The sequence below is a fragment of the Methylotenera sp. genome, from assembly GCF_029946165.1.
GTDB lineage: Bacteria > Pseudomonadota > Gammaproteobacteria > Burkholderiales > Methylophilaceae > Methylotenera.
Genome location: NZ_JAQSDZ010000001.1, coordinates 115,343 through 173,013, shown reverse-complemented (window position 1 = coordinate 173,013; position 57,671 = coordinate 115,343). Strand labels below are relative to the sequence as shown.

The window sequence follows — 57,671 nt, the reverse complement described above, 5'->3', positions numbered from 1 at the left end:
CAATCAACCTTTAATGCAAAAGCAAAATCAATTCATTGTAGGCTTGGGCTATGATCAATCACGCATAAAATTTAATCAATCCTCTGAATTTGGAGTTATTAATAGCTCGCGTGGTGTCGATGGTACAGGTATTGAAAATACAGATGCTGAGGTAGACTTACTTGGTAAAACTCGTAGTTGGGGCTTGTTTGGGACAGATACATTGTCATTAAATAACTTGTGGCATTTAACCCTTTCAGGTCGCTACAATCATATTAATGTTAAAAATACCGACAAAATCAGTCCTAAGGGCTCGATTGAAGAAGTTTCACCTGGAGTATTTGAAGATGTCACGCTTTCAGGTAATCATACTTTCAGCCGCTTTAACCCCGCAGTAGGTTTGAGTTTTACCCCTACTAAAGATTTATCTGTATATGGATCTTATAATGAAGGCATGCGTGCACCAACTTCGATGGAGTTAGGCTGTGCAAATCCAAATGTGCCATGTAAATTGCCAAATGCAATGGCGGGTGACCCTCCACTGGAAAAAGTTGTTTCAAAAACTTTTGAATTAGGTGCCCGTGGTAATTTAATTTCAGACACTAAATGGTCAGCCTCTGTTTACCACACAGTTAATCATGACGATATCCAGTTTATCTCAACTAATGCTACCAATGGTATGGGTTATTTCGATAACGTAGGTAAGACCCGCCGTATGGGATTAGATGCAGGGCTTTCTGGTAATTTAGGTTTATTAAGTTGGAAGGCAGGCTATAGCTATTTACAAGCCACTTACGAAACGGGCCTAGAACTTACCAATGCGCTAAATTCAACTTCTGATGGCAATACAATCTTAGTGAAAAAAGGCGATCGCTTAGCAAACTTGCCTGAGCATGCGCTAAAATTGCGCATGCAATATCAAGCTACACCTAACTGGACAATTGGTAGCAATATCAATCTGTTCTCTGACGTTTATGTTCGTGGTAATGAAAATAACAATCATCGTGCGAATGATGGTGATCCAGACCACGTGCAAAATAGCGGAAAAATTGGCGGCTATACTATCGTGAATTTGGATACACGCTATAAATTTGGTAAAACTGGCTGGCAAGTATTTGCTAAGGCAATTAATATTTTTGATAAAGAATATGCCACAGGTGGTCAGTTTGGAGAAAACTGGATTGAAAATGGCGCATTTTCAGGTGGCGACGAACCATCTAAAATGGTAATGCCAGGCGCACCACGTGCAGGCTGGATTGGTGCACGTTATGAGTTTGGCGGCAAAAAATAACTTCTGATAGATTAAGGAAATATTTTGCAATTAGCGTATATCGCACCGAGTAACACCTCGGCACTACTAAAGCAACAATCTAAAATTTTAATTGTTGAAGATGAAGTATTGTTCGCTAGAGCAGTGATGCGTCGATTGCAGAAAGCAGGATATGAGTGCGCGCATGTTGAGAGTTTGCAGGATGCGCGCACTATTTTCAAACAGTTTTCTCCTGATATCGTATTACTTGATATGCGTTTGCCTGACGGTAATGGTTTAGATTTTCTGACTGATTTAGTCGCTAAAAATGTTGCAGTGATTGTGATGACTGCGCATGGTGAGATTAGTGATGCAGTCAATGCCATTAAACAAGGCGCAATCGACTATCTTAAAAAGCCGATTGATTTAGAAGAGCTATTATTATCTGTTCAAAAGGCTGAGGCTTCAGCGATACAAAGTAATAGTTTGGATTACTCCCGCCAACGCAATGCACATGCGATTGATGGTGTCGAGTTGTTGGGAGATAGCCCAGCAATGCAAAGTGTGAAAATGCAAATTCAACGTATTGCTCAACTAGTCGCCGCCGATACCGTGCCTCCTACCGTGTTAATCAGTGGTGAAACGGGGACTGGTAAAGATGTTGCTGCGCGCCTGTTGCATTTATCTTGTCAGATTAACGGTCAAAATAACGATAAGCCATTTGTGCATATTGATTGTGCATCCTTGCCGCCAGACTTAATGGAAAGCGAACTGTTTGGGCACGAGAAGGGCGCTTTCACGGGCGCAATAGCAACGCGTCCAGGATTAATAGAGGCGGCAGAAGATGGCACACTTTTTTTGGATGAAATTGGTGAGTTGCCTTTAGCCTTGCAAGCCAAGTTGCTCAATGTACTTGAGCGCAGAATGGTGCGCAGAATAGGCTCCACCAAAGAACGTGCCGTGCCTGCAAGGTTTATTGCCGCCACCAATCGCGATTTGCATGAAATGTCGCTTACTGGTAGTTTTAGACAAGATTTATATTACCGCTTAAATGTCATGAGTGTTGCCATGCCGCCATTGCGTGAAAGAGCTGCTGATGTTTTGATGTTGGCTAAGAATTTTGCCGCGCAGACTTCGAGGCGCTATGGTTTAGCATCGCCAGTTTTCTCTACCGATGCAATTGCTATGATTAAAAGTTACCATTGGCCTGGTAATGTACGTGAGTTGCGCCATCAAGTGAGCCGTGCCATGTTGTTGTCTCATCAAGGTAATATCACTGAAGTTGATTTAGCACTTCCTGTGAACAGAGCGCGGCTCGAGGCAAGCCAGCACGTTGAAAATACAATTCTCAACTCACAAGCTACATTGGATGAAGTAGAAAAAGCAGTTCTATTAAAAGTAATGGCTGAGTCTGATAATAATGTGTCCAGAGCGGCGCGCAAACTTGGAATTACGCGTATGACAATGCGTTATCGCTTAGAAAAACATCAATTCAACATTAAAGCTGAAGAATAACTATTTTTAATAGTAAAGTTGTTCTTTAGATAAACCTTCAGAAAATATATCAGTTAACTCCTAATAAGATTTCACACTGACGCCACATTCTCAAATGACGGCAAAGCCCCTGCATGGTATGATTTGGACAAATTAAAACTGGAAAAATATCATGCAAATTGGTACACCATTAAGCCCTAATGCTACTCGCGTTATGTTGCTCGGTAGCGGTGAATTAGGTAAAGAAGTGATTATTGCATTGCAACGATTAGGTGTAGAAGTGATTGCGGTAGATCGCTACAAAAATGCGCCTGGTCATCAAGTGGCACATCGCGCTTACACTATCGATATGACTGATGATAAAGCTTTGGGTGATTTAATCGCCCAAGAAAAGCCGCACTTAATTGTGCCAGAAATTGAAGCGTTGAATACCAATACGCTTGCAGATATTGAGTCTTCTGGCATTGCGACAGTAATTCCAACCGTCAAAGCTGTGCAACTCACAATGAACCGTGAAGGTATACGCAGACTAGCCGCGGAAGAGTTGAGCTTACCTACCTCTCCATATGCATTCGCTAGAAGTGAAGCAGAGTTACAAGCTGCGATTGACACAGGCATTGGTTATCCATGTTTTATTAAACCTACGATGTCATCTTCTGGTAAAGGTCAGTCACGTATAACTAATTCTGGTGAAGTAAAAACCGCATGGGATTATGCAGCTTCAGGCGGTCGCGTCAATCAAGGCGTGGTCATTGTTGAAGGGCAGATTGATTTTGATTATGAAATCACTTTGCTAACCGTACGTGCTAAAAATGCAGCGGGTGAAACTCAAACGTATTTCTGCGAACCGATTGGTCATGTGCAAGAAAAGGGCGACTATGTTGAAAGCTGGCAGCCTCAGGCAATGACGACAGGCGCGTTAGAGGAATCTAAACGTATTGCAAAAGCGGTGACGGATAGCTTAGGTGGTCTTGGCTTGTTTGGGGTAGAGCTATTCATCAAAGGCGATAAAGTTTGGTTCAGCGAAGTCAGTCCGCGTCCGCATGATACTGGCATGGTCACTATGGCGAGCCAACGCTTTAGTGAATTTGACCTTCATGCGCGTGCTATTCTGGGCTTACCAGTAGATGTTAGCTTACGTGATGCCGCAGCCAGCGCTGTTATTTATGGCCAACATGAAACGACAAACTTAGTGTTTGATGGTGTTGAAGCCGCCTTAGCTGTACCGAATAGCGATATTCGCCTATTCGGCAAGCCAGAATCCTTTGTTAAAAGACGTATGGGTGTGGCGCTCGCCACAGGTAAAGATACTGATGAGGCTAGAGGTCGTGCAAAATTGGCTGCTAGTTTAGTTAAACCTAAAGTTGTATAAATCGGTCGAACTCAAATGCTAGATAAAATTGAAGAAGCAGGTAGTAATAAAAGTACGTTCTTTGAACTGCTAGGCGGAGAGGCGAGCGGCACTGAAAATATCCGTCTTTTAGTAGAAACCTTTTACGACATTATGGAAAGCGACCCTAAAGCTGCACCGCTTCGAGCAATGCATCCGGCTGACTTAACCTCAGCGCGCGAGAAACTTTTTATGTTTTTGACTGGATGGACCGGCGGCCCCCAGCTTTATATCGAGCGTTATGGTCACCCGATGCTTCGCGCCCGCCACATGCCATTCCCAGTGGATGAATCTGCCCGTGACCAGTGGATGTATTGCATGATTAAGGCGATGCATCAGTTGGATTATGAGGACTTGCTCATGAAAAGATTGGCTGAGCAGTTGTACGGTGTGGCTGACTTTATGCGAAACCAATAATCGTATTGATTGTTGATGATGTAATAATAAGTAGTCCAATAATATTTAAAAATACCTGAATCCAAAAAGTAATTCGAAAGGATTTTTTAGAGGTTTTATGTCTAAATATTCTTTGCGCTAGCAGGGCGCCAGGCCAGCCTCCAATAAGACTGAGGGACTGCAAGGTTGTTTCGGATGTTCTTTGAGAATTGTTTTTAGCAGCACGTTTATCTAACCAATAGAAGATAAATGTAACTAAGCTTGTAATTGCATAAATTAGCAAAACATTTGGTGATAACCGATTCACAGAAACGGCAACACAAATAATGCTTAAAAAAGCTAAAGTTAAGTAAACGGGTATTATGCTTTGATCTAAGCTGAGAGGATTTTTCCTACGTGAGCCAACATAAAGCACCTCGCTGGCTGCGGCTCTACCTTTAGTATCAGTGATGAGTTTGTATGTTACTAACTCATCACCTTTAGGTCGTTTACAATAGCCAGTAAACTCTTTTATATGCAAATAAACTTGCTTGCCACCGCCATTTGGTGAGATAAAGCCAAAACCTTGCTCATCTTTCCATGCGGTAATTTTTCCTTGAAAGCGCATGTAAAACGTTATGTGTTTTGAATCACAATATTTGGAAATTTCCCGCTGTGATCTAAACTGGTATTTGCGATTTTAATTGCAGCTTTACGTGCGATTTCTTTGTAAATATTAGCGATTTTAGAATCAGGTGTGGCAACAACTGTAGGTTGTCCACTATCAGCTTGTTCACGAATCGTGATATCTAAAGGTAAGCTACCAAGTAAATCTACGTTGTAGTCTTTGCACATTAATGCGCCGCCGCCTGCGCCAAAAATATGTTCTTCATGACCACAATTAGAGCAAATATGCGTACTCATATTTTCGACAATGCCTAAAATTGGGATGCCGACTTTTTCAAACATCTTCAAACCTTTACGAGCATCTAACAGCGCAATGTCTTGTGGCGTGGTAACAATAATTGCGCCAGTTACAGGAATCTTTTGTGCGAGCGTCAATTGAATATCGCCAGTGCCAGGTGGTAAGTCTACGATTAAATAATCTAAATCGCGCCATTTTGTTTCACGCAATAACTGTTCTAAAGCGCCTGTCACCATTGGGCCGCGCCAAACCATCGGCGTATCAGCATCAATTAAAAATCCAATCGACATCGCTTGTATGCCATGAGCTTCCATCGGATCCATAGTTTTGCCATCTTTACTTTCTGGGCGGCCACTAATCCCTAACATTTGCGGTTGGCTTGGGCCGTAAATATCTGCATCTAACAAACCAACGGTCGCGCCTTCTGCAGCTAATGCCAAAGCTAGGTTAACAGAGGTAGTTGACTTACCAACGCCACCTTTGCCTGATGCTACCGCAATAATGTTTTTCACGTTCGGCAATAAAGTCACGCCCTGCTGGGCTTTATGCGCAACGATGCGGCTACCAATGTTGACGGTTACGTTGCCAATGTCTGGCAAACCTTTAAGCGCATTGCTCACCAATGCTTGCACATCATTCATCACAGATTTAGCGGGGTAACCAAGCACAATATCAACGCTGACATCGTTACCATTGATTTGGATATTTTTAGCAGACTTACTACTGATAAAGTCTTTGCCAGTATTCGGGTCTATGCAAACTTTTAATGTGCTTTGGATAAGTAATTCTGAAATTGCCATTGCTTAATTTCCTGATTGAAAAGTTAAGTGATTAACTTGAGTAAATAGATAAGGTATTTTAACTGATAGTTTGATTAAATGTCTGTTTGATTAGGTAGATAATAGGCGTGTTTGTTCATTGAAATCGCTAATCAACGCTGGGTGAAGCTCGCGTCATTTGCTAGAATAGCGATTTAGCATAATAGATTCATTTATCTCATGGCAACTGCAAACACCCCTCGTAAAATTCTCGTTACCTCCGCACTTCCATACGCCAATGGCAGTATTCACCTTGGACATTTGGTGGAATATATTCAAACTGATATTTGGGTGCGTTTTCAAAAAATGCAAGGGCATACCGTGCATTATGTTTGTGCCGATGACACACATGGCACACCGATTATGTTGCGTGCTGAGAAAGAGGGCATTACGCCAGAAGCTTTGATTGATGGCGTACATAAAGAACATACCGCAGATTTTAACGAGTTTTTAGTTGAGTTTGATAACTACTATTCAACCAATGCGCCAGAGAATAAAGAGCTTTCACAAAGCATATATAGAAAATTAAAGGCTAACGGAAAAATTGCCACAAAAATCATAGAGCAGTTTTACGATCCTGTAAAAAATATGTTCTTGCCCGACCGCTTTATTAAAGGTGAGTGCCCAAAATGTCATGCGAAGGATCAATATGGTGATTCATGTGAAGTCTGTGGCGCTACCTACAATCCAACAGAGTTGATTAATGCATACTCGGCTGTTTCAGGCGCGGCACCTATTCGTAAAGAAACTGAGCATTACTTTTTCAAACTTTCAGAGTGCGAGCAGTTCTTAAAGGATTGGACACGTTCAGGTACCTTGCAAGGTGAAGCTGCGAACAAGATGGGCGAGTGGTTTGAAAATGGTTTAAATGATTGGGATATCTCCCGCGATGCGCCATATTTTGGTTTTGAAATCCCAGATGCGCCAGGTAAATACTTCTATGTGTGGTTAGATGCGCCAATAGGTTATATGGCGAGTTTTAAAAATCTTTGCCAGACTAAAGGTTTGGATTTTGATGAGTATTGGTCAAAAGATAGTAAAACTGAGCTTTATCATTTTATTGGTAAAGATATTTTATATTTCCATGCGTTGTTTTGGCCAGCAACACTAGAGTTTAGTGAGCACCGTAAACCCACCCAAATTTTCGCTCACGGATTTTTAACGGTAAATGGCGAAAAGATGAGTAAGTCACGCGGTACCTTTATTACTGCACGCAGCTACTTAGACCATATCAAAAATCCAGAATACCTACGTTATTACTACGCGGCAAAAATTAATAGCACAATGGAAGATATTGATTTGAGCTTAGATGATTTTGTCGCACGCGTTAACAGCGACTTGGTGGGTAAGTATATTAATATTGCGAGCCGAACGGCTGGATTTATTAATAAGCGATTCGAGGGCAAATTAAATCCAAGCGCTTCTAATCCAGTGGTGACAGAAATTAAAGCATCTACACAGGCTATCGCTGAGAGTTACGAAGCACGCGAGTATGGCAAAGCCTTACGTGAAATTATGCGTTTAGCTGATATAGCGAATGGCTTTGTCGCGGACAAAGCACCATGGGTCATAGCTAAACAAGAAGGGCAAGATGAAGCATTACAACAAGTGTGTTCTGATGCACTTGAGATGTTCCGCTTGTTAACCTTATATTTAAAACCAGTATTGCCGAAACTTGCATATGAGATTGAGCGCTTTCTGAATATAGAGCCGCTCACTTGGCAATCTGTAGACGCATCATTGCTCGCAACTCACAGCATTCAAGCCTATGAACACTTGATTACTCGTGTAGACCCGAAACTGATTGAAGCTATGACCGAAGCAAATAAAGAAAACTTAACAGCCACACCACAAGTAACTGAACCTACGGTAAGTAAGGTCGTCCCAGTAACAGCTAATTTACCTGAGGCTGAATATATAAGCATAGACGACTTCACAAAAGTGGATTTGCGTATCGCTAAAATCGTTAATGCTGAACATGTTGAGGGAGCAGAAAAGTTACTTAAACTATTACTTGATATCGGTGAAGAAAAACCACGTCAAGTGTTTGCAGGCATTAAGTCTGCTTACGACCCTACAACTTTGGTCGGGCGCCTGACGGTAATGGTGGCAAACTTAGCACCACGCAAAATGAAGTTCGGCATGAGTGAAGGTATGGTGTTGGCGGCAAGTGATGAGAACGGTGGCCCATTTATTTTGAGTCCCGATGCAGGCGCTCAGTTAGGGATGCGCGTTAAGTAATAAGGTGTAGCCGTTTACTTGGCTTAGTGAGTGTTGAGATAATTGCTAAACTAACTAAGCTGAGTCAAGGTTTATCCAAAGCAAAAGCCCCGAATTCGGGGCTTTTGCTTTGGTACTTATCTATATTAATTTATTCGAATTATTTATTTATGATTAATTGTATTTATTGCTCTACACAGTCAACAAAATAAGCCGGTTTACCATCTATCACTTGTTTTACTAAGCCATGATTGTCGGCTTCAAAGCCAGGGAATTTTTCATTAAATTCACGCGCGAATTTAAGGTAATTTACAATAATCTTGTTAAAGCGCTCACCTGGAATAAGGAGCGGAATGCCCGGAGGATAGGGTGTTAACAACACCGCAGTTATGCGACCCTCTAAATCGTCAATTGGCACGCGATCCATTTTGCGGTGTGCCATTTTGGCAAACGCATCCGTTGGTTTCATCGCAGGCACCATGTCAGATAGATACATTTCAGTAGTCAAGCGCGCTACGTCATTGGCTCTGTAAACTGCATGGATTTGTTCACATAAGTCGCGTAGACCAATTTTCTCGTAACGAGGTTGTTTCTGCACGAACTCAGGTAATACTTTCCAAAGCGGTTGGTTCTTGTCATAGTCATCTTTAAATTGCTGTAAAGACGCTACCATAGTGTTCCAGCGACCTTTGGTAATACCAATCGTAAACATAATGAAGAATGAATAAAGGCCAGTCTTCTCAACAATCACACCATGTTCTGCTAGGTATTTGGTGACAATGGCGGCAGGGATACCAAATTTATCTGAGAAATTACCTTTAATATCCAAGCCTGGCGTAATAATAGTCGCCTTAATCGGGTCAAGCATATTGAAGCCCGGTGCGAGATTGCCAAAGTCATGCCATGCATCATTGGCTTTAAGCATCCAAGCATCACGCTCTTCCAAGCCTTCTTCTGACAAGTCATCAGGACCCCAAACTTTAAACCACCAGTCTGTACCCCATTCTTCGTCAACTTTGCGCATTGCGCGGCGAAAATCTAGCGCTTCCATCAAGCTTTCTTCTACTAATGCTGTGCCGCCTGGCGCTTCCATCATGGCGGCTGCCACATCGATACTTGCCACGATTGAGTATTGCGGGCTAGTTGACGTGTGCATCAAATAAGCTTCATTGAAAATGTCGCGGTCTAGTTTATTGTTTTCAGCATCTTGCACCAAAATTTGGCTTGCTTGGCTTAAGCCTGCGAGTAATTTATGAGTGGACTGCGTTGAAAATACCATACTTTCTTTGCAACGTGGACGACCTTCACCGATAGCGTGGTAATCGCCATAAAAATCATGGAAAGTAGCATGTGGTAGCCAAGCTTCATCAAAGTGCAATGTGTCGATTTTGCCATCTAGCATTTCTTTAATTTCTTCCACGTTGTACAGTACGCCGTCGTAAGTTGATTGCGTAATGGTTAATACACGTGGTTTAGATTTTTTATCAATGATAAATGGATTGCGATCAATTTTCTTTTGAATGTTTTCCCATTCAAACTCACTTTTCGGAATCGGACCAATAATGCCGAAGTGATTTCGTGTAGGCATTAAGAACACAGGGATTGCGCCTGTCATAATAATCGCGTGTAGTATTGATTTATGACAGTTACGGTCTACAACCACAACGTCACCTGGCGCAACGGTAGAATTCCACACCATTTTGTTTGAGGTTGAAGTGCCGTTAGTCACAAAGTAAAGATGGTCACAGTTGTAAATGCGTGCAGCATTGCGTTCAGAAGCGGCAACAGGGCCTGTATGGTCAAGCAATTGACCAAGTTCATCTACTGCATTACAAACGTCAGCACGTAGCATATTCTCACCGAAGAACTGATGGAACATTTGCCCAACAGGAGATTTCAAGAATGCTACGCCGCCAGAATGCCCTGGGCAGTGCCAAGAGTAAGAGCCATCAGCGGCATACTCTGTTAATGCTTTAAAGAATGGTGGAGGTAAGCTATCTAAGTAAGCTTTAGCCTCACGCAGAATATAGCGAGCCACGAATTCAGGCGTATCCTCATACATGTGAATGAAGCCGTTTAACTCACGCAAAATTTCATTTGGAATGTGGCGTGAGGTGCGCGTTTCACCATGCAGGAAAATAGGAATTTCTTCATTGCGGTAGCGAATTTCGTCTACGAATTTTCGTAAGTTATCGAGCGCATCTAAATTTCCTTCAATGAACTCATTATCATCAATCGACAGGATAAATGCTGATGCACGACTTTGTTGCTGCACAAAAGAGGTGAGGTCGCCATAACTGGTGACGCCTAACACTTCGAAACCTTCAGTTTCGATAGCTTTGGCGAGCATACGTATGCCTAAACCAGATGAGTTTTCTGAGCGAAAATCTTCGTCGATAATAACAACGGGGAAACGAAATTTCATTAAATAGAAATCCTTAATTAATTCTTACTGGTGTTAAATACTACGAGTATTAAATCTTAGGTAAGGTCACGCCAACTTGACCTTGGTATTTTCCGCCACGATCTTTATAGCTGGTTTCGCACACATCATCTTCATCAGCTTCAAAAAACAAGACTTGTGCACAGCCTTCATTTGCGTAGATTTTAGCTGGTAGTGGTGTGGTGTTACTGAACTCTAGTGTGACATAACCTTCCCACTCTGGTTCAAATGGCGTGACGTTAACGATAATGCCACAACGGGCGTAAGTTGATTTCCCCAAGCAAATTGTGAGCACATTACGTGGAATGCGGAAATACTCAACAGTACGTGCCAACGCAAATGAGTTTGGTGGAATGATGCAGTAATCAGCATTCACTTCAACAAATGAATTTGGGTCAAAGTTTTTTGGGTCAACAATGGTGCTATTGATATTGGTGAACAGCTTAAACTCTTTGCTGCAGCGAATATCGTAACCATAGCTTGAAGTGCCATATGACACCATACGCTCACCTTGAGCATTCTGCTTGACTTGGTTAGGCTCGAACGGCTCTATCATGCCGTGTTGCTCTGCCATTTTGCGAATCCATTTATCTGATTTAATGCTCATGTATTAACCTATTCATAGACTAAAATAAAATGCCCATGCATTATAAAGTGCATGGGCATTTTGTGTATTTTTTTTCAAAAATTTATTAGTGCTTATCGCCACCTAATTCAATGCTGTAACGCCAGAATTGATCTGATGTTTCAAAAATTACACTTGATTCTTCAGGGTCACGGTTACCAGCGCGGTATTGGTGTAACGGTGTTTTGTCGGCTGCCCAAGCTTTAACAATTGGGTCAACTAATTTCCATTGTGCTTCTACCTCACTAATATGTAGGTATTGTGAAGGATCGCCTTCCATCAAATTAAGCATGAGTGTTTCATATGAATCAATGCTCTCATCGCCAGCTTGGCGTTGCGGCGCATCAATGCTTAAGGTGCGGGTGGCAATATCTAATCCTGGAATTTTTGATTCTATTTCAAGCTTAACGGTTTCTTTCGGTTGAATGCTAATGACTAACCAGTTTTGGTGTTGATTATCAACCAATTGCATTGGAGATTTTTTAAATTTAACAGAAATAGCGACATTACCTTCGTGCATGCGTTTCGCAGTACGCACATAGAAAGGCACGCCTTGCCAGCGTGGATTATCAATAAATAATTTCACGGCGGCATAAGTTTCGGTGATGCTAGATTCAATTCCATCACGTTTTAGTTCTTCTAAATATCCAGCTACATTTTCACCATGACCGTCGCCTACACATACACGTCCAGCCGCGTATTGCGCACGGAAAGCTTGTTTGTTTAAGTTATTAACATCAATTGGACGAATAGATTGTAGTAACTTGATTTTTTCAGCACGAATACTATCTGGCGATAAATCTTTTGGTTTTTCCATCGCAGTTAATGCGAGTGTTTGTAATAAATGGCTTTGGAACATATCGCGCAATGCGCCTGTTGCATCGTAGAAAGTTGTACGTTCACCTACCCCTAAAGTTTCGTTATTGGTAATTTGTACGTGGTCAATATGCTCTTTGTTCCATAATGGTTCAAATATGGCATTGGCAAAACGCGTTAACATTATGCCTTGAACTGCTGATTTACCTAGGTAATGGTCAATACGGTATATTTGACTCTCTTTGAGGTGTTTAGTGAGTCTGGCTTGCAAATCTTGCGCAGAAGCTAAATCAGTACCAAATGGTTTTTCAATCAGCACACGACGCCAGTATTGGCTCTCATCAAGCAAGCCAACTTCTGAAAGTTGCTCAACAACTGGTGCAAAATCAGTAGGGCGTACCGACAAGAAATAAGCGAAATTTTGCGGAAAGGTTTTCGCATCACTTAACGTAGCACTCATTTTTTTGTAAGCATCAGGATCATCAGATGCATTAGCAAAGTAATGATTACGTGCGATAAAGCGTTCAAACACTTTTTGATCGTAACCGTTTTTGAATTTGGCATCTAACATGCCTTTGATATCTGCTAACCAAACATCACGTGATACTTCACTACGGCCCACAGAAAGAATAGCCATATGTTCTGGAAGGCGTCCGGCGGCATCTAAGCGGAACAGACCAGGCATTAATTTGACTCGGGATAGGTTGCCGCTAGCACCAAACAAAACTAGCGTACAAGGATCTATTTTTTTAACCATGATGTGAGTAAAACCTTAAATTGGATTTTGAAAAGTATGTAATTTTAATTATTGTATAAGTTAAATGGATATTACTAATGACGAGCTTCTGCGGAGCCTTCTGATTCCATATCCAAATCACCCCAGCCTAAGCGGCGATTGAATACTTCTAACAATAAATCCCAGCTTAAGCGCGAGAGTGCAGGGTCATAACGATGACCTTCATCGCGCATGAATGCGTGTTGACCATTAAACTCATGCCAAGTGTAGCGCGTGCCAACTTCATCAAGGCGCGCTTTTACCATATTGCGGCCTTCTAACGGCACGTGAGGGTCTTGGCGCCCCCAAATATGTAGCAACTCACCTTTAATTTCACCTGCACGCTCTAATGAGTTATCGTTTTTACCTAAACCTAAAGATTTTTTGTGTATATCTGTCGCATAAAAACATACCGCTGCCCGTACTTCTGGGTTCATTGCAGCTCGAAAGGCAAGGTGGCCGCCTATACAGATGCCCATTACGCCTAAACGGCCAGTGCAGTCGCTACGTGATTTTAAATAATCCAACACAGCTTTAGCATCACTATCGTAAGCATCTACAGGTTTGGTGGTTTTTAGTTCATTTCCGCGCGTTGTGCCAGCCTCATCGTATGCGAGCACAGTGCCTAGCGGTTCAAACTCATGATAGATTTCTGGGCACGCAACAATAAAACCGTGGCCAGCTAGCATTGCTGCTGTACGGCGAATGGGGGCTGTAACTTGGAAAATTTCAGAAAACATCAAAACTGCAGGATATTTCCCTGGCGCTGCCGGGCGGAATATATGTGCGCGCATTTCACCCGTTGGTGTATTAAGATCAACAACTTCACTGTCTTTAATTAACATTTTCTGTTCCAAATAGAAGCTATTTTCAGTAACCATATATGATAAAGCAAGCAGGCAAATTCATACAGTGGTTTGATAGAAAAAGTATAAAAAGCATGACAATTTTGTCGATTTCGTGTCAAATTCGGTCTACTTAATTTTTGATATTGAAATGAGCAGTAATGCAGGAAAAAAGTATCGACAGATGGCAGAGCTTTGAAACTATGGAGTCATTAAGGCAAGGTGTTTGTGACGCTATTGTTAAAAGCGCTAATGAAGCTATTGCTAAGCGTGGTCAATTTTCAATCATCCTTGCAGGCGGAAACACGCCCAGAGCCATCTACAGCGTATTACGTGATTTACCTATGGATTGGTCAAAATGGCATATTTACCATGGTGATGAGCGCTGTTTACCTATTGATCATGAGGATCGAAATAGTTTGATGGCAAATCAGGTTTGGCTCGATCACGTCGATATACCAGAGCAGCAAGTTCACCATATACCTGCTGAGTTGGGGCCTATTGAAGGGGCAAAAGCCTATGCTGAAACATTAACTGGAGCACCAACTTTTGATCTGGTGTTATTAGGTTTGGGGGAAGATGGACACACTGCCTCTTTATTTCCGAATCATGAGGTAGACAATAGTGCAGATGCTGTTCCAGTTTTTAACTCTCCCAAACCGCCAGCAGAGCGAGTCACTGTTAGCCAAAATCGCTTAAATAATGCGCATGAGGTTATTTTTATGGTCACTGGCGCTGGTAAACAGGAGGCAGTGGATAATTGGCGTAAAGGAGTGAAAATACCCGCGACTTTAATTTCGCCAACGAATGGTGTAGATATTTATTGTTATGATGTACAAGTGCAATGATATACAGGTGCAATGATGTAAAAGTGCAATAACATACAAATAATTTGCATATTTGTAAGTGATTGTATTGAGCTATTTCTTTTACTATAAGGATGAGTTTGAAACAAGGCTAGTTTAACATTTTGTAACATTTGTTATTGATTTTTTACTAAAAATTTCTTGATTAGCATCGCAAAATTATGATACTTTTCGGGGTAGCGGCACAAATGAATATAGATAATTTCAACTATTCAATAAAAATAAGCCAAGCATCGCTTTATGATTTTAGTATCTGGTTCAGTTGAGCTAATTCTTAACAAAAGTTCTTAGAATACCTAAAGTTATAAACAAATTAGGGGTTTTATCTTAATATACGGAGACCCCCATGAGAATTAAATTTCTTACCATATACTCAACTGTGTTCTTAGCTTTAAGCTTATCTGTAGGCGTTAAAGCAAGTCAAACTAAAGATTCCACTCTGACATACTCTCCTAGTAATACACTCTCCGGATGGAGTTCTTGGTTTGGTGATGACACATCTAGTGTAAGTTTTGTGGATGAAGCTTCGAACGATAATAATGCCATTACTGTGCTTGGATACCCAAAACACAGATCCTTTAGCGCTGCTTATTTAACTGCTGGTCTTCAGAACGAAAGTTCACGTGTAGCCGCTTCTTCAAAGCTAAGCTACGGTAGTGAAGGTGAGGTATTTTTGAGTCCTGTTTCAAGTGTGCCAAAGGATACTAATAACAGTTATGGTAATTATGCGGTATTAAATATCAACCAAAATATTGAAGTTGGACCTGAGCCAGAAACCTACAGCATGATGTTTGCTGGGCTAATATTAATGGCCTTTGTTGCGCACAGACGTACCTCTTATTTTAAACTAACTGACACTGTATTTAGTGAAAGTGCTAAAAGTAGCCTTTAACATAATTATTAATCACTGCTAGCGGTTCGCGCAGAGCACCTTTGAATGCCATACCCCAACTAACCCAGCATTGGCTTGGTGCAGCCGCGTAACTCACATTAATTTTTTGACCCATGTGACCAGCCTCAACTAGCTTCTTAACGCGCCACATATGGTAGGGCTCAGAAGTAATAATGATTTGTTTGATGCCAGCAGTCTCTAAAATAGAGCGAGAAAATGTTAAGTTTTCTAATGTTGAGCTAGAGCGTGATTCAACTAATATTCCCCCTTGGAAACCTTTGTTTCTAGCGTGAGTCTCCATTACTCGTGCTTCTATACGATTATCTTCGTAGTCCAAGCCACCAGACATTAGTAATGTGCTCACTATGCCTTGTTGAGCCAACAAGAGTCCTTCATCCACGCGACCAGTCAGGCAGGGGTTAGGTTTATCATTTAAATAGGCACGATTGCCTAAAATAAGCGCGGTATCAGCTTTTTGCGTCGGAGGAGTTTTGATGAGCTGCTTGGCGTAGTTGCCAATGGTGATGAAGATGCTTAAATAAACTAAAGCACCAGTTACAGCGCAGAAATAGAACGATCTGCGCAGCCAGCGGGGGGGAGAAATTTGATGCAGTAGCTGGCCCAAACCAGTCAATATATTCCATAGGAATTTTGATAGTTTGGAGCTCACTACAATTTACTTATCTACAATTACTTATTAATTCTTAATCCACCAAGCAGTGCTGCAATAGGTGTTTTATTAGCAATAATCGGTTTGGCGGCAAGCCTAGCATTAGTCGGTGCAGTTGAAGCTTCGTAAGGCTTGTCAAACCAAGGGTCGCTGCTTTTCTTTTTAGGAGGCATGCGTTTAGTCGCACTTGCATCTTGTGCATGGTTTGATTTGTAACTGGACTCTTTGCTACTTGTTGGGCGTGCTTTACTGCTTGGTTTGTCAAGCGCAACGGTCTCTTTTGGAATTTGGCGTTTAATCAGTTTTTCGATTTCAACGATGTATTTATCTTCTTCTGGGCTTACAAAAGAAATGGCAATGCCTAAGGCACCAGCGCGGCCTGTACGACCGATACGGTGTACATAATCTTCTGGCGCACTTGGAATTTCGTAGTTAATCACCATCGGTAATTCGCTAATATCTAAACCACGTGCGGCAACATCGGTTGCAACTAAGGCAGTGATGGTACCTGCTTTAAAACCATCTAAGGCTTTAATGCGTTCCTGCTGGGTTTTGTCCCCATGAATGGCATCAGCGGCAATGCCTTCACGCGCTAAGCTACGGCTTAGGCGGCTGGCGGTAATTTTGGTTTTGGTGAATATAATCACCTGACTCGCGTTAGCGGCTTTTAATAGCTGTATTAACAGCGTTTCTTTATCACTTTGTGCGACTTCGTAGACTTTTTGCGTCACGTTATCATTGGTCGCATTGCTACGCGCGACTTCAATCAACTGAGGTTTCGTTAAAAACTCATCGGCTAATTTTTTAATGTCATTTGAAAATGTAGCTGAAAACATTAAATTTTGACGCTGCTTAGGTAGCAACGCCAAAATTCTTTTTAAATCAGGCATAAAGCCCATGTCTAACATTCTATCGGCTTCATCAAGTACTAAAATCTGTACCTGATTTAGCTGAATAGTTTTTTGCTCAATATGATCCAACAAACGACCTGGCGTGGCGACCAAAACTTCTACACCTGTTTTTAAATGTGGTGTTTGGGTTTTGATATCTACACCACCATAAACAACAAGTGAGCGTAGTGGCGTATGTTTTGCATACGCTTTTACACTTTCTTCAACCTGAATCGCCAATTCACGTGTTGGCGTTAAAATCAACGCGCGGACTGGGTGTTTTGCAGGTGAAGCACTTGCGCTTGCCAGTGGCAGTAATTTTTGTAACAAAGGTAGCGCAAACGCTGCAGTTTTACCTGTTCCAGTTTGCGCGCCCGCCATTAAATCGCCCCCAGCCAAAGCCACAGGGATTGCCTGTGCTTGAATTGGCGTAGGTTTGGTGTAACCAGATTCAGTGAGCGCTTTAAGTAGTTCTGGCGCTAACCCTAAGTCTGTAAAAGCGAGATTGTCTAAAATTACTGTTTCTGTCATTGGTTGGGTACTGTTCAATTAAGGTTTACGTCAATAACTTAAGCGAAGCTACGTGGGCGACGTGGAGCACCGCTACCACCAGCATTCGCATTGCCGAAGCTACGTGAATCGCTGTTTGGGCGACCAGAAGGGCGATTGTCAGCACGAGAGTCACGTGAAGGAGCGCTTGAACGATCACCACGAGGTGCGTCATTGCGGCCTTCATAACGAGCGCCTAGCACACGGTTGTCACCACGGTTTGCATCTGGGCGGTTACCACGGCTATCACGGTTGTCTTCGCTACGTGGAGCGCTAGCGCCGTCACGTGAGAAAGGTTTTTTGCCGAAAGCTACGCTATCGCCAAAGCTGCGGTTAGGTGCGCCTGCATTAGCACGGTCACCAAAACTACGGTCACCACTTGGACGTTCAGAACGGCTACGATCGCCACTTGCGTTACGATCACCAAAGCTACGTGGACGGTCGCCAGAAGGTCTTTCAGTGCGGCCAGCGTAACCTGCTGAGTTACCATTCGTTTCACGCGGCGCTGACTCACGGTTGCCACGGTTTTCATCACGGCTGCTGCTGTCACGACTAAAGCTTGGACGGTCACCACGAGGCTCGCTGTTACGGTTGTTAAAACCACCTCTGTCATTACCGCCACGGTCATCACGTGGTTTAAATCCACCGCGACCACCTGGTTTATGTGCATCACGGCGAATATCACCACGATCACCACGACCATTACTTGGACCATCCATTTTCATTGCACGTTTTGGCTCAAAGCCTTCAACGACACCTGGTTCCATACGGTTGCCAGTGAATTGTTCAATTTTACGTAAGATATGACGATCCATATTTGATGCGAAAGAAATCGCAATACCAGTTTTACCAGCACGACCAGTACGACCGATACGGTGTACATAATCCTCAGCAAATTTTGGTAAGTCGTAGTTAATCACGTGGCTGATACCATTAATATCGATACCACGAGCAGCAACATCAGTCGCTACTAAAACTTTTACATCGCCTTGACGTAATTTTGTCAATGTACGGTTACGCGCACCTTGAGTCATATCACCATGCAAAGCCGCTGTTTTGTGACCAGCAGCGTATAAATCTTCAGCTAACACATCGCAATGGCGTTTAGTGCTAGTGAAAATAATTACTTGGTTAACTTCAGGAGCAATTAATAAATGCTCAAGCAATTTGTTTTTATGTGTCATGTCATCAACATAGTGCAAACGTTGCTCAATGTTGGCATGTTTTTCTTTTTGGCCAGCCACTTGGATTGTTTTTGGATTTTTAAGAATTTGTTTAGCCACACGTGCAATGTCGCCATCTAAAGTTGCAGAGAACAATAGTGTTTGACGTTCAGCAGATAATTGCTCACAAATACGCTCAACATCAGGCAAGAAACCCATGTCTAACATACGGTCAGCTTCATCTAATATCAACATTTGCAAACGTGATAAATCGATACGACCACGTTCCATATGATCAAGTAAACGACCTGGCGTTGCCACTAGAATATCTAATGGTTGTGATAGTAATTTATTTTGTAATGGGTAAGGCATGCCGCCAACGATACTTACTGTACGTGCGCGGATGAATTTACCGTATTTACGTGCAGCTTCGTTTACTTGTGTTGCAAGTTCACGAGTTGGTACTAATACCAAAATACGTGGGCCGCGGCTTTTTAATTCGTGTGGAGTGGCTAATAAGTTTAGCGCTGGCAACATAAATGCTGCGGTTTTACCTGTACCAGTTTGGGCAGAAGCCATCAAATCGTGGCCTGCAGTCACAACTGGAATAGCTTGTGATTGAATAGCGGTTGGTGTGGTGTAGCCAGATTCTTCAATAGCACGAAGTAAGGCATTATCAAGATTTAGTGATTCAAAAGACAAAGTAGTCCCTTTCAAAAGCTGTTTCATAAAAACAATAAAAAGGGCGCTAAGTAAAAACGGGCATATCATTTGAGCACATGCGATTAGTTGAGCATATGTTCAAGAGCAATATAAACGCAGAGAATATTTGGTTTAGTTAAGTTAATCACTTATAAGTCGAGAGAACGACATTTTGATTTAACTTAATATCAACAAGCTAATATAATCTTTACCAGCGCACGGACACAGCCGCTAACCAGTAAAAATTAAATTCAAACTTGCAAATTTAACCTTTTGAATAGTTGCTTCAATATTTCACGAGCAACAGAAGGGTCAGGGCAATGATTCAAGCATTACAAAATTGCCGTAATGCGAATGAAGCGCGCAGTATAACCATTTAAAATAGAATGTCAAATAATAATTGCATTAGTAAAAGGAAATAGACATTTATTGTGTTAAAATCGCCGCCTTTCAATAGAACTGGTAGCAATTCATGTCTCGTAATTTAAGAAATATCGCAATTATCGCCCACGTTGACCATGGTAAAACGACTATGGTTGATAAACTTTTACATCAAGCTGGTACGTTTACAGGACACCAAGTTGTGTCTGAACGTGTTATGGATAGCGGCGATATTGAAAAAGAACGCGGCATTACCATTTTGGCAAAAAATACTGCCTTGAACTATGAAGGTACACATATTAACGTAGTGGATACCCCAGGCCATGCTGACTTTGGTGGTGAGGTTGAGCGCGTATTAGGTATGGTTGATGGTGTTGTTCTTTTAGTAGATGCCGTTGAAGGCCCTATGCCGCAAACACGTTTCGTGACGAAAAAAGCTTTAGCGCTTGGTTTAAAACCAATCGTGGTAATTAATAAAGTTGACCGTCCAGGTGCGCGTACTGATTGGGTTGTAAACCAAACTTTTGATTTGTTTGCTAACTTAGGTGCAACTGATGAGCAATTAGATTTCCCAGTTGTTTACGCATCTGCAATCAATGGTTATGCAATGTTGGATATGAAAACACCTAGCGACAATATGCGCGCTTTGTTTGAAACGATTTTGAGCCATGTAGCGCCACCAGAAGGCGACACCAGCGCACCACTTCAATTACAAATTTCTGCATTAGATTACTCTACTTATACAGGTCGTTTAGGCGTTGGTCGTATCACTAACGGTAAAATCAAACCTGGCCAAGCCGTGACAGTGATGAATGAAGATAAACAAATCGCTGTAGGTAAAATCAACCAAGTGCTTGGTTTCCGTGGTTTAGAGCGTGTTGCGGTTGAAGAAGCTGAAGCTGGTGATATTGTGATTATTTCAGGTTTAGATGATATTGGTATTGGCTTCACTGTTTGTGACCGTGAAAATCCTAAAGGCTTGCCACATTTAGGCGTGGATGAGCCAACCTTAACCATGGACTTTATGGTGAACACTTCACCATTAGCTGGTACAGAAGGTAAATTCGTTACTTCACGTCAAATCCGTGATCGTTTAACTAAAGAGCTATTAGTGAACGTTGCCTTGCGTGTTGAAGATACTGAAGATGCAGACGTATTCCGTGTATCAGGTCGTGGTGAGTTGCATTTGACGATTTTATTAGAAAATATGCGTCGTGAAGGTTTCGAAATGGCTGTAGGTAAGCCAAAAGTAGTTTACCGTGAAATTAATGGTGAAAAATGTGAGCCGTATGAAATCCTTACGGTTGACGTAGAAGATGAGCATCAAGGTGCAGCGATGGAGGAATTAGGTCGTCGTCGTGGTGAAATGCAAAATATGGAATCAGATGGTAACGGCCGTACGCGTTTGGAATATAGAATTCCTGCACGTGGTTTGATTGGTTTCCAGGGTGAATTTTTAACGATGACACGCGGTACAGGTTTGATGGGCCATGTGTTTGATGATTACGCACCAGTAAAAGCAGATATGCCAGGTCGTCGTAACGGTGTATTAATTTCAGCTGAAAGTGGCGAAGCGGTTGCTTATGCACTTTGGAAGTTGCAAGATCGCGGTAAAATGTTCACAGTTCCAGGTGATAAATTGTATGAAGGCATGATTATTGGTATTCACAGCCGTGATAACGATTTGATTGTTAACCCGATTAAAGGTAAACAGCTCACTAACATTCGTTCATCAGGTACTGATGAAGCGGTGCGTTTGATTACTCCAATTGCGTTGTCATTGGAATCTGCAGTTGAGTTTATTGATGATGATGAGTTGGTTGAAATTACACCGAAAACTATTCGTATCCGTAAACGTTACTTGCTTGAGCATGAGCGTAAGCGTTCAATTAAAGGCTAATTCTTAACGGTTAGCTTTAAACAAAAAACCCAGCTGATTGCTGGGTTTTTTGTTATCTTAATTTATCGGTTGAATTCTATATTAGGTTACTGAGTTACTTTGATTCTGCTAAAGCTTCATGCATCACATGTGAGTCGTGAAAGTCATGGCACGACATACAACTACTCGCAATGCGTTTAGGTTTTGGGCTATTGCCAGAATGACAGCGTAAGCATGATTGGCGGTCAGGCATTGCGACATCTGCACTGGATTCAGACTCTTCTACGGCATGGCAAGACTGGCATTTTTGAGTTTGGTGTGAAGCGTGATTAAAGCGTGCCTTGCTAAACCAATCTTGGTTGATATTTAACGGTGCCACATGCCAAGGCAAGTCATCATCGGGATTTGCCTTACCTTTGGAGTCAACTTTTACTTGAGTTTTAGTTTTAGCCTTAAAGTCATTAATTTCATGGCAATAGGCGCAACCATCGGTTCTTAATGATTCTGAATAATGCGCAAGTTGTTTTGGTGCTTGAACCTTTAGGGTATTCATTACATTTTGTTCTGAGCCATGCGGTACAGTGATGAGCGTCTCTGGAGGCCCCATTGTCAGCTGATTGGCATGACACGTCACGCAGTCGCGATTATAGGAAACTGGTTTAAAGCGCATTTCCTTGCCTTCTTGCTGATGGCAATTAGTACAAGTCATTTCGCGTATATCCCAAATGCCATTTGGACCTTGTACTTTACCAAAATGCTGAGAATGCGGAAACTTGATGCCTGATTTCTCGACTAATCGTGCTTTATCTGTTTGTGGAATGCGCTCGATTTTCTTCTCTAAGTCACCTGTTAAAAACGTGAGTTTAAACGCAGGATGATCACGATTAAAGTCATGGATATTAGGTAGCTTTGACGATTTATCCACAGATTTAATATTGCCATGACACTTTACACAGGTGCTGTTATCTTGTCGCGCCAGTGGAAACGGAGACTTGTGCTCTCGGTGACATTCAGCACAGCGTATACCATCCATAAACAATTTATTGTGGTTAAACACTTTCTCTTGCAGTTTGGGGTCAGCAATATGAGGTGCAACGTTGAGATGGCATTTAATGCAGGCTTGATCGCTCACTTGTTGAGTGAGTACCTCATGGCAATTAAAACATTGTGAGCCAAAGTGCAAATGAGAGTTGGAAATATGCCCAGGGCTCCATAAACGGTCAAATCCTAAAGGTAGCTTTGCCATGGTGGCATGGAGATTAGGAATGAGATTCTGCGCTAATGGTAACACCAGAAATATAAGTGCAATAAAAGCCACTAACGATATCGCTAATCTTTTTTTAAAGATAGATGCGCCTCTAAGCGGTTCGTGCGTGCGTGCTTTTAAGTTTTGGAAGTCATCTGGTAATAAATGTACTAATGTTAATGACACCGCAATATTCACATCTGGTGGCGCAGGTTCGACCTTTAACTGGAATGGGCCAATCATGACTTGAGTACCATGAGTAAGGGCGGTATTTTGTAAAATAGCACCATCAACTTCAAGCTCACCATTGACTGAGACCAAATGCAGCTGGCCATCATCTAAGCGCTTGATGACGGCATGATGCATAGAAATACGAGGATCGAGTAAATGAATGTTGCATTCAGCGCCTCGTCCAATAGATAACTCTTCTGCTGTTAGCGTGCGATAGCTACGCACGGGCATGCCGCGCTTATTAAGTGAAATTTTGATTAAAAGGCAATTAATCATGACTTACCAATAAAGAAATACGGCAACAATATGCACTACCATTGCAGCTAATAAGGCCACTGCAAAAGGTGTGTGAAAGTAAAGCCAAAAGCCAAGTCTGGCACGGTACATTAAATCTTGTCTAGCACGTTTGACTAAAGACTGGCGCCGGACCATTATGGAGTATAGTTCGCGATACAACTTACGCTGCTCTCCAGTTAAATGATTACCTAGTATTGTGAGCTTCGCTACAGCAACAGCAGTCGGGCAATCTGGTTGATAACCTCTTAATTGTTCAATTAGCCCCGTGCCTATATAGGTTTCTCTGCATGCGCGATCTACCGTGAAGTTGATATCATCTGGCATGATTAAAGCAATCTGACGAGCCAGCTTATCTGTTTCTGCAATTCTCAATAACAGACCATCCAAGCTATCTTCACCCATGTTTTCGGTCATAAGCCGAGGGTAAATCATATAGGCATAATTACCGAAAAATCCGCTGACTACGACAATAATCAATAAGCCGTAAGTGAGACTGTGGATATTAATACCAAAATGAAAGCCACTATGAAGTGTGGCTGTAACTGTGAGTGCTGTACCTAGATAAATATGCGCGGATAACCATCCTTGTGTTGAGCCGCTACTTCGATAACGACGCTTGCGCACGCCATACCATGCCATCCAAAACACCAAAGCGGCTGAAACTGTGCCTAGACCATAGCCTAACCAGCTTCCACCATAGTAACCAACTGCAGGTTCAAATAGCATAAATGCACTAAAGGCAATAGCAATGACGACGATGGCTAGTTTGAAGTAACGATAGTTTTTGTAGTCGAATATATTGCCGCGTTGCATGAAATTTCTCTAATTTCCGTCAGATTCAGTTAAAAAGACTTCGTTTGTAATGCTGTCACTATTAGAACCGCCTGCATAGTTGAGTAACTCTTCTGGGTTAACTCGCAAGGCCGCGCCAACTGGGCAGGCACGTACACACACAGGCCCCTCTTTAATGTCTTTGCACATATCGCATTTAACTGCCACTTTTGAACCGCCAACAATGGGTACGGCTTTAGGGTGAATGCCCAGCAAAATTTGCCAGATACTACGTTCCGGCTGGTCTTGTATCACAGCCATCTGAATAACATCATACGGACAATTTTGTTGGCAATTGCCGCAGCCGATACAGCTGTCATCAATGTAAACTTCGCCATGCGGTGCGCGGTGAATCGCATCAGGCGGACAATCTTTCATACAGTGTGGGTGCTCACAGTGGCGACATGAAGTCGGCACGCGAATGTTTGCAAAAATAGGCCCTGCATCGCGGTCTAATCTTGTTGCTCCACCATGAGTATCCGCGCAAGCGTCTTCACAGTAGTTGCAGCGCACACATAGTGACTCGTCAATTAACAGTACATCAGTAGCCTCGCCTACACCTTGTTGAATCAGGAATGAGATAAGATTTGAAGGTGTAGATTGATTGCTTAACGCACTTGGATGATCTGTCGTTTCAATTTGCTGACGTTTTTCCTGATCTTGTAAATGTTTAAGATAGCGCGCATCTAACTCACTACGAATTTCTGGATTGCGCGCGATAATATCACTCATTCTGCTCGCATCAATCAAAACGGCTTCGGTAGCAACGGCTGCTCGTACGGTCGCATAGCGGGGTTCTCCAGAGACCAGAGACCATTCACCCACATAGTTGCCTGCCGCGACGTAATACAGCACGACCTCACGACCACCAATGATGCGCGAAACTGTAACTGAGCCACTTTGAATCAAATATAAGCCATCCGCCTGATCGCCTTCATGGAACAACTCCTCACCAGCGGCAAAGCTTTTAGGCGTAGCATGAGTAGCTAAATCATTCAAGTCCTCTTCACTTAGCGTTAGGCCAATACATACGTGTACTACCCACTTAATGGCCACTTCATTGAGTACGCGGCGCATGGACTGCACTGAATCAACAAGTTTTTGCATCACGCGTCTAGGCGTTTCAATCAGCACGCATTTTGTATTGGCGCGAACCGTGCCGGCTCTACGGCGACCTGACACAAGCGCCATTTCACCAAAGAATTGACCCGCTTTAAGTTTAGCGTCTGGTTTATCAGCTTCATCAATTAATACATCTAACTCACCTTCGACGATAAAGAAAAAGGTGGTGCTGTAATCATTGCGTTTAAAGATAATGTCACCAGGCTCGGGCTGCAAGATGTTACTTTGCAACACTAACTCACGTAGCTGCAAGGTCGTTAGCATTTTCAGCAAGGGCACGCTTTTGCGTATTTTTTCCAACACATCATCTACGCCACGGTCATTGCAAAAGCTTGCGAATTTATCACGCAATAAGGCTGTATCAGCAGGTTCTACTGGGTTGCCTAAAATGTACTCAATGACTTCATAGCCTTGATTAATCCCTTGTTTGATTAACGGATAACCAGCCAGTGCACCAATGATATAAAGTCCAGGCACGCTAGACTCATAATGTGAAGATAATGAAGGTAGCGCGGCATAGTCATCTGTTGGAAAACCTACGCCAAAGCCTTCAAGCAGCGGCCGTGAGGGCAGGGCGCCAAGTCGCGCAATCACGCGATGGCATGGAATGCGCTCAATGCCATTTGGGGTATTCGCTATCACCGTGATAGGGAACTCACCTTGAGTATTTACTTCAATTGCTTGAGGTCTTGTTTCTAGCAACCAATCTAAAGCACCTCTTTTTCGTGCCTCTGTCAATTGAGTAAGGTTGCTTTCCTTACAATTGCTAAAGTCATCTGCACGATTAAGAATAATAATTTGGTTGCGCCCAGTGAGCGCGAGCGCATTTTCCACGCCGCTATCACCACCACCAATGACTATAATGGTTTCATCCTGATAAGCTTGAGGATCATCTAATTGATACTGTACTTGCGGTACATCGCCACCAGGAATCTCTAACTGACGTAAATTGCCTTGAACACCAATGGCCAGCACCACATGATCTGCGGTGATTTGGCTGCCATCCGCTAACTCTAATTCCAACCATTTTTCGCGGCGGTGTATACCTATCACTTTTGAACCGTAACGAATATTCAAGTTGTAATCAATAATCGTCCTTTCCCAAGTGTGGAGCACAACTTCGCGTAAAGATGCGGTAAAAGGTAAGGGGCTGCGAATAGGAAGGGCGCGCGGCTCTGACATAACGAGTTTGCCGCGTAGATAACTGCGAATAGTGCTAGCGGGTTCTTGCTCGGCTTCAAGCAGTAAGTAAGATAATTTCTGCTCAGTAGCGCGCACAGCCGCGGATAAACCGCTTGGGCCTGAACCAATAATAATGGTATTGAAATGTTCTAACATTGGGGCTTGCTTGCTAATTACGTTTTTTGACATGATGCAGCGACCAAAATTGAAGTCTTAGAATGTTTCTGACTGCTATACGCTATTGTACGGAAAGTTAGCTTGATTATGACAAATCCATTCTGAAATTTTCACATGATATATTTAAATCAATTACCCAACGATTAAGCTATATTCTATCAAGCTGAAAGATGGTGGTCGATTTAATTAATGGTAATATTTTATCGTTTGAATGTTACATTTTTGTAAATTTTTACGAAAATGCGATTCACAGATAGTGTCATATATGCCGCTATAAGTCAAAATGTGGCTAATTTTGCAGAGGGATGCAATAACCTAGTTGTTATTGAGTTTTACTATAACAAAGTTAGGTTGTCCTAAACATTTAGCTGCATGTTAAATGTTTATGAGGGGGCAGAATGTTAGGCTCTATACTTAGAAAACACTAAATAATTTGAAGCCACCAAATATGGCTTCATAGATTATTATTTACTGTACTTACTATTTCTCACTGGCCAATTTCTCACTGGCTTTAGCTTTTTTAGTGTCTTCATCAATATGACGTTTGAAATACAAACCAAACCAAACAAACATTCCTAAAATAAACACAATAACGGCAATGCTTTGCAGACCATAGTCGGTAGAAAAAAGATTGATAAGCAACTGCATGACGAATATCCTTTCGGTTGTAATTAACAAAGCTAAATTGATTAGCTTCTTGCTGTTAATATGCGCCTCAAGGATTCTGCTGGTATTGATGCAGATCAAATAGCCTTAATATTTAAATGGTTATTGCTTAGTGAGTTTAGTCTATGATTAACTGGTTAAATTTCAGTTAAGTATCACGACCCAAAACTCGATTTTTAGCTTTGTGAGATACGATGATGTTTTTGGCAATTAAGGGTAACACGCCAATAAAGATTAGAATAAAAGCGAGCGCTACTATTCCAATAATGCTTTTAGGAATTAATCGCAACTAGTGCGCGTATTCCTTTTGATTCGGAATCATGTCTAGCAAGCGTATGCAACCAATTGCATAGCCGAGTAGCATTGCCCAAGCGGTGTCATTAATGCGTGATTGCTCAAACCATAAGCCAGACATATAAATCAGCCAAAAAATTCCTAGCAGAATGGCTAGGGATTCAACTCCACCATTTTTAAACGCGATTGCATGCGCTACAAATGATAAAAACCAAATCACAACGAGCCAGATTACCCAGAGCGTTGTGATTAGGAGATTAGGCGCTACTCTACGCCTTGACTCGCCAAGTAATCTTCGTAATTACCAGTAAAGTCTACAATGCCATCCGCTTTAATTTCGATGATGCGAGTAGCGATAGAGCTTACAAATTCGCGGTCATGGCTAACAAAGAATAGCGTGCCTTTGTATTTATCTAAAGCCGTATTTAATGCTTCGATAGATTCCATGTCCATATGGTTAGTTGGCTCATCCATTAGCATGACATTAGTTCTAGCCAGCATCATTTTGCCGTAAAGCATACGGCCTTTTTCGCCACCAGAGAGTACTTTGACTGACTTTTTAGTGTCATCGCCACCAAATAGCAAGCGGCCTAACATGCTGCGAACCACTTGGTCGTCGTCGCCAGTTTGTCTGAACTTTGTCATCCATTCAAACAAGTCTTCGCCATCTTCAAACTCGTATTCGTGATCTTGCGCAAAGTAGCCGATATTGGCTTTCTCTGCCCATTTCACTTCACCAAATTTAGGCTGCAAATCACCCGCTAAACAACGTAAGAAAGTTGTTTTACCAATACCGTTTTCACCAATAATCGCGACTTTCTCACCAGCTTCAAACATCATATCTACATCGTTAAATAATGGTTTGTCAAAGCCGTGGCTGAGTTTCTTCAACTCAACTGCATTGCGGTAAAGTTTTTCACGTTCATCATATTCAAAGCGAATAAATGGATATTGACGGCTTGAAGGTTTGAATTCTTCAATCTTAATTTTGTCGATTTTCTTAGCACGGCTTGTTGCTTGCTTAGCTTTAGAGGCATTGGCAGAGAAGCGGCGTACAAAGTCTTGTAAATCAGCCACCATCTGTTTAGCTTTATCATTATCTTTGGCAGCCTGTGCGCGAGCTGCAGTGCTAGCTTCCATGTAATCATCATAATTACCTGGATACATCGAAATTTTGCCGTAATCCATATCGCAAGTATGCGTACATACTTGGTTTAAAAAGTGACGGTCATGCGAAATAATGACCATGGTGCAATCACGATTGTTCAGCACATCTTCTAACCAGCGAATGGTGTTAATGTCTAAGTTGTTGGTTGGCTCATCCAATAGCAAAATGTCTGGGTTAGAAAACAGTGCTTGCACAAGCAATACGCGTAATTTCCAACCTGGTGCAACTGAGCTCATTAAGCCATTATGCTGCTCAATAGGAATACCCACGCCCATTAACAACTCGCCAGCACGTGCCTCAGCCGTGTAACCATCAAACTCAGCAAATACGCCTTCTAACTCAGCGGCACGCATGTAGTCGTCTTCTGTTGCCTCTAAGTTTGCGTAGATGGCATTTTTCTCTACATTGGCATTCCACATTTGCTCATGACCCATCATCACGACATCAAGTACGCGTTGATCCTCGTAAGCAAATTGGTCTTGTTTCAAAAACGCCATGCGTTCATGGCTATCAATTGAGATATTGCCAGCGCTAGGCGTTAAAACGCCAGCCAGAACTTTCATGTAGGTCGATTTTCCGCAACCATTAGCACCAATTAAACCATAGCGGTTATTGTCGCCAAATTTAACGGAAACGTTCTCAAAAAGCGGCTTTGCGCCAAACTGCACGGTGATATTGTTGCTAATTAACACGGTTGAATCCTTAAGTGTATTTCTTAAAAGTGTATTTTTAAAGTATAGATATTAAAACTAAAATGTATTGCTAATGACGATTTCATTCATGGCTAATTGACCGCCACGTGGCTGCGCTTCTTTTAACGGCTTGCCTACAACCACGAACATGGTTACTGTATGGTCGATTGGAAGGTTAAGTAATTTACCTACTGCATCAAAGTCAAAACCATCCATAGGGCAGGTGTCATAGCCCATTTCTTTTGCCGCAAGCATAATCGTCATCGCCGCCATGCCACAAGAGCGCATACCTTCATCACGCTGAAGTTGTTCGTTATTTGCGTAATAATGACCAATCATTGGTACTAAAATGTCAGAAGCCGCTTTAGGCGCATTCTTCCAATAGCGTTCAGGTTGTTTTTCCCATGCTTTTAAATCAGCCGTTAATACAATCAGCAAAGAAGCCTCTTCAACTTGCGCTTGATTCCAACTTACTGCACGAATTTGGTGGCGCAATACAGCATCTGTGACTAATACAAAGCGCCAGTTTTGAATATTAAACGCTGTTGGTGACAGCATCGCTAAAGACATTAACTGATCAATTTCAGTTTGCGTCATTTTGTGGTGCGGGTCAAAACTCTTAACTGAGCGACGTGTTTCAATCGCGGTATTCACGTTCATTTAATATTCTTTCATTAAAGAGATTTAGTAATGTATGGCTAGAATTTCTAGACCTAAATTACCAGCAGGGCGTTGCCAACTTACCGTTTCACCAACTTTATGCCCAATGAGTGCCTTTGCAATTGGAGAAACCCAACTGACTTTATTTAACGAGATATCCGCTTCGTCTTCGCCTACGATGGTGAACTGGTGAGAATTACCTTCTTCATCTTCAACATTCACCGTAGCACCAAATAAAACGACATCTTTGGCTTGTGTTGCTGGGTCGATTAAAATCACGCTTTCCAAACGTGTTTCTAAATAACGCAAATCTCGTCTTAAAGGCGCTAAAGTTTGTTGTGTGACAGGGTCATCTTTATTCGGTAATAGCGCTTGTTGTTGCTGTTCTAAAGCATTAGCTTGATTTTGTAATTGCGCTAAACCAAATTGGGTGACATAGTTTGGAAACTCACTTACCCGACGTTCAGGTAAATCAGTGCCAGCTCTTTCTAAATCATCTTCTTTGACAAAGCCGCGACTCACTTTATTCCCATTCAATCGTAGCGGGCGGTTTACCAGAAACGTCATACACCACGCGGTTGATGCCACGTACTTCATTGATAATGCGGTTTGAAACACGCCCTAAAAGTGAGTAGGGTAATTCTGCCCAATGTGCGGTCATAAAATCACTGGTGACCACTGCACGCAAGGCCACAACGTAATCATAAGTACGGCCATCGCCCATTACGCCAACCGACTTTACTGGTAAGAACACCGTAAAAGCTTGGCTAGTGAGTTCATACCAAGTTTTACCTGTTGCGTGGTCTTTAGTAGTGCGTAACTCTTCGATAAAAATCGCATCGGCACGGCGAAGTAAATCAGCAAAGTCCTTTTTGATTTCGCCTAAAATACGCACGCCTAAACCTGGCCCTGGAAATGGGTGGCGATATACCATGTCCGCTGGCAGGCCAAGCGCTACGCCAAGTTCACGCACTTCATCTTTAAATAGGTCGCGCAGTGGCTCTAGTAATTTCAAGCCTAATTGCTCAGGTAAACCGCCCACGTTGTGATGGCTTTTAATCGTCACTGCTTTTTTAGATTTTGCGCCACCAGACTCAATCACGTCAGGATAAATCGTACCTTGCGCGAGGAATGTTGCGCCTTTATGACCACCTGTGCCAGCTTTGAGTTTAGCGGCTTCATTCTTAAATACTTCTACAAATTCACGACCTATAATTTTACGTTTCGCTTCGGGGTCGCTCACCCCAGCTAAATGACCCATGAATTGATCTGTTGCATCAACGCGAATCACATTCACATGTAAACGACCTGCAAACATCTCCATCACTAAATCGCCTTCATTCAGACGAAGTAGACCGTGGTCAACAAACACGCAAGTAAGCTGATCGCCAATCGCGCGGTGAATTAGTGCGGCTGCAACGCTAGAATCTACGCCGCCAGATAAGCCTAAAATGACCTCTTCATCACCGACTTGTGCTTTGATTTTTGCCACCGCTTCAGCAATGTAGTCGCCCATAATCCAGTCAGGTTTTGCACCACAAATATCTAACACAAAGCGGTTAAGCATGGCTTGACCTTGCTTGGTATGCGTCACTTCTGGGTGAAATTGCACTGCGTAGAATTTACGTGTTTCGTCAGCCATTGCTGCAATTGGCGTAGTGTCGTTACTAGCAATCACTTTAAATCCAGCGGGTATTTCAGTCACTTTATCGCCGTGACTCATCCATACGTCAATAAAGCCATGACCTTCAGCATTTGAACTATCTTGAATATCGCGGAATAGGGCAGAGTGACCGCGTGCGCGCACTTGCGCATAACCAAACTCACGTTTATGACCTGCTTCTACTTTACCGCCAAGTTGCTGCGCCATGGTTTGCATGCCGTAACATATACCCAACACAGGCACACCAAGCTCGAATACAGCTTGCGGAGCGCTATCTGATTCTTCTTCGTAAGCACTGGCATGGCTACCTGAAAGGATAACGCCATCCGCGCCAAAGTTACGTACAAATTCGTCAGATACTTCACATGAGTGAATTTCGCAATAGACATGCGCATCTCGCACACGGCGAGCGATAAGTTGAGTGACTTGTGAGCCGAAATCTAAAATGAGGATTTTTGAGTGCATAGCGTGTGCTTAATGGAGAAGGTTAAAAAAATACGAGTGGTTAAAATAACCACTCGTATTTCAAGCAAGGTTGTTTAGTCAACGCGGTAGTTTGGTGCTTCTTTTGTAATCTGCACATCATGTACGTGAGACTCACGCATGCCTGCAGAAGTGATTTGTACAAATTCAGCTTTGTTGCGCATTTCATCAATGGTGGCACAGCCTACATAGCCCATAGAAGCACGTAGGCCACCCATTAGCTGATGAATTACCGCAAGTGAACTGCCTTTGTACGGCACGCGACCTTCTATGCCTTCAGGGACTAATTTATCAGCGCCGCTATTGGTATCTTGGAAATAACGATCACTAGAGCCTTTTTGCATTGCGCCAATAGAACCCATGCCACGGTATGATTTATATGAACGGCCTTGGAATAATTCGATTTCGCCAGGTGCTTCTTCCGTACCTGCGAACATACCGCCCAACATTACACTGTAAGCACCCGCCGCAATCGCTTTTGAGATGTCACCAGAGAAGCGAATGCCGCCATCTGCAATAAATGGCACGCCGGAATTTTCAAGCGCTTTAGCTACGTTAGCGATAGCACTGATTTGTGGAACGCCTACACCAGCCACGATACGTGTTGTACAGATTGAACCTGGCCCAATACCAACTTTAACGCCATCAGCGCCTGCGTTTACTAAAGCTAATGCAGCGCTTGCTGTAGCAATGTTGCCGCCAATCACTTCAATGTGAGGAAAGTGTTTTTTAACCCATGTCACACGGTCTAATACGCCTTGTGAATGTCCGTGCGCAGTATCAACTACAATCACGTCAACGCCTGCTTCAGCTAATGCCGCAACGCGTTCTTCTGTACCTTCGCCCACACCAACAGCCGCACCAACACGTAATCTACCTTGAGCGTCCTTACATGCGAGAGGATGATCTGTTGACTTTTGTATATCTTTAACAGTAATCAAACCTTTAAGTGTATCTTCAGCATCAATGACCAATACGCGCTCTAAGCGATGTTGATGCAATAAACGAATCACTTCATCTTTTGTTGCACCTTCACGCACTGTCACCAACTTACTTCTTGGTGTCATGATGTTTTTAATCGGCTGATCAAGATTAGTTTCAAAGCGTAAATCACGGTTGGTCACTATGCCAACGATTTTGCCGTTATCCACTACTGGAATGCCAGAGATTTTATGCATGTGATTTAATTCAAGCACATCACGCACAGTCATATGGCTTTGAATTGTAATTGGATCATTCACCACGCCAGATTCAAAACGCTTAACACGTGCAACGTGCGCAGCTTGTTTCATGGCGGTCATGTTCTTATGAATAAACCCCAATCCACCTTCTTGTGCCAATGCAATAGCCAGTGGCGCTTCGGTCACAGTGTCCATGGCCGCTGATAAAAGGGGAATGTTTAATTGAATGTTACGAGTGAGTTGAGTTGCGAGTGAAACCTCGCGTGGCAGCACATTAGAGTAAGCTGGCACTAATAAAACGTCATCAAACGTAAGAGCTTGTTGCAGTAAACGCATGCGAAAATCCTTGTACCCAAAACGAAATTATACAGATTTAAGATAAAAGGCGCGAGTGCTAGCTATAAAATTTTTTATTTTGTTAAATATGGTTACTACATACTCAATCGCGATTCATTGATGTTAGACATAAATACATTTTAAAATGTCTAGTAGATTTGGTCAAATTGCTTAAATAATGCTTGCTTGTATGAATAACTGGCAATATTATTAATTTATAAATGGTTTGAGCGTCTTGCTAAGCTAAACTAATAAAAAGTGATCTAGGGGATAGGCTATGGTATTGCGTATTTTATTACTGTGTGTTGTTTTATTGCCGACCTTAGCTTCGGCCGAAATCTACAAATGGAAAGATATAGATGGCGTCATTCGTTATAGTGACGTGCCCCCTCCTTCTAACGTCCCACAAGAAGCATTATATGGTAAAAAAATTCCAAGGCCTACAGTTGTTGCCCCAGTTGCCTCTGTTGAATCGACGACTGCGAATATTGCTAATAAAGAGACCAATTCGTCCACAGCCAAAACTGAAGTAAAAGTTAGTGATGCTAAAACTAAAGAAGAGGCCGCAAAAAAGCGCGCTCAAGCCGCTGAAACAAAAAAGCAAGATGAGGAACAAAAGAAGGCCGAACTAGAAACTAAACAGGCGAGTTGTTCTATTGCAAAACAAAATTTTGGTACCTACAATAACGGCGGCAGAATTTCTAAAACTGATGAAAATGGTAATAGGCAATATTTAAGTGAGGCTGATATTGAGCAAGGCAAAGCCGATGCACAAAAAGATATCGAGAAGTATTGCGACTAAAATCCTTGGGTGGTTATTTTAGTAATATTTCACTTAGTTATCAAATAACACTTTTACATAAACTAACTATCAAACTTCAGGCGATGCATCTCCACCGCCTTTTTTCATTACTTTTCCATCGGCAACACGTTGTTTGCGCACTTCTTTAGGGTCGGCAATCAAAGAGCGATAAATCTCGACACGATCTAGGTGACGCAAAGTTGTATCTAATTTCGTTAATTTGCCAAAAATGCCAACTTTGTTCACCGCTAAATCAATTTCTGGGTATTTAGCCATCATCCCAGAAGATTTGATTGCCTGTTCAACAGTAATGCCATCAGCCACCTTAATTGGAATGATTAATTGCTCTTTGGGTAGAGCGTAAGCGACTTCTACAATCATTTCATCGGTGGTCATATCATTTCCTATTATTCTAATGCATTGATTCTAATTAAGTTATTTATTTTTATATACTACGTCAGCTCGCGCTACGAAACTATCGACAAAGGTGTTGGCAATGTGGCTGAAAACTGGCGCGATTATTTTTTCTAAAAAACTATTAGCAAACTCATAGCTAAGCATAAACTCTATTTTGCAAGCATCTTCACTTAATTCTATAAAACGCCATATGCCTTCAAGTTGCCTAAAAGGACCATCTTTAAGTTTAATATCCATTGCGCTGGGATAAGTTTTGTGATTTTCTGTTGTGAATTTTTGATGAATGCCATGATAAGCAATATGCAGAGTGGCAATCGTAGAAGCATCATCTTGCTTGATCAAATCGACACCGCCGCACCATGGCAAAAATTCAGGATACTTGGTCACGTCATCCACCAGAGCATACATGCGGCTTGCAGAGTGATGGATGAGTACTGATTTTTGAACTTGCGCCATAGTTTCCTAAATGTTAAATCAAGCTGTTACGTAAAATTGACAAATAATCGGATTAGCTCTAAGTGAGAACTAGAGTAAAATGTTATTTTAAGTCATTCGACAAGAAATATTTAGTTTTATGAGCATTGCACAAAATAAAAAAGCTTTTTTTGACTACTTTATTGAAGATAAGTATGAAGCGGGCGTGGTTTTAGAGGGCTGGGAAGTTAAGGCCATCCGTGAAAACCGCGTTAATATTAAAGAGGCTTACGTTATTATTCAGCGAGGCGAAATTTACCTCATCGGCTGCCATGTTACGCCGCTTGGTGCAGCCTCTACACATATCCGTCCAGACGCAATCAGAACACGTAAATTACTATTGCATAGTGAAGAAATTCTTAAGCTAATCGCAAAAGTAGAGCGTGCAGGTTACACCATAGTGCCGCTTGATATGCATTTTTCGAAAGGTCGTGTGAAAGTACAAATTGGCCTAGCCAAAGGTAAAAAGCAACATGATAAGCGTGATACCGAAAAAGAGCGTGACTGGGAACGGGAAAAAGGCAGAATCATGAGAGCTCATAATAAATAAGTTTGCCCAAGTAAACTTTTTTGCAATTCAAACTTCTAATCAACTTAAATTCAGCACTTGTTAGCTTCGGATTAGACCCCATTAGTAAAAGTGTTGAATTAATTTCTTCACGCATTTTTTTAAATTACGGAATTAAGGTACACATGAAAAAGTTTTTAACGTTCTTAATGGTTGCCCTCATGACTACGAGCTTATTGGCTACGGTAGCTGAGGCTAGACGTTTCGGCGGCGGTAGCAGTTTTGGCAAGCAGCGCACCATGCAAAATCAACAACAACCGCGTCAAGTGCAAAACGCTCAAGATAAGCAAGCCACATCGCCTGCAAAGCCCGCAGGCAATAAATGGATGGGGCCCTTAGCTGGTTTGGCTATAGGCGCAGGTTTAATGGCGATGTTTTCGGGCGGAATGGGCGGCGGGTTTTCTACCATTTTAATGGCACTGCTAGCTGCGGGTCTGGTGATGTTTTTAATTTCAAGGCTAAAAAAACCTCAGGCAACAAGTAACTTGAACCCTTCAACATTAATGCAATATGCTGGAGAGTCTGCTTATCGTCCACAAGATTCGCAATCAAATTCTCGAGGCGGCGCGTCAGATTTTGGTTCCACTAATTCTATTAATAGCAATATCCCAGCAAGTTTTCCTGTGGATTCGTTTATTCGTAGTGCAAAAGCCTCTTTTATTCGCTTACAAGCGGCCAATGACAACAAGGATAGCAACGATATACGTGAATACACAACGCCAGAAGTGTTTGCCGAAATTACCATGCAAATGCAAGAACGTGGTAATACGCTGCAAAAAACGGATGTGATAGATATTAACGCTGAGTTATTAGAAGTGATTGATGATGCTGTTTTTTCGGTTGCTAGCGTTCGTTTTACCGGACAGCTTAGAGAGAATAACGAATCGCCAGAAAATATAGATGAAGTATGGATCATACAAAAACATCTTCATGATGAAAATGCTAAATGGTTGCTAGCTGGTATTCAGCAAACAAATCTTCAATGAGTTAGTTCCTAGTTAGCTTTTATAATCAATAAAAGTCTAGTCAGAAATGGCTAGACTTTTTTATTAGCATTAAGTTATATGAATGTTGGCATCTGCCCGACTAAACTATATAAGAAAAGTGTCCTTATGTTGTCTGCCGCACATAGCATTTTAACCTACGCAGGTATTATGCCTCCAACTGCTAAAGCAGAGCTCAACGAAAACAACATTTAATTATTTTTAAATAAAGGCAAATTAATATGAACAACAGGCTTATTCAAATCGCAGTGGTAGCTACATTAGGCTTAACTGCACTCTCTGCTTCAGCTGAAGATATGTATCGCGGTGCTTGGTATGCTTTACCTGGTATTAGTTATATGGATACTGACAATGATCTAAATGCTGGCAATGGTGGCGGTGCATTTATCAAATTTGGTAAAGAAGTGAGCCCAAGTTGGGATATACAAGGCGGTTTAGGCTACAACACCTCCAATGAAAATGGCATTGCAGGCGCAAGTGGTCGATACAAACAAACTACATTAGGCTTGGATGCCTTATATATGTTGAGTCGTGATAAATTCCGTCCGTTTGTGTTAGTAGGTGGTGGCGTAGCGCGCAACAAACTACGCTACTCTATTCCTGCTCCGAACAATGATTTGAGCGACTCTAAAACTGGCTGGATGGCGAACGTTGGTTTTGGTGCACAGTATTTAGTGAGCGACACTTTTGGTATGCAAGCTGACTTGCGTCAACAATGGAGCCGCGCTAAAGGCGGATTAGATGATAATTTAGATGGAACTAACGTAAGCAATACTGAAACAATCAGTAATACTTTGTTAAGCTTAGGCGGTATTTTCCGCTTTGGCGCACCTACGCCAATGCCAGTAGTTGCAGAAGCTGAACCAGTTGCTGCGCCATATGTAGCACCTGAGCCAGTGCAAGAGCCAGCACCTGCTCCAGTACCAGTTGCTGAGCCATGTAAACCGAAATTTGAAACTGTTACGATCTCAGCTGAAAAATTATTTGGTTTTGATAAATCTAAACTTCAAGAGGGCTCTAAACCAATTCTTGATGAAGTTGTAACTAAACTTAAAGAGCATTCAGAATTCAAATTGGTGATGGTGACTGGCTATACTGACCGTATTGGTTCAGAAGCTTACAATCAAAAGCTATCTGAAAAACGCGCTAATCAAGTAAAAGCTTACATTGTTTCGCAAGGTATTGATGCAAGTCGCTTACAAGCGATTGGTAAAGGTGAGTCTGAGCCTGTTGCTGAATGTAAAGGTGTTAAAGGCAAAAAACTTATTGAATGTTTAGCGCCTAACCGTCGTGTTGTGATTTTAGATGAAGAGCAACGTAAAGTTGAAGGTCAAGCAGCATGTAATTAAGTTTATTTTTTCTTAATTTGCGGTTTTAACCGTTATTATAATGGTGATGTGATTAATCCTAATTGCATCATCATTAAAGTTAATAGTCACAAGATTAATTGGAAAATAAATGGATATTAAATCAATCATCGAGTTAGCTAATTCTAAATGGAATAAGGCATTAAATAGTGGAAACATCAAGGCTCTAGCAAGTTTTTATACTGAAAATGCTACTGTATCTCCAGGCAATGGCACTACGCTTGCAGGGCGCGGTGAAATAGAGGCACTATTTAATGGTTTTGTTGAAAATGGTGTGCATAACCATACCTTAGAAATTGTGGAATGCGGTGGGTCAGATAAGGTTATCTACCAAGTGTCTAAATGGAATGCCAATGGCGCAGACTCATCTTCATTTGGTGGTATTACCATGAGCGTGCTTGAGCAGAGTTCTGATGGACAATGGCACACAAACTCGCATGTATGGAATATGCAATCTTAATTAATTTCAGACAATAGAAATCAATCGTAAGGTGGGTAACTTGTTACTCACCTTTTTTCAAGCATACGATTGGTAGAATTGTCAGCAAATGTCAAACCTGCGCGGTGTACAATACCGCCCATGTCCAATATCCCCGCATTACAAACTCTGCACGATGTCTTTGGTTATTCAACTTTTCGCGGTGAGCAACAAGCTATTGTCGAACATGTCACGACTGGCGGCGATGCGCTAGTATTGATGCCAACGGGCGGCGGTAAATCTTTGTGTTACCAATTGCCAGCTTTGTTGCGTGAGGGCGTTGGTATTGTGGTGTCGCCACTGATTGCTTTGATGCAAGACCAAGTGGATGCGCTTAAGCAACTGGGCGTTCGGGCGGCGTTTTTAAACTCGAGTCAAGATGCTAATGAAGCACGCGAAATTACCGCACAATTGATGCGCGGGCACTTACAGATTGTTTATGTAGCACCAGAGCGACTTTTAATGTCGAGCTTTTTATCGTTGTTAGATGAAATAGAAGAGGGCGCAGGCATTGCGCTGTTTGCGATTGATGAGGCGCACTGCGTTTCGCAATGGGGGCATGATTTCCGTCCTGAGTATCGCAAGCTCACTGTATTGCATGAACGTTTTCCGCATGTGCCGCGCATTGCGCTGACTGCTACGGCGGATGCACCGACGCGTGCTGAAATTGTTGAGCGGCTGAAACTTGAAGAAGCGCGACAGTTTGTTTCAAGTTTTGATCGTCCAAACATTAAATACCGCGTCACACAAAAGGCTAATGCCCGTCAGCAATTAGAAGCTTTTTTAGAGAGCGAACACGCCAATGACGCTGGCATTATTTATTGTTTAAGCCGTAAAAAAGTAGAAGAAACTGCCGAGTGGCTAAAGTCACGTGGTTGGGATGCTTTGCCTTACCATGCAGGTTTAGATGCAAGTGTGCGCAACCAAAACCAGCGTCGATTTTTACGTGAAGAAGGCGTGATAATGGTCGCTACCGTGGCGTTCGGTATGGGTATTGATAAGCCAAATGTACGCTTTGTGGCGCATTTAGACTTACCTAAAAGCATGGAAGGCTACTACCAAGAAACAGGCCGTGCAGGGCGCGACGGCTTGCCTGCAAACGCTTGGATGACTTATGGTTTGGGCGATGTAGTCAGTATGCGCAAAATGTTAGATTCTGGCGATGCGCCAGAAGAACGCAAAGCCGTAGAACGACAAAAATTAGTTGCTTTATTAGGCTTTTGTGAATCTACCAGTTGTAGACACCAAACCTTGTTACGTTATTTCGGTGAAACCCACCCTGGCAATTGCGAGCAATGCGATAACTGCTTAAGCCCAGTCGATACTTGGGATGCCACACAAGCCTCTCGAATGGCGCTTTCATGCGTATATCGCACAGGGCAACGCTTTGGCGTGGTGCATTTAATCGATGTTTTATTGGGTAAAAGTACGCCAAAAATTCAACAATTCAATCACCAAAGTTTAAGTACATTTGGCATTGGTAAAGGCTTAACGCAATCACAATGGAGCAGTGTTTATCGGCAGTTAGTCGCCAGTGGTTATTTGGATAGTGACATTGAAGCCTACGGCGGCTTAAAGTTAGCCGAATCGGCAAAACCTGTGCTAAAAGGCGAGGCGGAAGTATGGTTACGCCAAGATGTAGAAGTGGTCGCCACCCGTAAAGTCAGCAAGGCTGAGCGAGGCACTCGCGCCAAAGAAGGCTACGAAGAAGTGGCTGATGACCCACTATGGCATGCACTGAAAGCCAAGCGTATGGAGCTCGCCAAAGAACAAGGCGTGCCACCCTATGTGATATTCCATGACAGTACGCTGCTAGAAATACTTAATCAAAAACCAAGCAGCCTTACTGAAATGAGCCAAATTACAGGGGTGGGACAAGCTAAACTTGAGCGCTATGGCGATGCGTTTTTAGAAGTGCTAGAAGATAGATAATTCTCGAATTAGGTAAGCTAAAAACACCTACCCTGCGAAGTCCGTCCCTATTGGCTCGCAGGGCAGCTAGTTTTGTATTTAATGATTATTATTTTATTAATAACAAAAAGCAAAGTGCCACCGCAAGTAATCGAATTGGTGCATATGCTTTTCAGTTTCAAATCGGTTAAACTCTTTGAACGTTAAAACAATAAAGAATAAAAATCATGTCGATAAACGACTACATTCAAATCGTCAATCAACGCTTTCAAGCGGGCAACGCCACCGAGCATAGTTACCGTGGCGATTTGCAAAATTTGCTAGCCAGCCTTTTGCCCAATGTAGACATAACCAACGAACCCAAACGCATTGACTGCGGCGCGCCAGATTACATTATTAGCCAAAAGGCAAAGACATTCCTATTGGTTATATTGAGGCAAAAGATGTAGGTGTAGAGCTAGGCCATAAATCACATAAAGCCCAGTTTGATCGTTACAGAGCCGCACTCGACAACCTGATTATTACCGATTACCTACAGTTTCACTTTTACAAGCAAGGCCAATTAGTAGTAAGTTGCGAAATTGGCGAGCTTTCTAATGGTAAAGTACACGCTAACCCGCAACAGTTTGACACCTTCACCAGCCTTATTCAGAACTTTGCGCTTACCGTAACGCAAAGCATTAAATCGCCCGTTAAATTAGCGCAAATGATGGCGGCAAAAGCCAAGCTCATGGCCGATGTGATTCATAAAGCACTTGATGAAGATAAAGAGAATAGTACCCAAAGCGAGCTTTACAACCAATACGAAGCTTTTAAAACCGTTTTAATTCACGATATTAGCCACGCAGAATTTGCCGATATTTACGCCCAAACCATTGCCTATGGCATGTTTGCGGCACGTTACCACGACCCAACCTTGCCCACCTTTACGCGTCACGAGGCGGCAACATTAATACCGCAAAGCAACCCATTTTTGCGCCAGCTATTTCGCACCGTGGCAGGTTATAACCTAGACGATACCGATGGCAAACGCCTGCTTTGGATTGTAGAAGAACTGGTGCAAATATTTTTAGCCACCGATGTAGCTAGCATTATGCGCAACTTTGGCAAAGCCACGCGCCAGCAAGACCCCGTAGTGCACTTTTACGAAACCTTTTTAGCTGCATACGACCCCAAACTACGCAAAGCGCGTGGTGTTTGGTACACGCCAGAACCCGTGGTTAACTTTATTGTGCGTGCCGTAGATGACATTTTAAAAACCAAGTTTAATTTACCCAAAGGCTTGGCCGATACCAGTAAAACGCAAATCACCGTAGATGTTCAGGGCGCAGGCAAAAAAGGCAAAACCGAAAAACTCACTAAAGAGATTCATAAAGTACAAATTTTAGATCCCGCAACGGGTACGGGCACTTTTTTAGCGCAAACCGTGCGCCACATTTACAACACCCAATTTTCCAGTATGCAAGGCATGTGGCCGCAATATGTCAGCGAGCATTTAATACCGCGCCTCAATGGCTTTGAGCTACTCATGACCAGCTACGCCATGGCGCACTTAAAGCTCGATATGCTGTTAACCGAAACAGGCTATGTCAACACCAGCGCATCAGAACGGCTACGCATTTATTTAACCAACAGTTTAGAGAACGACGACGCGCCCGATTTACCGCTGTTTAGCTACCTAAGTAACGAGGCCAACGAAGCTAACCGCATTAAGCGCGATGCACCTGTGATGGTGGTGATGGGTAATCCGCCCTATTCAGTGAGTAGTAGTAATAAGAGTGATTGGATTCAAGACTTACTGAAAGATTATAAAAAAGACCTGAACGAGCGCAACATACAACTGCTTTCAGACGATTACATTAAATTTATCCGCTTTGGGCAACACTTTATTGATAAAAATGGAGAAGGCGTGCTCGCCTACATTAGCAATAACAGCTTTATCGATGGCATTATTCACCGCCAAATGCGCAAAAACCTGCTAGAAAGCTTTGATGAAATTTATATTCTAGACCTGCATGGTAACGCAAAGAAAAAAGAAACCGCGCCCGATGGTAGCAAAGATGAAAACGTGTTCGACATTATGCAAGGCGTGAGCATTAACTTGTTTGTAAAAACAGCCATCCCTTTGACTACCCCGTCGCTACGCGCCACCCCTTCTAAAGAAGGGGAAGTAAACCCAGCTGATTTTATTCCCCTTCAAAATGAAGGGGTGGCACGAAGTGACGGGGTAGTTGCGAGTGGTAAAACATTAGCAAAAGTGTTTCACCACAGTCTTTATGGCAAACGTGAAGAAAAATACGGTGCATTAAACGATGCAGGCATTGCCAATATTGCATGGCAAGAGATTACTTATAAAGCGCCTGAGTATTTGTTTATTCAAAAGATGCAGAAGTTGAAGCGGTTTATAAACAAGGGTTTGCTTTGAATGATTTATTTACTTTAAACTCAAGTGGCATTAAAACTCACCGCGACCATTTTGTGATTGATATTGATATAAATGCGCTTCAAAAGAGAGTAGAGCGTTTTTATGATTTAACAGTTAGCGATGATGACATTCGCAGAGAGATGGATTTAAAAGATAATCGTGATTGGCAATTAAATATTGCGAGAAGAAAAGCAATATTTGATAAAGAGTTAATAGAAACAACCACCTATAGACCATTTGATAATCAAACCATTTATTACGATGCAAACTTAATTGACTTTGGTCGTCAAAATGTAATGCGTCATATGCTTGCAGGTGAGAATTTAGGTTTGGTAGCCGTAGTTCAATCGCAGGCAGCAAATCTAGATTATTTTGATTGTCTATTCATTAGCAATAAAGTGACAGACGTGAATATGTTTAGGCGTGGTGGGCCAACACTTTTTGCACTTTACACTTACCCCGATTCCAACGACTTGCTCGCAACTACCCCGTCAGACCTTTGGTCTGCCACGCCTTCTGAAGAAGGGGAATTGTTACGCACGCCCAACCTTAATACTGAAATCGTACAAAAAATTGCCCTCGGTTTGGGCTTAAGTTTTACGCCAGAAAAAGCGGCTACCCCGTCGCTACGCGCCACCCCTTCTAAAGAAGGGGAATTAAAACCAGCTGATTTTATTCCCCTTCAAAATGAAGGGGTGGCACGAAGTGACGGGGTAGTTAAAAACAACTCGAAACTAGCTGACTTACCCTACAACCCCGCATTAAAAGAAAGAGCGCGCGAGCTTCGCAAAGCCGGCAATTTAAGCGAAGTTTTATTTTGGAATGCAGTTAAGAATAAGCAATTAGATGATTTAGATTTTGATAGGCAACGTGTGATTGGAAATTACATTGTTGATTTTTATTGTCATGAATATAGCGTGGTTGTTGAAATTGACGGAAGCTCTCACGATGATAAACAAGAATATGACGCAGAGAGGGATGCTTACTTAAGAGGGTTGGGATTGAATGTTTTGCATGTGCAAGATATTGAAGTGAAAAAGAACTTGAGTGGCGTAATTGAGTTGGTGAGGCAAAATACCACTACCCCGTCGCTACGCGCTACCCTTTCTAAAGAAGGGGAATTAAAAACCTTTGCGCCGATTGATTTGCTCGATTATATTTACGCTGTATTGCACAGCCCCAACTACCGCGAAACCTATAAAGAGTTTTTAAAAATCGATTTTCCGCGTGTGCCTTATCCCACAGATGCCGCGCAGTTTTGGCAATTAGTCGCGTTAGGTGGTGCGCTGCGTCAAACACATCTGCTAGAAAACGCACCTACAAAATCAGACATAAGCTACCCAATTGGCGGCAATAACGTGGTGGATAAGCCTAGTTTCGATGCTGGCAAAGTGTTTATTAATGCCACGCAGTATTTTGAAAACGTGCCGCCCATTGCATGGGGCTTTTACATTGGTGGCTACCAACCCGCACAAAAATGGCTAAAAGATCGCAAAGGCCGCGCGCTCAATATGGATGATGTGCAACATTATCAAAAAATCATCCACGCCCTGTGTGAAACGCACCGCTTAATGGCAGAGGTGGATAACATTCTGCAAGATTAAAAGCCATAAAAAAGCCCGCATTAAGCGGGCTGTTGTTTAAGCGTTAAAGCTTATTTGTTCATTACGTACATTGTTACTTCAAAGCCAAAACGCATTTCAGTAGCTGCTGGTGTTGTCCACATGATATTAATCCTTTTTAGTTTGGCGATTCACAATGATTCGCTCCATGTGTTGCATTATGCGCCGCCCTTAAAAACCAACCCTATGCGTGCTGCGTAAATCAAGCTAGTGAATTTGCTTAAATAAGCATAGTGCTTTTAGAGGCGCGGCTTTAAGCGTATAATTCACTTATTGATGAACTTAGCGTTATGTAAGTACGTCATAGTAATACTGATTTGGGGCTGACCAGGTTTCGACGTGGGTTACAAAGCAGTGCAGGGCATACCGAGGCTCAGATTACCTCGTAAATACAGCTGAAACAAGTATAGTCGCAAACGACGAAACTTACTCTCTAGCAGCTTAGTTCTGCTGGACGCTACACCAGCTCTCCCGTGGGTTGGATTGGGGTAACCCATACGTAGTGTCATATACACGGGATACGTGTTGTGTTGGGTTACTTAGCACTGCATTAACCTTAAGGTAGCTCGCGTGCAAACTGCTTGTCTGTTGGTGTGTTGCACGTTAAATTAAACAACAAGGCTAAGTATGTAGAACTGTCTGTGGAGGATTTGCGGACGCGGGTTCGATTCCCGCCAGCTCCACCATTTTATTGTAATAAAATCAATGACTTAGTGTTTTATGTTGTCAAAAAATATGACATTATTTGGTGCTATTTAGGGCTGAAATGACAACATTTTTGACAACATTTGCGCTAAACATTTGAACGGCTTTGTTGCCCGCATCTGGGATTGAGTCTTTGATGAATTTTGCGTATACCTTGCGTAACATTCCCCAATCGCTATGTCCCATTTGCGAGGCCAACCAAGTAATAGACTCACCAGCGGTAAGCATCATGCTGGCATAGGTGTGTCTGGTTTGGTAAGGTCTGCGATATCTAACTTTTGCGCGTTTTAAAGCGTAAATCCAAACATTTTTTCTGATGGCTTGATCCCCACTCCAGCGCTCAAAGGTAGCTGGGTTCTGAAATATCTCTGCATTTTTCAAATAAGTGTACTGTTTTTGTTGGTTTAATGCTTGCAACGCTGGCGCGAGTATTTTAACTTCCCTATTTCCAGACCTTGTTTTTGGTTGCTCACAATCATCGGCAGCTTGAGTAAGTGCCTTATTTATAACTATAGTGCCACGCTTCCAGTCAATGTCGCCCCAATCCAATGCAACTAACTCACTGGTGCGTAATCCTGTCCAAAAGAAAAATTGCACCATATTTTTACCTTGCCCCTCAAGTGCGCTTAAAATTGCAGTTTGTTCTATTTGGCTGAATGGCTGAACGTCATCCTCTTTCTTTGGTGCTTCTTTGTTTTCATACTTCCAGCCATACATGGGATTGGTTTCGATTAATTCATCATCGACTGCATCTTGAAGTGCGGTTCTAAGTATGCTTTGAATGTTACTTAACCGCTTATTTCCACATGTCATTTCTAGTAGCCATTTTTTTATAGCGGGTCGTTTGATCTCCGTCAGTGTTTTACCGATAAATTTAGGAATAACTAAGTTGTTGACTACTTTTGTGTAGTCTAGGAGAGAAGACGCCTTCAGTTTTCTAGCTTTTTCTTGGAGCCAATTATCTAAGTAATCTTCAACTAAGAGGGTCTCACCTTGGTGAGATGTAAACTTAAATCTAAGTTTTGATTCAGGAAATGTAATGCTGTAATCAAATGTTTCTTTATCGATTGCATCGTTAATTGCAGCAAGATGATTTTTTATTCTTTTTAGGTTAGCGGGAGTGGGCTTGAGTTTAACCCTTTCTCGACACCTAACACCTTTGTAGGTAAAGGCGATTTCATAGCTCGTTGCGGACGCCACCTTGATGCCAGTGCTAATTCCACCCATTCGTTATACCCCTCAATAATAATTAAAATTCTTCCATCCAGAGCTTTGATCCAAACTTTATTTTCGAACCAAACACCATCACGAATTTTAGTCCGAATAGCATCCTCGGTGTACCCCGTCATCTCATGAAATTTGCTAATAGTGACGTACTTAACCATTTATTAGTGTGAACTCTGTGCTTGGTTTAAAACCAAGACTGACTGACATTAGAACAGTAGTTTCAGATTCTTTTAAGGACATTATTGGTCTACGCCAGGAAGTTGTTTAACATCTACTAACTCAGTAGAAGCTAATGATTGCAGATTTTTTTGGTGTAACCTCAATATCATCCAATGGTTCTGGATGCCCCATCAAATTCTCCGATCCGGAGCCCATCGTTCGGATGGCTGCAGTAATTGGCTTTTCATTATTTGTTTGCAATGGTTTTTTCATATGTATTTCTTTCTATAATGTTTAAAATAAAAGCGAAATTGCGTTTTATTGAACTTATTCTATATGTTAAAAAAATAACAATCGAAGCAGAAAGTTAGGAAATAGGGTGACAGATTCTAAAGGCCAAAAAATGAATGGAATTAAGGCAGAACGTCAATTGTCGATTAGAGATGCAGCCAAACTGGAGGCTAGTTATCGATTACCTGGCAGTAGGCGGATATTCAAATATGTTTCCTTAGTAGTAGGTAAACAAAATCGAATTGATTACGTACTTAATCAATTCGATGCAATCTTGGCTGATTGCTATGGTGCGAATCCGCTAATGATTACAGCGGTTAATAACGTTGCTGGTATGATTAGAACCAAGGGGATTGCCTTTTCGGAATATTCACCTGGTAGAACATGCGCACGCGGATTTACCCCCACTCAAGAGTTGGTTGAAGAGTTGGCAGACCCAGCAATTCGAAAGATCTTTCCAAAAGGATCATTTGTAGATTCGCAATTTTATCAATTGGGATATCCTTTCCCGCTTTCTAAGTATTTGAATTATGAAAAGGTAAGTTATCAGCGCTTGGTAAATATGATTAACAAGGTAGGGGAAGTCTACGCTGAAATTTGTTTTGATCGTGACGAAAGGGAAGTGTTCGATATGACTTGTGCCACTCTCGGCCTAATTTCGGATTTTATCTCAGCTTTGGCTTCAGTCGCACCACAACTGCCTCAAAGAGAGCAATTGAAGTGGTGTAGTGTTTGTTTTCGGAGATATCCTTGTGTTAAGCATACTTCTAACCGTCTAGCGCGGTCTACCAACGTTACAAATCAGCATAGGCGCGATGCTGGAGTTAAGACCCAAAAGTCATTGCCGCCTGAACTATGGGAAGCAAAAGCACAGCGGCAGGCTAGAAGAAGAGCTGTATGTGTTGGCTTGCATAGTAAAGCATCAAGTGCCAAGACCCATGAGATAGTTATAGGTAACTATCTGGGGATTGCTGCAGAAATTCAGGAGTTGATCACGGAAACTCTTGATTTGGAATGGGCTGAAGTAGCGCCGCGTTGGCAGGCAATGATGCAAATCAACTTCCCCTTTGTATGTAACAAACTTCAGGCAGAGGCAGTTAAGTTTCCAAGTTGGGAGAAATTTGCTAATCAAATTATATGTGCATTGGATGATGAATCTGAAAAATCCACATATCCTCTCTGGATAATTTACATGCTAGAAGATGCGGAAGATTGGTTTTTCGCTGAAGAAAACCTCAAACCCGATGGCCGGAAATCAAATTCAATCGATTTAATTCTTGAACTGTATCCAGATAAAACAACTAATCTAGCTGAAATCAGCAAAATTCTTACAGCTGCTGGAACTAAAATTTCGAGACAAAATGTTGCCAAAGCCTTAAAAAAGCACGATCAAAAATTGAAAACGTCACGTAAATCTGGCTAATGATCAGCCCATACAAAATATTGATGCTCATAAATTAAGCAGTATACGTGGATTACTTGGTCAAAATTCAGCCGCAGTATGTCTTTAAATTGCGTATTCTCGCCCAAAAGAGCCACCCATAATCATCCAAAAAGGCCACCTATAATCACGTAAAAAAGCCACATATTTGCTGGAACTGTCGCGCTATATCGTGTTGAACCCGCTTCGCGCCAACATGGTGAATATCCTCGAAGATTGGCTCTGGAGCAGCTACCCCATCGTCACAGGACATGAAGCTGCACCCGTGTGGCTGGATATGGATTGGTTGCTTGGTCAATTCGGCACTGAACGGAGCAATGCACTACTTGGCTATCGCGAATTTGTTATGTCGGGTAGGGGAGTGGCAAGCCCCTTGCAAAGCGCCCGTCATCAACTATTGCTTGGCGATGACGCATTTGTGAAAAATCATCATAGTCAATACCGTGAAGGCGAAACGCTACGCGAAGTATCAAAGGCGCATCAAAAATCAGTTGCCTTGTCACTGGACGAATATCTGACACACCACCCAGATCGCGATACGGCAATGGCTCAGGCTTACCGGACTGGCGCTTATACAATGGCAGAGATTGGTGAGCATTTTGGGGTTCACTACATGACAGTAAGCCGCGCAGTGCGGGGGTGCGGGGGTGCGAGGCGAGACTTAAGGGTATGTTGAAATGTTAGAGCTGACCCCGTTTTTCGTTAGAACTGACCACGTTTTCCGTATTTCTGGATGGGTGGACCCCGTTGTTCAGGACAGTTTTTCTAAACTGAGGCATGCAGTTTAACCCCCATCGCATGCATTACTTTGTTCACTGTATCAAATCGGGGATGTGCGTTGGGACGCAATGCTTTGTATAGAGCCTCGCGTGTGATACCGCTTTTTTGTGCAATATCTGCCATGCCTTTTGCGCGAGCAATAATACCAAGTGCATGGGCAAGCTCTGACGCATCGCCTTCTTCAAGTACGATATTAAGATAGGCAGCGATATCCGCTTCGGTTTTAATATGTTCCGCCATATCAAATTCTGGTAAATCTGCAATTTTAATTTTGTTGGTCATGGTTTTATCCTCTAGGTTTAATCTTCAATATTTTTTGATAATTGAATTGACTTCGTAATATCAGCACTTTGGTTAGATTTATCGCCGCCACCTAGCATGACAATTAACACATCCCCATGCTGAATAAAATACATACGCCAGCCAGCCCCAAAATGCTCGCGCATTTCAACAACACCTTCGCCTACAGGCTTAACGTCACCAAGGTTGCCACGTTGCGCTTTATCAAGTCTGCGCGCAAGCCGAATGCGTGTTACGTTATCTTTAAGGCTATTAAGCCAAGCATCGAATTCTAAGGTGCGTTTAATAATATACATGTTTTATTGTAATTGAGCGATTACAAATTGGCAAGGGTTAGAGAGCGAGTTGTTACTAACCGTTGATTGATATGGCAATGCAAATGCATTACCATTTTAAAAAACTACCGAACTGGAGATGTTATGAACACCGCCACACTTGAAGTTGATTCCACTCTTACTGACCGATATCAAACAACGGTGCCGGAAGCTGTTCGTCGAGTACTAAAATTACAAAAGCGCGACAAGATCCACTTCACGATTCGCCCTAGTGGTGATGTTGTGTTAACTCGCACTGCTGATCCCTTGGAAGATGACCCAGTGCTTGGTAACTTCTTGGGCTTTCTTGCTCGTGACATCACGAACAATCCTCAGCACCTTCAATCAATCGACGGTGGCTTGGTTTGCCGTATTCAATCATTAGCAGGCAATGTTAAAGTCAATCTTAATTAGCCTTTGTCTGCTGACGACGAATGAGCGATCCCCAGCTGGTCGTTAATGGATGGACGATCTTTGCGCATCCGTTGTTCATTAATCAGATTGAGGGACTTATTCAACAGGTAGAATCTCTCAAGAAAAAGCATCCTGACAACTATCAAAATAAGAACGCAAGCAAGCGACTGGCCGCCATTGCAAAGTTGGCATTCGAAGATATACCACAAGAACCAAGCCGAGCTGAATGCAGACAAGGCGATACTATCGGCGATGATTACAAGCATTGGTTCCGCGCCAAATTCTTTCAGCAATACCGTTTGTTCTTTCGTTACCATGCACAAAGCAAAGTAATTGTATATGTATGGGTTAACGACGAGGACACGAAAAGAGCCTACGAGAGCAGCAATGATGCATATCGGCTATTTAGCAAGATGCTAAAAAGCGGGCATCCGCCAGATGATTGGAATAAACTGTTAACCGAAGCTCATGATCAAGCAGGGCGTTTTCATAAAATCACTAAAGCAAAATCATAACGCCAAGTGTAATCATGCACACATCGCATACTCAATTTGACATCAAGGCCATCGTCGATCAGTAGGCCCAACAAAAACTTGACTTTATCCATGTGATTACCTCGCTTTTGTGTTAGCGTGACAAAGCCTTAAAAAAGCACGATCAAAAATAGAAAACGTCACGTAAATCTGGCTAATGATCAGCCCATACAAAATATTGATGCTCATAAATTAAGCAGGATACGTGGATTACTTGGTCAAAATTCAGCCGGCACGTATGTCTTGAAATCATTAGTTTTAAAACGGCGCCAACACATGTTGAATGGTAAAATTGCTTCATTAAATAATTTGATGGAATCTATAAATGTTTGATGGGTTAAAAGAAAGGCTGGCTGGGTTTGTTTTGATGACAGCGATAGTTCCGCTTGCTGTATCAGGTTACGTACTTATCGTATATGTCGGTTTTTTTGGTAGAACTGATAGAGGGCGTGCTGGTGTGAGGGCGCTGGATCATTTTGTTAATGCAACACTGTTTAATGGCCATGCCTGGGAGTCTGTATCGTCTCACGCCTGGAGGGAGCGACATCAGTCATGGGCTAAAAGAGTCATCTGGATTACTGACCATTTTCAAAAAGACCATTGTCATCGTGCTAACAAACGCGAGCAGCCAATTGTAGATCTTGTGCTAAGTAAAGGCTTGCAGCACAGAACCATCAAATGAATAATTTTCTTAAAGATGCTGCAAATGCACAAAAGATGCCGGTAAGTAAAAGAAGGGTCTATTACATCGGTGGGTTCGATCCTAGGGGTGCTTCGTTTTATCATCGATTGTACAAGGATGAGGCGCTAAAGCAGGGTACTAAGACTGGTAATCATATTGAGGTCGGTCCTCGTCATAAGGTTTCATCTCATCAACATTCGTGGGTGATTAAATCCGACTATCACCAGCATACAGTAAACACTGATTATCGATTCCTAGGCTGGGATGATATAGTTCGTCAGCATTGGGAAACAAATGGCCTGAGGCTGGTGGCTCTGACCATTAAAGGCTATGCCAGATTTATAGACTGTGGCGCATTAGGGCGCATTCGTAAACTTTACCGCGGACCTTTCTATAGCGGAATATATCCGGTAGCATTTCTTTTCATAACCGCGCTGCTTTCTATAATCTTTGGTGGAATCTCGGTAATTCTAGTCGCAAGTGTAGGCGCTCCTCCAGTGGTTACAGCGATGGTGAGTTTGCTTGCCATGCTTGCATGCTTCTGGATGGGATTGAAGTTGGCCGATCGCCTTGGTGTTTTGTGGTTACTTAGAACTTACCTATTTGTATATTTTTGGGGTGAATCAACCCCTGATAAGTTGAATGCAAGAATTAAAGCGTTTGCAGACATTATTGTGCAAGATCAAAATAATTCACCGTGTGATGAAGTGATTGTTATTGGTCATAGTGTAGGCAGTATCGTCGCCGTATCCGTAGTGGCGCGAGCATTAGAACAGTCGGCTGAAAAGCTTAATTTATCGCTGGTCACTTTGGGGCAATGCATTCCATTGCTAAGCCTAATCCCAAGTGCAGAGGCATTTCGGCATGACTTAAAAACCTTGGCTGAGCATCCTGATGTTGCCTGGTTAGACATGGTGGCACGTGCAGATGCACTTTGCTTTTCTCAAGTTGACCCTATTAAGGCTTCAGGTATTGATTCTTCTATGGCAAGGTGGCCTAAGCAACAGATTGTGCGGCCTTTTAAGATGTTTTCACCTGAACAATATAAACGCCTTAAGCGTAATAAGTTGCGCCTGCATTTCCAGTACTTAATGTCGAGTGAATATCAAACCGATTATGATTATTTCCTGTTAACGGCAGGGTCTAGTCGTTTGTGCTTTTCAGAATAACCATTAATAAAGTAACTATATGACTTTTCAACCATCCTACCCAAAGCCGCATAAAAATAAAACATCATTCATCTTGCGCTTCATTCGTGGTAGTCGCTCTTGGTTAGAAGTGCTATTTGAAAAAAGTTATAGAATGAAAATGGGGCAGATTAAGCAGCCAGGTTTAGAAGTGTTTATGGTGAATGATCCAAGTCTTATTAAGCGTATTCTAGTTGATGAACCAAAAAAATATCCTAAACATTGGATCATGCACCAAATTCTTAAGCCGCTTCTTGGTAACAGCATATTTACAACCAATGGTAAAGTATGGGAAAGACAACGTCGTTTGGTGGATGCTGGATTTGGTCAGGCGCGACTCAAACTCGTATTCCCTTTGATGATAGATGCAATAGCTGACATGCTAAATCGACTAGATAGTCAGGCAAACGACAAAGCTTTTGAAATTGATACTGAAATGACGCACATTACTGCGGACATTATTTTTCGCACTATACTTTCACAAAAATTAGATGCTGCTAGTGCAGAGTTGACTTTTAAAGCTTTTAACGAATTTCAGCGACAAGCCCAGCGAGCTTTTATGCTAAAGATATATTGGTTACCCTCATTCTTTGCTAAAAGAGCGAGTAATCTAGCTGCAAATAAAATTCGTCCAGTGATTGCCGATGTAATAGCTAAGCGCTATCGCGAAAAGGATGATGAAAATGCACACCAGCATAACGATATTTTAGCTGGCATTATGGAGGCGGTTGATCCTGAAGATCAAGATAGCTTTAGTTATGATGAAATGGTTGATCAGATTTGCATGTTGTTTCTTGCTGGACATGAGACTTCAGCGAGCGCACTTACATGGTCTATGTATTTAATTTCCAACTGCCCAGATTTACAGATGAAAATGTACGAAGAAATTCAAGCAGTGACAAATGGGCAATCACTAGAGTTTGAGCATATAAAAAAACTGAGTACAGTCAATAATGTATTTAAAGAAGCGTTGCGTCTTTATCCTCCTGTGGGGTTTTTTACAAGAGAAGCTACTGAAAATCATTGTATGCGTGATAAGGAAATAAAAGCTGGGGCAGCCTTAGTCATTTCACCGTGGCTAATTCAGCGTAATGAAGATTATTGGAAAAATGCGCATAATTTTGAGCCTGAGCGATTTGATACAGTTGAGGGTAAAGAGTCTGAAAAATGCGCCTATATTCCATTTAGCAAGGGTCCGCGAGTTTGTACAGGCCAGACATTTGCAATTCAAGAAGCAATTTTAATTTTAGCAAGTTTAGTAAGGCAATATAAAATACATGCTGTTACTGAGCATGTGCCGCATGCGGTAGGGCGAGTAACGATACGCCCAGAAAACGGTGTCAAAATTCGATTAACGCAACGAACTTAGGTAAATGTAAGCTTCAATATGCACGTGAATAAAGCTGATTAATATAAAAATCATAAATGTACAAATATTTTGTTGGAGTTACTTATTGCTGGTAAACTCTAAATGGTTTATTCACATACTATGATTCGATAATAATGATTAGAAATGGGCTCGCTGCGTTTCGTGGAAAAAATGTACTTCTCTTACAGGGGCCAGTCGGCCCTTTCTTTCGCCGACTTGCTCTGGATTTAGAATCGCATGGCGCACACGTTCACAAAGTAAACTTCAATGGTGGGGATTGGCTTTTTTACCCCACTAATGCCGTCTCTTTTCGTGGAATAGCAGATGATTGGCCAGATTTTTTTGATCAACTTATTACTAGCTTAAATATTGATGTGGTAATGCTGTTTGGAGATTGCAGACTACATCATCGTGCCGCTCATGAAGTGGCTCATCTACGTGGAATTGAGATTGGAGTTTTCGAAGAAGGGTATATTCGACCTGATTTCATTACATTAGAACTCTTTGGCACTAACGACAACTCTTTGTTGCCAAGAGAAATGGAGCATTATCAAGAACACGAAGCTACTGAGTTACCTAAAGCCTTAGAAGTTGGCCAGACATTTTCTTATGCAGCGTGTTGGGCAATGCTCTACTATCTGGCATGTACGCTGTTATGGCCAATCTACTGGCATTATCAGCATCACCGCCCACTTAATTTGCTTGAAGGATTATATTGGGTACGCGCATTTTGGCGAAAAAGGTACTACGCCCATGCCGAGCGAAATGTATTGAAAGATCTACTCAACAACCATGACGGTAATTATTTTCTCGTGCCATTGCAGGTGCATAACGATGCACAAATTTACTTTCATTCACACTTTGCGTCAGTTAAAGATTTTATTAATTCCACTATGCATTCGTTTGCCATGCATGCACCTAATGAAACGCTGCTAGTTATTAAACATCATCCTCTAGATAGGGGCTACCATGATTATGCAAAATGCATAACAAAATTTGCACGTTTAAATGGCGTTGAGAATAGGGTGTTCTACATTCATGATCAACATTTACCTACATTGTTTAATCATACACGTGGTGTGGTTGTGGTGAACAGTACGGTTGGGCTTTCTGCACTTGCTCACGCTCTGCCAGTCAAGGTTTGTGGCAGAGCGCTATACAATATATCTGGATTAACATTTCAGGGCGCGGTTAATCAATTCTGGCAACAGGCGCCATTGCATCTCATAGATCAAAAACTATATAGCAGTTTCCAGCACTATTTGATTAGTCGCACTCAGTTAAATGGCAACTTCTACAAGCGACTGGATATTGCAGATACACACGCAGGGATTTTGTGGAGCTAGTTTAACTCACCATTATTTTTTTGTAGACTGTAAAATTTGCGTATGAGTCGTGTATAAATGTATATTATTGTTTACATTTAATATAAATACACATAAAATGTTCGATATATAATACATTTAATGTGTGTCATGGACAATCATATTCTCAATCTGCAGGACATGGGTTTAGCCATTAGAAGAGAAAGAAAGCTTCTCAAACTTACTCAAAATCAGTTGGCGATCAAGGCCAATATGCGCCGTCAAACAATTATTAGTATTGAAAAGGGCGAAGACGCAAACATCACCAGCTTATTTAAAATTTTAATGGCACTTAATTTCTGCATGGAGTTAAAGCCTATTAGGCCAGATTATACGAAGCTTGGGGATTTGCTTAATGAATCTTGATAAGATCAAATCGCTTCAAGTGGTAACGCCTCAAGGCGCGTCTGGATTTTTAAGCAAAGAAGCTAGATTCTCATTTAATTACACCAACAGCGAAAAACATGTCGAAGTATCTCTTAGTATGCCGATGCGTGCTGAAAGCTATAGTGGAGGCGGTTTGTTCTCTGTATTTGCTATGAATAAGCCAGAAGGCTATTTGTTAGACTCTCTAAAAAATAGATTCGGGAAGGTCGCCAAGCTCGACGATATGTCGCTATTAAAGATCACTGGTAAACACCAAATTGGGCGGCTGAGCTATATTGACCCCAATGACATGGTTGAATCCAAAAAATCCACAGTCAGCCTAAACGACCTTGTAAAATCAACAGCCTCTGAGGAGCTGTTTAATTACCTGGTGGACACTTATTTTGATTCAGGTATCTCAGGATTTCAACCCAAAGTATTGGTGGCTGACAAAAGCATTATTTCACCCGTTGTTGATAAGGCAACAGCGGTAACGCCAGATCTTATCGTAAAATCTGCTGGTGATGATTACCCGCATCTCGCCGAGAATGAGTTTATGTGCATGTCAGTTGCAAAAGAGGCCGGGATTAGCGTGCCTGATTTTTGGTTAAGTGAAGATAATGGTCTATTTATTTTAAAGAGATTCGATATTGCAGATAGCGGAAATCGACTGGGTATGGAAGATATGTGCGCATTAACCAATACCTCCGCTGACGATAAGTATCATGGAAGCTACGAGGGAGTTGGGCGCATCATCGCTTCTTTATGCGGCAGTAACTCAACTGAAAGTTTGCATCGATATTTTGAATATGTGGCACTGTCGGTATTAGTGAAAAATGGGGATGCGCACCTTAAGAATTTTTCGTTGATTTACGAGCATCCTAGTGCAGAAGTTAAGCTTTCTCCAATTTATGACGTAGTCACTACATCAGTCTATCAGAGCACTAATCCTAGAACTGGCATGAATATTATCGATCGCACAATGGCGCTTGGTATGAATAAGTCTAAAAATTACCCAGATAACAATGCGCTCTGTAAATTTGGTCGAAGCATCTGTGGCGTATCAAGACCTCAGGAAGTAATTGATCGCATTGAAGCGGCTAAAATAACAGTCATTCGTGATAGTAAAGGTCGAATTGACGATGGTTTTTTAGCTGACATGATAAAGGTCTGGTAAGTTAAATCCACACTGGCCGATAAGATTGAGAGTGGCTGCAAGTTAAAAGAAAATTTCCAACTTAATTTAATTGGCAGCACGCAGTTAAATGGTAATTTTTATAAGCGGCTTAATATTCC

General features: G+C 42.1%; 53 protein-coding genes and 1 other RNA gene (1 of these 54 cut by a window edge). 28 read left to right on the top strand and 26 right to left on the bottom strand.

Annotated elements, in window-relative coordinates; genetic code table 11:
* The 4 genes from PSV17_RS00830 to PSV17_RS00815 all read left to right on the top strand — a co-directional run.
* A protein-coding gene (locus PSV17_RS00830) for a TonB-dependent receptor (protein ID WP_300478561.1) crosses the window boundary here: on the top strand, window positions 1-1,270 show its 3' portion. 1,130 nt of this gene lie to the left of the window's left edge; only the last 1,270 of its 2,400 coding nucleotides appear in the window; the start codon falls outside the window, past its left edge; it ends in the stop codon at window positions 1,268-1,270.
* Between the two features lie 24 nt (window positions 1,271-1,294).
* Window positions 1,295-2,743 (top strand): sigma-54 dependent transcriptional regulator, encoded by a 1,449-nt coding sequence (locus tag PSV17_RS00825; RefSeq protein WP_300478559.1) that lies wholly within the window; start codon window positions 1,295-1,297, stop codon window positions 2,741-2,743.
* Between the two features lie 151 nt (window positions 2,744-2,894).
* The gene (purT, locus tag PSV17_RS00820) at window positions 2,895-4,094 is read left to right on the top strand and encodes a formate-dependent phosphoribosylglycinamide formyltransferase (RefSeq protein ID WP_300478556.1); all 1,200 of its coding nucleotides are present in this window, start codon (window positions 2,895-2,897) and stop codon (window positions 4,092-4,094) included.
* 15 nt (window positions 4,095-4,109) lie between these two features.
* Window positions 4,110-4,529, top strand: a complete 420-nt coding sequence (locus PSV17_RS00815; protein WP_300478554.1) for a group II truncated hemoglobin — start codon at window positions 4,110-4,112, stop codon at window positions 4,527-4,529.
* On the opposite strand, the gene PSV17_RS00810 is transcribed toward PSV17_RS00815, so the two are convergent.
* Window positions 4,513-5,115 (bottom strand): DUF1294 domain-containing protein, encoded by a 603-nt coding sequence (locus tag PSV17_RS00810; RefSeq protein ID WP_300478552.1) that lies wholly within the window; start codon window positions 5,113-5,115, stop codon window positions 4,513-4,515. The genes PSV17_RS00815 and PSV17_RS00810 overlap by 17 nt on opposite strands.
* Window positions 5,116-5,123: 8 nt before the next feature.
* Window positions 5,124-6,212 carry an iron-sulfur cluster carrier protein ApbC gene (gene apbC / locus PSV17_RS00805; RefSeq protein ID WP_300478550.1) on the bottom strand — a complete coding sequence of 363 codons (1,089 nt, stop codon included), beginning with the start codon at window positions 6,210-6,212 and terminating at the stop codon, window positions 5,124-5,126.
* Window positions 6,213-6,410: 198 nt separating this feature from the next.
* Here apbC and metG point away from each other — a divergent pair, with 198 nt between their 5' ends.
* The gene (metG, locus tag PSV17_RS00800) at window positions 6,411-8,471 is read left to right on the top strand and encodes a methionine--tRNA ligase (RefSeq protein WP_300478548.1); all 2,061 of its coding nucleotides are present in this window, start codon (window positions 6,411-6,413) and stop codon (window positions 8,469-8,471) included.
* Window positions 8,472-8,634: 163 nt separating this feature from the next.
* Here metG and PSV17_RS00795 read toward each other — a convergent pair whose 3' ends face one another.
* From PSV17_RS00795 to PSV17_RS00780, 4 genes are all read right to left on the bottom strand, one after another.
* Entirely contained in the window at window positions 8,635-10,875 is a 2,241-nt protein-coding gene (locus tag PSV17_RS00795) for an arginine/lysine/ornithine decarboxylase (RefSeq protein ID WP_300478546.1), read from the bottom strand.
* 49 nt (window positions 10,876-10,924) lie between these two features.
* Complete coding sequence (dcd, locus tag PSV17_RS00790) at window positions 10,925-11,500, bottom strand: dCTP deaminase (RefSeq protein WP_300478545.1); 576 nt, start codon at window positions 11,498-11,500, stop codon at window positions 10,925-10,927.
* An 85-nt stretch (window positions 11,501-11,585) separates the two neighbouring features.
* Window positions 11,586-13,091 carry a glucose-6-phosphate dehydrogenase gene (gene zwf / locus PSV17_RS00785; RefSeq protein ID WP_300478544.1) on the bottom strand — a complete coding sequence of 502 codons (1,506 nt, stop codon included), beginning with the start codon at window positions 13,089-13,091 and terminating at the stop codon, window positions 11,586-11,588.
* A 74-nt stretch (window positions 13,092-13,165) separates the two neighbouring features.
* The gene (locus PSV17_RS00780) at window positions 13,166-13,954 is read right to left on the bottom strand and encodes a dienelactone hydrolase family protein (protein ID WP_300478542.1); all 789 of its coding nucleotides are present in this window, start codon (window positions 13,952-13,954) and stop codon (window positions 13,166-13,168) included.
* Between the two features lie 161 nt (window positions 13,955-14,115).
* Between PSV17_RS00780 and pgl the strand changes: the two genes are divergently transcribed.
* Both pgl and PSV17_RS00770 read left to right on the top strand, forming a co-directional pair.
* Window positions 14,116-14,802 (top strand): 6-phosphogluconolactonase, encoded by a 687-nt coding sequence (pgl, locus tag PSV17_RS00775; RefSeq protein WP_300478540.1) that lies wholly within the window; start codon window positions 14,116-14,118, stop codon window positions 14,800-14,802.
* A gap of 364 nt (window positions 14,803-15,166) precedes the next feature.
* Window positions 15,167-15,712 (top strand): hypothetical protein, encoded by a 546-nt coding sequence (locus PSV17_RS00770; protein ID WP_300478538.1) that lies wholly within the window; start codon window positions 15,167-15,169, stop codon window positions 15,710-15,712.
* On the opposite strand, the gene PSV17_RS00765 is transcribed toward PSV17_RS00770, so the two are convergent.
* Genes PSV17_RS00765 through PSV17_RS00755 form a run of 3 tightly spaced genes read right to left on the bottom strand, consistent with a single transcriptional unit; the run spans window position 15,696 to window position 19,686 of the window.
* On the bottom strand, window positions 15,696-16,382 hold the full coding sequence (locus PSV17_RS00765) for a YdcF family protein (RefSeq protein WP_300478536.1): 687 nt from the start codon (window positions 16,380-16,382) through the stop codon (window positions 15,696-15,698). The two genes, PSV17_RS00770 and PSV17_RS00765, sit on opposite strands and share 17 nt — an antisense overlap.
* A gap of 20 nt (window positions 16,383-16,402) precedes the next feature.
* Window positions 16,403-17,803 carry a DEAD/DEAH box helicase gene (locus tag PSV17_RS00760; protein WP_300478534.1) on the bottom strand — a complete coding sequence of 467 codons (1,401 nt, stop codon included), beginning with the start codon at window positions 17,801-17,803 and terminating at the stop codon, window positions 16,403-16,405.
* 38 nt (window positions 17,804-17,841) lie between these two features.
* Entirely contained in the window at window positions 17,842-19,686 is a 1,845-nt protein-coding gene (locus tag PSV17_RS00755; RefSeq protein WP_300478532.1) for a DEAD/DEAH box helicase, read from the bottom strand.
* Window positions 19,687-20,158: 472 nt separating this feature from the next.
* Between PSV17_RS00755 and typA the strand changes: the two genes are divergently transcribed.
* Entirely contained in the window at window positions 20,159-21,967 is a 1,809-nt protein-coding gene (typA, locus tag PSV17_RS00750) for a translational GTPase TypA (RefSeq protein WP_300478529.1), read from the top strand.
* Between the two features lie 94 nt (window positions 21,968-22,061).
* Here the strand turns inward: typA and PSV17_RS00745 are convergent, their stop codons facing one another.
* From PSV17_RS00745 to guaB, 10 genes are all read right to left on the bottom strand, one after another.
* Window positions 22,062-23,699: a cytochrome c3 family protein gene (locus tag PSV17_RS00745; protein WP_300478527.1), complete on the bottom strand. Its 1,638-nt coding sequence runs from the start codon at window positions 23,697-23,699 to the stop codon at window positions 22,062-22,064.
* A gap of 3 nt (window positions 23,700-23,702) precedes the next feature.
* Window positions 23,703-24,533 carry a hypothetical protein gene (locus PSV17_RS00740; RefSeq protein WP_300478525.1) on the bottom strand — a complete coding sequence of 277 codons (831 nt, stop codon included), beginning with the start codon at window positions 24,531-24,533 and terminating at the stop codon, window positions 23,703-23,705.
* A gap of 9 nt (window positions 24,534-24,542) precedes the next feature.
* The gene (locus PSV17_RS00735) at window positions 24,543-27,044 is read right to left on the bottom strand and encodes a cyclic nucleotide-binding domain-containing protein (protein WP_300478522.1); all 2,502 of its coding nucleotides are present in this window, start codon (window positions 27,042-27,044) and stop codon (window positions 24,543-24,545) included.
* A gap of 468 nt (window positions 27,045-27,512) precedes the next feature.
* Entirely contained in the window at window positions 27,513-27,680 is a 168-nt protein-coding gene (locus PSV17_RS00730; protein ID WP_300478520.1) for a DUF3149 domain-containing protein, read from the bottom strand.
* A 307-nt stretch (window positions 27,681-27,987) separates the two neighbouring features.
* Window positions 27,988-28,212, bottom strand: a complete 225-nt coding sequence (locus PSV17_RS00725) for a hypothetical protein (RefSeq protein WP_300478517.1) — start codon at window positions 28,210-28,212, stop codon at window positions 27,988-27,990.
* 44 nt (window positions 28,213-28,256) lie between these two features.
* A complete protein-coding gene (locus PSV17_RS00720; protein WP_300478514.1) occupies window positions 28,257-29,852 on the bottom strand; it encodes an ABC-F family ATPase in 1,596 nt (531 codons plus the stop codon).
* Window positions 29,853-29,909: 57 nt separating this feature from the next.
* Window positions 29,910-30,512 carry a nitroreductase family protein gene (locus PSV17_RS00715; RefSeq protein WP_300478511.1) on the bottom strand — a complete coding sequence of 201 codons (603 nt, stop codon included), beginning with the start codon at window positions 30,510-30,512 and terminating at the stop codon, window positions 29,910-29,912.
* 24 nt (window positions 30,513-30,536) lie between these two features.
* The gene (locus tag PSV17_RS00710) at window positions 30,537-31,034 is read right to left on the bottom strand and encodes a GreA/GreB family elongation factor (RefSeq protein ID WP_300478508.1); all 498 of its coding nucleotides are present in this window, start codon (window positions 31,032-31,034) and stop codon (window positions 30,537-30,539) included.
* Between the two features lies 1 nt (window position 31,035).
* On the bottom strand, window positions 31,036-32,640 hold the full coding sequence (guaA, locus tag PSV17_RS00705; protein ID WP_300478506.1) for a glutamine-hydrolyzing GMP synthase: 1,605 nt from the start codon (window positions 32,638-32,640) through the stop codon (window positions 31,036-31,038).
* Window positions 32,641-32,714: 74 nt separating this feature from the next.
* Window positions 32,715-34,175 carry an IMP dehydrogenase gene (gene guaB, locus PSV17_RS00700; RefSeq protein WP_300478503.1) on the bottom strand — a complete coding sequence of 487 codons (1,461 nt, stop codon included), beginning with the start codon at window positions 34,173-34,175 and terminating at the stop codon, window positions 32,715-32,717.
* A gap of 277 nt (window positions 34,176-34,452) precedes the next feature.
* Here guaB and PSV17_RS00695 point away from each other — a divergent pair, with 277 nt between their 5' ends.
* A complete protein-coding gene (locus PSV17_RS00695; RefSeq protein WP_300478501.1) occupies window positions 34,453-34,977 on the top strand; it encodes a DUF4124 domain-containing protein in 525 nt (174 codons plus the stop codon).
* A 69-nt stretch (window positions 34,978-35,046) separates the two neighbouring features.
* Here the strand turns inward: PSV17_RS00695 and PSV17_RS00690 are convergent, their stop codons facing one another.
* On the bottom strand, window positions 35,047-35,373 hold the full coding sequence (locus PSV17_RS00690) for an RnfH family protein (protein WP_300478498.1): 327 nt from the start codon (window positions 35,371-35,373) through the stop codon (window positions 35,047-35,049).
* 39 nt (window positions 35,374-35,412) lie between these two features.
* Window positions 35,413-35,850, bottom strand: coding sequence for a type II toxin-antitoxin system RatA family toxin (locus tag PSV17_RS00685; protein ID WP_300478497.1), 438 nt, complete (start codon window positions 35,848-35,850; stop codon window positions 35,413-35,415).
* A 118-nt stretch (window positions 35,851-35,968) separates the two neighbouring features.
* Between PSV17_RS00685 and smpB the strand changes: the two genes are divergently transcribed.
* The 8 genes from smpB to PSV17_RS00645 all read left to right on the top strand — a co-directional run bounded on the left by smpB (window position 35,969) and on the right by PSV17_RS00645 (window position 45,225).
* Window positions 35,969-36,418: an SsrA-binding protein SmpB gene (smpB, locus tag PSV17_RS00680; protein WP_300478496.1), complete on the top strand. Its 450-nt coding sequence runs from the start codon at window positions 35,969-35,971 to the stop codon at window positions 36,416-36,418.
* A 143-nt stretch (window positions 36,419-36,561) separates the two neighbouring features.
* A complete protein-coding gene (locus PSV17_RS00675; RefSeq protein ID WP_300478495.1) occupies window positions 36,562-37,422 on the top strand; it encodes a Tim44-like domain-containing protein in 861 nt (286 codons plus the stop codon).
* A gap of 239 nt (window positions 37,423-37,661) precedes the next feature.
* Window positions 37,662-38,789 carry an OmpA family protein gene (locus PSV17_RS00670; RefSeq protein WP_300478493.1) on the top strand — a complete coding sequence of 376 codons (1,128 nt, stop codon included), beginning with the start codon at window positions 37,662-37,664 and terminating at the stop codon, window positions 38,787-38,789.
* 109 nt (window positions 38,790-38,898) lie between these two features.
* Window positions 38,899-39,267, top strand: a complete 369-nt coding sequence (locus PSV17_RS00665; protein WP_300478490.1) for a DUF4440 domain-containing protein — start codon at window positions 38,899-38,901, stop codon at window positions 39,265-39,267.
* Between the two features lie 120 nt (window positions 39,268-39,387).
* Window positions 39,388-41,217: a DNA helicase RecQ gene (gene recQ, locus PSV17_RS00660; protein WP_300478487.1), complete on the top strand. Its 1,830-nt coding sequence runs from the start codon at window positions 39,388-39,390 to the stop codon at window positions 41,215-41,217.
* A gap of 206 nt (window positions 41,218-41,423) precedes the next feature.
* On the top strand, window positions 41,424-41,645 hold the full coding sequence (locus PSV17_RS00655; RefSeq protein WP_300478484.1) for a hypothetical protein: 222 nt from the start codon (window positions 41,424-41,426) through the stop codon (window positions 41,643-41,645).
* Between the two features lie 257 nt (window positions 41,646-41,902).
* Entirely contained in the window at window positions 41,903-43,621 is a 1,719-nt protein-coding gene (locus tag PSV17_RS00650) for an N-6 DNA methylase (protein ID WP_300478481.1), read from the top strand.
* Window positions 43,618-45,225 carry a type ISP restriction/modification enzyme gene (locus tag PSV17_RS00645; RefSeq protein ID WP_300478479.1) on the top strand — a complete coding sequence of 536 codons (1,608 nt, stop codon included), beginning with the start codon at window positions 43,618-43,620 and terminating at the stop codon, window positions 45,223-45,225. The genes PSV17_RS00650 and PSV17_RS00645 overlap by 4 nt, the downstream gene beginning before the upstream one ends.
* Before the next feature lie 50 nt (window positions 45,226-45,275).
* On the opposite strand, the gene pqqA is transcribed toward PSV17_RS00645, so the two are convergent.
* On the bottom strand, window positions 45,276-45,347 hold the full coding sequence (gene pqqA / locus PSV17_RS00640; RefSeq protein WP_012777389.1) for a pyrroloquinoline quinone precursor peptide PqqA: 72 nt from the start codon (window positions 45,345-45,347) through the stop codon (window positions 45,276-45,278).
* A gap of 215 nt (window positions 45,348-45,562) precedes the next feature.
* Between pqqA and ssrA the strand changes: the two genes are divergently transcribed.
* Window positions 45,563-45,929, top strand: a transfer-messenger RNA (tmRNA) gene (ssrA, locus tag PSV17_RS00635).
* Window positions 45,930-45,984: 55 nt separating this feature from the next.
* Here ssrA and PSV17_RS00630 read toward each other — a convergent pair.
* Both PSV17_RS00630 and PSV17_RS00625 read right to left on the bottom strand, forming a co-directional pair.
* Window positions 45,985-47,175: a DUF3596 domain-containing protein gene (locus tag PSV17_RS00630; RefSeq protein ID WP_300387743.1), complete on the bottom strand. Its 1,191-nt coding sequence runs from the start codon at window positions 47,173-47,175 to the stop codon at window positions 45,985-45,987.
* A 279-nt stretch (window positions 47,176-47,454) separates the two neighbouring features.
* Window positions 47,455-47,607 carry a hypothetical protein gene (locus tag PSV17_RS00625; RefSeq protein WP_300387745.1) on the bottom strand — a complete coding sequence of 51 codons (153 nt, stop codon included), beginning with the start codon at window positions 47,605-47,607 and terminating at the stop codon, window positions 47,455-47,457.
* A gap of 106 nt (window positions 47,608-47,713) precedes the next feature.
* On the opposite strand from PSV17_RS00625, the gene PSV17_RS00620 reads away from it, so the two are divergent.
* On the top strand, window positions 47,714-49,048 hold the full coding sequence (locus tag PSV17_RS00620) for a hypothetical protein (protein WP_300387747.1): 1,335 nt from the start codon (window positions 47,714-47,716) through the stop codon (window positions 49,046-49,048).
* A 190-nt stretch (window positions 49,049-49,238) separates the two neighbouring features.
* Window positions 49,239-49,742: a hypothetical protein gene (locus tag PSV17_RS00615; RefSeq protein ID WP_300478477.1), complete on the top strand. Its 504-nt coding sequence runs from the start codon at window positions 49,239-49,241 to the stop codon at window positions 49,740-49,742.
* 89 nt (window positions 49,743-49,831) lie between these two features.
* Here PSV17_RS00615 and PSV17_RS00610 read toward each other — a convergent pair whose 3' ends face one another.
* Entirely contained in the window at window positions 49,832-50,128 is a 297-nt protein-coding gene (locus PSV17_RS00610) for an addiction module antidote protein (protein ID WP_300385917.1), read from the bottom strand.
* Window positions 50,129-50,145: 17 nt separating this feature from the next.
* Window positions 50,146-50,442 carry a type II toxin-antitoxin system RelE/ParE family toxin gene (locus PSV17_RS00605; RefSeq protein WP_300385914.1) on the bottom strand — a complete coding sequence of 99 codons (297 nt, stop codon included), beginning with the start codon at window positions 50,440-50,442 and terminating at the stop codon, window positions 50,146-50,148.
* 123 nt (window positions 50,443-50,565) lie between these two features.
* Here PSV17_RS00605 and PSV17_RS00600 point away from each other — a divergent pair, with 123 nt between their 5' ends.
* The 8 genes from PSV17_RS00600 to PSV17_RS00565 all read left to right on the top strand — a co-directional run bounded on the left by PSV17_RS00600 (window position 50,566) and on the right by PSV17_RS00565 (window position 57,552).
* The gene (locus tag PSV17_RS00600; protein ID WP_300385912.1) at window positions 50,566-50,874 is read left to right on the top strand and encodes a type II toxin-antitoxin system PrlF family antitoxin; all 309 of its coding nucleotides are present in this window, start codon (window positions 50,566-50,568) and stop codon (window positions 50,872-50,874) included.
* A 20-nt stretch (window positions 50,875-50,894) separates the two neighbouring features.
* The gene (locus PSV17_RS00595) at window positions 50,895-51,389 is read left to right on the top strand and encodes a type II toxin-antitoxin system YhaV family toxin (protein WP_300478474.1); all 495 of its coding nucleotides are present in this window, start codon (window positions 50,895-50,897) and stop codon (window positions 51,387-51,389) included.
* A 385-nt stretch (window positions 51,390-51,774) separates the two neighbouring features.
* Window positions 51,775-52,089: a hypothetical protein gene (locus PSV17_RS00590; protein WP_300478472.1), complete on the top strand. Its 315-nt coding sequence runs from the start codon at window positions 51,775-51,777 to the stop codon at window positions 52,087-52,089.
* The gene (locus PSV17_RS00585) at window positions 52,086-53,258 is read left to right on the top strand and encodes a hypothetical protein (RefSeq protein WP_300478470.1); all 1,173 of its coding nucleotides are present in this window, start codon (window positions 52,086-52,088) and stop codon (window positions 53,256-53,258) included. Before PSV17_RS00590 ends, PSV17_RS00585 begins: the two co-directional genes overlap by 4 nt.
* Before the next feature lie 19 nt (window positions 53,259-53,277).
* A complete protein-coding gene (locus tag PSV17_RS00580; RefSeq protein WP_300478467.1) occupies window positions 53,278-54,645 on the top strand; it encodes a cytochrome P450 in 1,368 nt (455 codons plus the stop codon).
* A gap of 134 nt (window positions 54,646-54,779) precedes the next feature.
* Entirely contained in the window at window positions 54,780-55,991 is a 1,212-nt protein-coding gene (locus tag PSV17_RS00575) for a capsular biosynthesis protein (protein WP_300478464.1), read from the top strand.
* A gap of 129 nt (window positions 55,992-56,120) precedes the next feature.
* A complete protein-coding gene (locus tag PSV17_RS00570) occupies window positions 56,121-56,375 on the top strand; it encodes a helix-turn-helix transcriptional regulator (RefSeq protein WP_300478462.1) in 255 nt (84 codons plus the stop codon).
* Complete coding sequence (locus tag PSV17_RS00565; protein ID WP_300478459.1) at window positions 56,365-57,552, top strand: type II toxin-antitoxin system HipA family toxin; 1,188 nt, start codon at window positions 56,365-56,367, stop codon at window positions 57,550-57,552. Before PSV17_RS00570 ends, PSV17_RS00565 begins: the two co-directional genes overlap by 11 nt.
* Window positions 57,553-57,671 lie beyond the last annotated feature (119 nt).

Bases quoted from the DNA above. Each gene is read 5' to 3' on its own strand.
- PSV17_RS00625 (WP_300387745.1), bottom strand. From the start codon at position 47,607: ATGAAAAAACCATTGCAAACAAATAATGAAAAGCCAATTACTGCAGCC.
- PSV17_RS00570 (WP_300478462.1), top strand. From the start codon at position 56,121: ATGGACAATCATATTCTCAATCTGCAGGACATGGGTTTAGCCATTAGA.
- PSV17_RS00655 (WP_300478484.1), top strand. From the start codon at position 41,424: ATGTCGATAAACGACTACATTCAAATCGTCAATCAACGCTTTCAAGCG.
- PSV17_RS00675 (WP_300478495.1), top strand. From the start codon at position 36,562: ATGAAAAAGTTTTTAACGTTCTTAATGGTTGCCCTCATGACTACGAGC.
- PSV17_RS00605 (WP_300385914.1), bottom strand. From the start codon at position 50,442: ATGTATATTATTAAACGCACCTTAGAATTCGATGCTTGGCTTAATAGC.
- guaB (WP_300478503.1), bottom strand. From the start codon at position 34,175: ATGCGTTTACTGCAACAAGCTCTTACGTTTGATGACGTTTTATTAGTG.
- PSV17_RS00580 (WP_300478467.1), top strand. From the start codon at position 53,278: ATGACTTTTCAACCATCCTACCCAAAGCCGCATAAAAATAAAACATCA.
- PSV17_RS00575 (WP_300478464.1), top strand. From the start codon at position 54,780: ATGATTAGAAATGGGCTCGCTGCGTTTCGTGGAAAAAATGTACTTCTC.
- purT (WP_300478556.1), top strand. From the start codon at position 2,895: ATGCAAATTGGTACACCATTAAGCCCTAATGCTACTCGCGTTATGTTG.
- PSV17_RS00600 (WP_300385912.1), top strand. From the start codon at position 50,566: ATGAACACCGCCACACTTGAAGTTGATTCCACTCTTACTGACCGATAT.
- PSV17_RS00730 (WP_300478520.1), bottom strand. From the start codon at position 27,680: ATGCAGTTGCTTATCAATCTTTTTTCTACCGACTATGGTCTGCAAAGC.
- PSV17_RS00810 (WP_300478552.1), bottom strand. From the start codon at position 5,115: ATGCGCTTTCAAGGAAAAATTACCGCATGGAAAGATGAGCAAGGTTTT.
- PSV17_RS00630 (WP_300387743.1), bottom strand. From the start codon at position 47,175: ATGGGTGGAATTAGCACTGGCATCAAGGTGGCGTCCGCAACGAGCTAT.
- PSV17_RS00685 (WP_300478497.1), bottom strand. From the start codon at position 35,850: ATGGCGCAAGTTCAAAAATCAGTACTCATCCATCACTCTGCAAGCCGC.
- apbC (WP_300478550.1), bottom strand. From the start codon at position 6,212: ATGGCAATTTCAGAATTACTTATCCAAAGCACATTAAAAGTTTGCATA.
- typA (WP_300478529.1), top strand. From the start codon at position 20,159: ATGTCTCGTAATTTAAGAAATATCGCAATTATCGCCCACGTTGACCAT.
- PSV17_RS00795 (WP_300478546.1), bottom strand. From the start codon at position 10,875: ATGAAATTTCGTTTCCCCGTTGTTATTATCGACGAAGATTTTCGCTCA.
- PSV17_RS00715 (WP_300478511.1), bottom strand. From the start codon at position 30,512: ATGAACGTGAATACCGCGATTGAAACACGTCGCTCAGTTAAGAGTTTT.
- PSV17_RS00695 (WP_300478501.1), top strand. From the start codon at position 34,453: ATGGTATTGCGTATTTTATTACTGTGTGTTGTTTTATTGCCGACCTTA.
- guaA (WP_300478506.1), bottom strand. From the start codon at position 32,640: ATGCACTCAAAAATCCTCATTTTAGATTTCGGCTCACAAGTCACTCAA.
- PSV17_RS00590 (WP_300478472.1), top strand. From the start codon at position 51,775: ATGACAGCGATAGTTCCGCTTGCTGTATCAGGTTACGTACTTATCGTA.
- PSV17_RS00815 (WP_300478554.1), top strand. From the start codon at position 4,110: ATGCTAGATAAAATTGAAGAAGCAGGTAGTAATAAAAGTACGTTCTTT.
- PSV17_RS00745 (WP_300478527.1), bottom strand. From the start codon at position 23,699: ATGATTAATTGCCTTTTAATCAAAATTTCACTTAATAAGCGCGGCATG.
- PSV17_RS00665 (WP_300478490.1), top strand. From the start codon at position 38,899: ATGGATATTAAATCAATCATCGAGTTAGCTAATTCTAAATGGAATAAG.
- pgl (WP_300478540.1), top strand. From the start codon at position 14,116: ATGCAGGAAAAAAGTATCGACAGATGGCAGAGCTTTGAAACTATGGAG.
- dcd (WP_300478545.1), bottom strand. From the start codon at position 11,500: ATGAGCATTAAATCAGATAAATGGATTCGCAAAATGGCAGAGCAACAC.
- smpB (WP_300478496.1), top strand. From the start codon at position 35,969: ATGAGCATTGCACAAAATAAAAAAGCTTTTTTTGACTACTTTATTGAA.
- PSV17_RS00670 (WP_300478493.1), top strand. From the start codon at position 37,662: ATGAACAACAGGCTTATTCAAATCGCAGTGGTAGCTACATTAGGCTTA.
- PSV17_RS00780 (WP_300478542.1), bottom strand. From the start codon at position 13,954: ATGTTAATTAAAGACAGTGAAGTTGTTGATCTTAATACACCAACGGGT.
- PSV17_RS00740 (WP_300478525.1), bottom strand. From the start codon at position 24,533: ATGCAACGCGGCAATATATTCGACTACAAAAACTATCGTTACTTCAAA.
- PSV17_RS00735 (WP_300478522.1), bottom strand. From the start codon at position 27,044: ATGTCAAAAAACGTAATTAGCAAGCAAGCCCCAATGTTAGAACATTTC.
- PSV17_RS00770 (WP_300478538.1), top strand. From the start codon at position 15,167: ATGAGAATTAAATTTCTTACCATATACTCAACTGTGTTCTTAGCTTTA.
- PSV17_RS00565 (WP_300478459.1), top strand. From the start codon at position 56,365: ATGAATCTTGATAAGATCAAATCGCTTCAAGTGGTAACGCCTCAAGGC.
- metG (WP_300478548.1), top strand. From the start codon at position 6,411: ATGGCAACTGCAAACACCCCTCGTAAAATTCTCGTTACCTCCGCACTT.
- PSV17_RS00650 (WP_300478481.1), top strand. From the start codon at position 41,903: ATGATGGCGGCAAAAGCCAAGCTCATGGCCGATGTGATTCATAAAGCA.
- recQ (WP_300478487.1), top strand. From the start codon at position 39,388: ATGTCCAATATCCCCGCATTACAAACTCTGCACGATGTCTTTGGTTAT.
- PSV17_RS00760 (WP_300478534.1), bottom strand. From the start codon at position 17,803: ATGACAGAAACAGTAATTTTAGACAATCTCGCTTTTACAGACTTAGGG.
- PSV17_RS00610 (WP_300385917.1), bottom strand. From the start codon at position 50,128: ATGACCAACAAAATTAAAATTGCAGATTTACCAGAATTTGATATGGCG.
- zwf (WP_300478544.1), bottom strand. From the start codon at position 13,091: ATGGTTAAAAAAATAGATCCTTGTACGCTAGTTTTGTTTGGTGCTAGC.
- PSV17_RS00585 (WP_300478470.1), top strand. From the start codon at position 52,086: ATGAATAATTTTCTTAAAGATGCTGCAAATGCACAAAAGATGCCGGTA.
- PSV17_RS00690 (WP_300478498.1), bottom strand. From the start codon at position 35,373: ATGACCACCGATGAAATGATTGTAGAAGTCGCTTACGCTCTACCCAAA.
- PSV17_RS00595 (WP_300478474.1), top strand. From the start codon at position 50,895: ATGAGCGATCCCCAGCTGGTCGTTAATGGATGGACGATCTTTGCGCAT.